The sequence below is a fragment of the Pseudomonas sp. R37(2017) genome, assembly GCF_002113375.1.
GTDB lineage: Bacteria > Pseudomonadota > Gammaproteobacteria > Pseudomonadales > Pseudomonadaceae > Aquipseudomonas.
The window spans coordinates 339,699-397,229 of sequence record NZ_NEHO01000002.1 but is presented as its reverse complement, the minus strand read 5'-3'; the positions used below and the strand labels follow the sequence as shown (position 1 = coordinate 397,229).

At 60.2% G+C, this 57,531-nt stretch carries 52 protein-coding genes (2 of these 52 running past the window's edge); 17 read left to right on the top strand and 35 right to left on the bottom strand.

All coding sequences use genetic code 11. The annotated features are described in order from the left end of the window. Both ptsP and CAG47_RS04990 read right to left on the bottom strand, forming a co-directional pair. On the bottom strand, nt 1–1,824 hold the 5' portion of the coding sequence (gene ptsP, locus CAG47_RS04995; RefSeq protein WP_085723819.1) for a phosphoenolpyruvate--protein phosphotransferase. Its footprint begins 456 nt before the window's first position; 1,824 of the gene's 2,280 nt are visible here — the first part of the coding sequence; its start codon is at nt 1,822–1,824; its stop codon lies off the left edge, out of view. Between the two features lie 22 nt (nt 1,825–1,846). Further along, nucleotides 1,847–2,326 carry an RNA pyrophosphohydrolase gene (locus CAG47_RS04990; RefSeq protein ID WP_053163553.1) on the bottom strand — a complete coding sequence of 160 codons (480 nt, stop codon included), beginning with the start codon at nt 2,324–2,326 and terminating at the stop codon, nt 1,847–1,849. Between the two features lie 143 nt (nt 2,327–2,469). Between CAG47_RS04990 and CAG47_RS04985 the strand changes: the two genes are divergently transcribed. Beyond that, entirely contained in the window at nt 2,470–3,126 is a 657-nt protein-coding gene (locus CAG47_RS04985; RefSeq protein WP_085723818.1) for an HAD family phosphatase, read from the top strand. A gap of 129 nt (nt 3,127–3,255) precedes the next feature. On the opposite strand, the gene CAG47_RS04980 is transcribed toward CAG47_RS04985, so the two are convergent. Next, a complete protein-coding gene (locus tag CAG47_RS04980; RefSeq protein WP_085723817.1) occupies nt 3,256–3,681 on the bottom strand; it encodes a DUF2269 domain-containing protein in 426 nt (141 codons plus the stop codon). A gap of 39 nt (nt 3,682–3,720) precedes the next feature. Next, nucleotides 3,721–5,235, bottom strand: coding sequence for a threonine ammonia-lyase, biosynthetic (ilvA, locus tag CAG47_RS04975; protein WP_085723816.1), 1,515 nt, complete (start codon nt 5,233–5,235; stop codon nt 3,721–3,723). 272 nt (nt 5,236–5,507) lie between these two features. Between ilvA and rpiA the strand changes: the two genes are divergently transcribed. After that, a complete protein-coding gene (gene rpiA, locus CAG47_RS04970) occupies nt 5,508–6,182 on the top strand; it encodes a ribose-5-phosphate isomerase RpiA (protein ID WP_085723815.1) in 675 nt (224 codons plus the stop codon). A gap of 159 nt (nt 6,183–6,341) precedes the next feature. Here the strand turns inward: rpiA and CAG47_RS04965 are convergent, their stop codons facing one another. The 4 genes from CAG47_RS04965 to CAG47_RS04950 form a co-directional block, all read right to left on the bottom strand. Beyond that, nucleotides 6,342–7,265: an SdiA-regulated domain-containing protein gene (locus CAG47_RS04965; protein ID WP_085723814.1), complete on the bottom strand. Its 924-nt coding sequence runs from the start codon at nt 7,263–7,265 to the stop codon at nt 6,342–6,344. Nucleotides 7,266–7,383: 118 nt separating this feature from the next. Continuing rightward, nucleotides 7,384–8,310 carry an SdiA-regulated domain-containing protein gene (locus CAG47_RS04960; RefSeq protein WP_085723813.1) on the bottom strand — a complete coding sequence of 309 codons (927 nt, stop codon included), beginning with the start codon at nt 8,308–8,310 and terminating at the stop codon, nt 7,384–7,386. 267 nt (nt 8,311–8,577) lie between these two features. After that, nucleotides 8,578–9,243: a fumarylacetoacetate hydrolase family protein gene (locus tag CAG47_RS04955; protein ID WP_085723812.1), complete on the bottom strand. Its 666-nt coding sequence runs from the start codon at nt 9,241–9,243 to the stop codon at nt 8,578–8,580. A gap of 38 nt (nt 9,244–9,281) precedes the next feature. After that, on the bottom strand, nt 9,282–10,676 hold the full coding sequence (locus CAG47_RS04950) for an FAD-binding oxidoreductase (RefSeq protein WP_085723811.1): 1,395 nt from the start codon (nt 10,674–10,676) through the stop codon (nt 9,282–9,284). Between the two features lie 206 nt (nt 10,677–10,882). On the opposite strand from CAG47_RS04950, the gene serA reads away from it, so the two are divergent. Further along, entirely contained in the window at nt 10,883–12,112 is a 1,230-nt protein-coding gene (gene serA / locus CAG47_RS04940) for a phosphoglycerate dehydrogenase (RefSeq protein WP_085723810.1), read from the top strand. A 124-nt stretch (nt 12,113–12,236) separates the two neighbouring features. Here the strand turns inward: serA and CAG47_RS04935 are convergent, their stop codons facing one another. Continuing rightward, nucleotides 12,237–12,662, bottom strand: coding sequence for a DUF4399 domain-containing protein (locus tag CAG47_RS04935; protein ID WP_085723809.1), 426 nt, complete (start codon nt 12,660–12,662; stop codon nt 12,237–12,239). Nucleotides 12,663–12,797: 135 nt separating this feature from the next. On the opposite strand from CAG47_RS04935, the gene CAG47_RS04930 reads away from it, so the two are divergent. Further along, nucleotides 12,798–13,382, top strand: a complete 585-nt coding sequence (locus CAG47_RS04930; RefSeq protein ID WP_085723808.1) for a transporter substrate-binding domain-containing protein — start codon at nt 12,798–12,800, stop codon at nt 13,380–13,382. 122 nt (nt 13,383–13,504) lie between these two features. Here the strand turns inward: CAG47_RS04930 and CAG47_RS04925 are convergent, their stop codons facing one another. Both CAG47_RS04925 and CAG47_RS04920 read right to left on the bottom strand, forming a co-directional pair. Next, a complete protein-coding gene (locus CAG47_RS04925; protein ID WP_085723807.1) occupies nt 13,505–13,990 on the bottom strand; it encodes a DUF523 domain-containing protein in 486 nt (161 codons plus the stop codon). Between the two features lie 2 nt (nt 13,991–13,992). After that, complete coding sequence (locus tag CAG47_RS04920; RefSeq protein ID WP_085723806.1) at nt 13,993–14,625, bottom strand: 2OG-Fe(II) oxygenase; 633 nt, start codon at nt 14,623–14,625, stop codon at nt 13,993–13,995. Nucleotides 14,626–14,733: 108 nt separating this feature from the next. On the opposite strand from CAG47_RS04920, the gene CAG47_RS04915 reads away from it, so the two are divergent. Further along, on the top strand, nt 14,734–15,486 hold the full coding sequence (locus tag CAG47_RS04915) for a DUF2059 domain-containing protein (RefSeq protein WP_085723805.1): 753 nt from the start codon (nt 14,734–14,736) through the stop codon (nt 15,484–15,486). A gap of 119 nt (nt 15,487–15,605) precedes the next feature. Here CAG47_RS04915 and CAG47_RS04910 read toward each other — a convergent pair whose 3' ends face one another. Next, entirely contained in the window at nt 15,606–16,553 is a 948-nt protein-coding gene (locus tag CAG47_RS04910) for an alpha/beta hydrolase (protein ID WP_085723804.1), read from the bottom strand. A 96-nt stretch (nt 16,554–16,649) separates the two neighbouring features. On the opposite strand from CAG47_RS04910, the gene CAG47_RS04905 reads away from it, so the two are divergent. Beyond that, nucleotides 16,650–17,231, top strand: a complete 582-nt coding sequence (locus tag CAG47_RS04905) for a DUF6436 domain-containing protein (RefSeq protein ID WP_085723803.1) — start codon at nt 16,650–16,652, stop codon at nt 17,229–17,231. Nucleotides 17,232–17,334: 103 nt separating this feature from the next. Continuing rightward, nucleotides 17,335–19,734, top strand: a complete 2,400-nt coding sequence (locus CAG47_RS04900; RefSeq protein WP_085723802.1) for a penicillin acylase family protein — start codon at nt 17,335–17,337, stop codon at nt 19,732–19,734. Nucleotides 19,735–19,909: 175 nt separating this feature from the next. On the opposite strand, the gene CAG47_RS04895 is transcribed toward CAG47_RS04900, so the two are convergent. The 7 genes from CAG47_RS04895 to CAG47_RS04865 form a co-directional block, all read right to left on the bottom strand. Then, nucleotides 19,910–20,800 carry an ABC transporter permease subunit gene (locus tag CAG47_RS04895; protein WP_007993121.1) on the bottom strand — a complete coding sequence of 297 codons (891 nt, stop codon included), beginning with the start codon at nt 20,798–20,800 and terminating at the stop codon, nt 19,910–19,912. Then, nucleotides 20,797–21,717, bottom strand: coding sequence for an ABC transporter permease subunit (locus tag CAG47_RS04890; protein WP_085723801.1), 921 nt, complete (start codon nt 21,715–21,717; stop codon nt 20,797–20,799). Before CAG47_RS04890 ends, CAG47_RS04895 begins: the two co-directional genes overlap by 4 nt. Continuing rightward, nucleotides 21,714–22,856: an ABC transporter ATP-binding protein gene (locus CAG47_RS04885; RefSeq protein WP_085723800.1), complete on the bottom strand. Its 1,143-nt coding sequence runs from the start codon at nt 22,854–22,856 to the stop codon at nt 21,714–21,716. Before CAG47_RS04885 ends, CAG47_RS04890 begins: the two co-directional genes overlap by 4 nt. A gap of 73 nt (nt 22,857–22,929) precedes the next feature. Further along, complete coding sequence (locus CAG47_RS04880) at nt 22,930–24,027, bottom strand: polyamine ABC transporter substrate-binding protein (protein ID WP_085723799.1); 1,098 nt, start codon at nt 24,025–24,027, stop codon at nt 22,930–22,932. A gap of 240 nt (nt 24,028–24,267) precedes the next feature. Continuing rightward, nucleotides 24,268–25,377: a polyamine ABC transporter substrate-binding protein gene (locus tag CAG47_RS04875; protein ID WP_085723798.1), complete on the bottom strand. Its 1,110-nt coding sequence runs from the start codon at nt 25,375–25,377 to the stop codon at nt 24,268–24,270. Nucleotides 25,378–25,548: 171 nt separating this feature from the next. Continuing rightward, on the bottom strand, nt 25,549–26,913 hold the full coding sequence (locus tag CAG47_RS04870; protein WP_085723797.1) for an aspartate aminotransferase family protein: 1,365 nt from the start codon (nt 26,911–26,913) through the stop codon (nt 25,549–25,551). A gap of 58 nt (nt 26,914–26,971) precedes the next feature. Then, the gene (locus CAG47_RS04865) at nt 26,972–28,330 is read right to left on the bottom strand and encodes a glutamine synthetase family protein (protein WP_085716309.1); all 1,359 of its coding nucleotides are present in this window, start codon (nt 28,328–28,330) and stop codon (nt 26,972–26,974) included. A 667-nt stretch (nt 28,331–28,997) separates the two neighbouring features. Between CAG47_RS04865 and CAG47_RS04855 the strand changes: the two genes are divergently transcribed. Continuing rightward, nucleotides 28,998–30,374 (top strand): glutamine synthetase family protein, encoded by a 1,377-nt coding sequence (locus CAG47_RS04855; protein ID WP_085723795.1) that lies wholly within the window; start codon nt 28,998–29,000, stop codon nt 30,372–30,374. A gap of 262 nt (nt 30,375–30,636) precedes the next feature. Then, nucleotides 30,637–31,269: a TetR/AcrR family transcriptional regulator gene (locus tag CAG47_RS04850; protein WP_085723794.1), complete on the top strand. Its 633-nt coding sequence runs from the start codon at nt 30,637–30,639 to the stop codon at nt 31,267–31,269. Nucleotides 31,270–31,382: 113 nt separating this feature from the next. On the opposite strand, the gene CAG47_RS04845 is transcribed toward CAG47_RS04850, so the two are convergent. The 9 genes from CAG47_RS04845 to CAG47_RS04805 form a co-directional block, all read right to left on the bottom strand. Beyond that, complete coding sequence (locus tag CAG47_RS04845) at nt 31,383–31,598, bottom strand: molybdopterin-binding protein (protein WP_007967989.1); 216 nt, start codon at nt 31,596–31,598, stop codon at nt 31,383–31,385. Nucleotides 31,599–31,705: 107 nt separating this feature from the next. Next, nucleotides 31,706–32,512: an aliphatic sulfonates ABC transporter ATP-binding protein gene (gene ssuB, locus CAG47_RS04840; protein WP_085723793.1), complete on the bottom strand. Its 807-nt coding sequence runs from the start codon at nt 32,510–32,512 to the stop codon at nt 31,706–31,708. Then, a complete protein-coding gene (gene ssuC, locus CAG47_RS04835; RefSeq protein WP_085723792.1) occupies nt 32,509–33,291 on the bottom strand; it encodes an aliphatic sulfonate ABC transporter permease SsuC in 783 nt (260 codons plus the stop codon). Before ssuC ends, ssuB begins: the two co-directional genes overlap by 4 nt. Nucleotides 33,292–33,300: 9 nt before the next feature. Beyond that, nucleotides 33,301–34,449 (bottom strand): FMNH2-dependent alkanesulfonate monooxygenase, encoded by a 1,149-nt coding sequence (gene ssuD, locus CAG47_RS04830; protein ID WP_085723791.1) that lies wholly within the window; start codon nt 34,447–34,449, stop codon nt 33,301–33,303. A 25-nt stretch (nt 34,450–34,474) separates the two neighbouring features. Beyond that, nucleotides 34,475–35,467 (bottom strand): sulfonate ABC transporter substrate-binding protein, encoded by a 993-nt coding sequence (locus CAG47_RS04825; RefSeq protein WP_085723790.1) that lies wholly within the window; start codon nt 35,465–35,467, stop codon nt 34,475–34,477. A 90-nt stretch (nt 35,468–35,557) separates the two neighbouring features. After that, nucleotides 35,558–36,151: an NADPH-dependent FMN reductase gene (ssuE, locus tag CAG47_RS04820; RefSeq protein ID WP_085723789.1), complete on the bottom strand. Its 594-nt coding sequence runs from the start codon at nt 36,149–36,151 to the stop codon at nt 35,558–35,560. A gap of 329 nt (nt 36,152–36,480) precedes the next feature. Beyond that, the gene (locus CAG47_RS04815) at nt 36,481–37,119 is read right to left on the bottom strand and encodes a peroxiredoxin (protein ID WP_085723788.1); all 639 of its coding nucleotides are present in this window, start codon (nt 37,117–37,119) and stop codon (nt 36,481–36,483) included. Between the two features lie 292 nt (nt 37,120–37,411). Next, nucleotides 37,412–38,752 (bottom strand): OprD family porin, encoded by a 1,341-nt coding sequence (locus CAG47_RS04810; protein ID WP_085723787.1) that lies wholly within the window; start codon nt 38,750–38,752, stop codon nt 37,412–37,414. Nucleotides 38,753–39,163: 411 nt separating this feature from the next. After that, nucleotides 39,164–40,504, bottom strand: coding sequence for an OprD family outer membrane porin (locus CAG47_RS04805; protein WP_085723786.1), 1,341 nt, complete (start codon nt 40,502–40,504; stop codon nt 39,164–39,166). Between the two features lie 370 nt (nt 40,505–40,874). Here CAG47_RS04805 and tauA point away from each other — a divergent pair, with 370 nt between their 5' ends. Beyond that, nucleotides 40,875–41,858 carry a taurine ABC transporter substrate-binding protein gene (gene tauA, locus CAG47_RS04795; protein WP_371917176.1) on the top strand — a complete coding sequence of 328 codons (984 nt, stop codon included), beginning with the start codon at nt 40,875–40,877 and terminating at the stop codon, nt 41,856–41,858. A gap of 153 nt (nt 41,859–42,011) precedes the next feature. Here the strand turns inward: tauA and argA are convergent, their stop codons facing one another. Continuing rightward, nucleotides 42,012–43,310: an amino-acid N-acetyltransferase gene (gene argA, locus CAG47_RS04790; RefSeq protein WP_007978929.1), complete on the bottom strand. Its 1,299-nt coding sequence runs from the start codon at nt 43,308–43,310 to the stop codon at nt 42,012–42,014. 261 nt (nt 43,311–43,571) lie between these two features. Further along, a complete protein-coding gene (gene argE / locus CAG47_RS04785; protein WP_085723783.1) occupies nt 43,572–44,741 on the bottom strand; it encodes an acetylornithine deacetylase in 1,170 nt (389 codons plus the stop codon). A gap of 157 nt (nt 44,742–44,898) precedes the next feature. Here argE and CAG47_RS04780 point away from each other — a divergent pair, with 157 nt between their 5' ends. Continuing rightward, nucleotides 44,899–46,266, top strand: coding sequence for an inorganic triphosphatase (locus CAG47_RS04780; protein WP_085723782.1), 1,368 nt, complete (start codon nt 44,899–44,901; stop codon nt 46,264–46,266). Nucleotides 46,267–46,381: 115 nt separating this feature from the next. Here CAG47_RS04780 and CAG47_RS04775 read toward each other — a convergent pair whose 3' ends face one another. After that, nucleotides 46,382–46,852, bottom strand: coding sequence for an Lrp/AsnC family transcriptional regulator (locus CAG47_RS04775; RefSeq protein WP_007993158.1), 471 nt, complete (start codon nt 46,850–46,852; stop codon nt 46,382–46,384). A 126-nt stretch (nt 46,853–46,978) separates the two neighbouring features. On the opposite strand from CAG47_RS04775, the gene CAG47_RS04770 reads away from it, so the two are divergent. From CAG47_RS04770 to CAG47_RS04750, 5 genes are all read left to right on the top strand, one after another. Further along, entirely contained in the window at nt 46,979–47,317 is a 339-nt protein-coding gene (locus tag CAG47_RS04770) for a hypothetical protein (RefSeq protein ID WP_085723781.1), read from the top strand. A gap of 90 nt (nt 47,318–47,407) precedes the next feature. After that, nucleotides 47,408–49,192 (top strand): GspE/PulE family protein, encoded by a 1,785-nt coding sequence (locus CAG47_RS04765; protein WP_085723780.1) that lies wholly within the window; start codon nt 47,408–47,410, stop codon nt 49,190–49,192. 78 nt (nt 49,193–49,270) lie between these two features. Then, on the top strand, nt 49,271–50,191 hold the full coding sequence (locus CAG47_RS04760; RefSeq protein ID WP_085723779.1) for an SPFH domain-containing protein: 921 nt from the start codon (nt 49,271–49,273) through the stop codon (nt 50,189–50,191). 8 nt (nt 50,192–50,199) lie between these two features. Next, nucleotides 50,200–50,649, top strand: a complete 450-nt coding sequence (locus CAG47_RS04755) for an NfeD family protein (protein WP_085723778.1) — start codon at nt 50,200–50,202, stop codon at nt 50,647–50,649. A gap of 69 nt (nt 50,650–50,718) precedes the next feature. Beyond that, nucleotides 50,719–51,036, top strand: a complete 318-nt coding sequence (locus CAG47_RS04750; protein WP_085723777.1) for a DUF2388 domain-containing protein — start codon at nt 50,719–50,721, stop codon at nt 51,034–51,036. Nucleotides 51,037–51,143: 107 nt separating this feature from the next. Here CAG47_RS04750 and gcvP read toward each other — a convergent pair whose 3' ends face one another. Next, complete coding sequence (gene gcvP / locus CAG47_RS04745) at nt 51,144–54,017, bottom strand: aminomethyl-transferring glycine dehydrogenase (protein WP_085723776.1); 2,874 nt, start codon at nt 54,015–54,017, stop codon at nt 51,144–51,146. Nucleotides 54,018–54,171: 154 nt separating this feature from the next. Between gcvP and CAG47_RS04740 the strand changes: the two genes are divergently transcribed. Beyond that, a complete protein-coding gene (locus tag CAG47_RS04740) occupies nt 54,172–55,311 on the top strand; it encodes a DegT/DnrJ/EryC1/StrS aminotransferase family protein (RefSeq protein WP_085723775.1) in 1,140 nt (379 codons plus the stop codon). 114 nt (nt 55,312–55,425) lie between these two features. Here the strand turns inward: CAG47_RS04740 and gcvH are convergent, their stop codons facing one another. The 3 genes from gcvH to CAG47_RS04725 form a co-directional block, all read right to left on the bottom strand. Next, complete coding sequence (gcvH, locus tag CAG47_RS04735; protein ID WP_085723774.1) at nt 55,426–55,809, bottom strand: glycine cleavage system protein GcvH; 384 nt, start codon at nt 55,807–55,809, stop codon at nt 55,426–55,428. A 49-nt stretch (nt 55,810–55,858) separates the two neighbouring features. After that, nucleotides 55,859–56,941, bottom strand: coding sequence for a glycine cleavage system aminomethyltransferase GcvT (gene gcvT, locus CAG47_RS04730; RefSeq protein ID WP_085723773.1), 1,083 nt, complete (start codon nt 56,939–56,941; stop codon nt 55,859–55,861). A 156-nt stretch (nt 56,942–57,097) separates the two neighbouring features. Beyond that, a protein-coding gene (locus CAG47_RS04725; RefSeq protein WP_085723772.1) for an iron ABC transporter permease crosses the window boundary here: on the bottom strand, nt 57,098–57,531 show its 3' portion. 1,183 nt of this gene lie beyond the right edge of the window; the window shows 434 of its 1,617 coding nt (coding positions 1,184–1,617); the start codon falls outside the window, past its right edge; the stop codon is at nt 57,098–57,100.

Sequence of the window (57,531 nt, the reverse complement as noted above, 5' to 3'; positions counted from 1 at the left end):
CGCCGCCGGAATCTCGATCATCACGCCGACCGGCGGCATCGGTATGTCACAGCCCTCGTCACGCACTTCGCCCCAGGCACGGTGGATCAGGTGCAGGGCCTCCTCCAGCTCGTGGGTGCCGGAAATCATCGGCAGCAGGATGCGCAGGTTGTTCAAACCTTCACTGGCCTTGAGCATGGCACGGGTCTGTACCAGGAAAATTTCCGGGTGATCAAGGGTGACGCGAATGCCGCGCCAGCCGAGGAACGGGTTGTCTTCCTTGATCGGGAAGTACGACAGCGATTTGTCGCCGCCGATGTCCAGGGTCCGCATGGTCACCGGTTGCGGGTGGAATGCGGCCAGTTGTTCGCGGTAGATCGCCAACTGTTCCTTTTCACTCGGGAAACGCTGGTTGATCATGAACGGCACTTCGGTGCGGTACAGGCCAACGCCTTCGGCCCCACGCTTCTGCGCGCGCGCCACATCCGCCAGCAGGCCGGTGTTGACCCAAAGCGGCATGCGGTGGCCATCGACCGTCACGCACGGCAGATCGCGCAGCGCATCCAGGCCGAGGGCCAGTTGTTTCTCTTCCTCGACGACCTCGGCGAACTGCTTGCGCAGCACGTCGCTCGGGTTGGTGTAGACCTCGCCGTGATAGCCGTCGACGATCATCTGGATGCCGTCGACCTTGGAGTACGGCAAGTCAACCAGGCCCATCACCGTCGGGATGCCCATGGCCCGCGCCAGGATGGCGACGTGGGAGTTGCCGGAGCCGAGCACCGACACCAGGCCGGCCAGCTTGCCTTCCGGCACCTCGCCGAGCATCGCCGGCGTCAGTTCTTCGCTGACCAGAATGGTGTTGTCGGGGTAGACCAGGGTTTGCTGGCGCTCTTCCTGCAAGTAAGCCAGCAGGCGTCGACCGAGGTCCTTGACGTCCGAGGCGCGCTCGCGCAGGTAGGCGTCGTCCATCAATTCGAAACGGTTGACGTGATCGGTGACCACCTGGCGCAACGCGCCCTGGGCCCACTGGCCGGTCTTGATCACCGTGGTGACTTCGCTGCCCAGCGCGGCATCGTCGAGCATCATCAGGTAGACGTCGAACAGCGCCCGTTCTTCCGGGCGCAACTGCGTAGCGAGCTTGGCGGACAACGCGCGCATGTCGGCGCGTACGCCTTCGATGGCGGTCTTGAACAGCTTGAGTTCGGCGTCGATGTCGCTGATGGACTTGTCCGGCACCACGTCCAGGTCAGCCGGAGGCAGCATGACCACCGCCGTACCGACTGCGGCACCCGGCGAACCCGGCACGCCGATGAACTTGGCTTCCTGGATGCCCTTGCCCTGACGACCGAGACCGCGGATCGAACCGGTGGCTTCGGCGTGGGCAATAACGCCGGCGAGTTGCGCACTCATGGTCACGAGGAAGGCTTCTTCACCTTCATCGAACTGGCGGCGCTCCTTTTGCTGGATAACCAACACGCCGACAACGCGGCGGTGGTGAATGATCGGTGCGCCGAGGAACGAGGCGAAGCGCTCTTCGCCGGTTTCGGCGAAGTAGCGGTAGCGCGGGTGATCCGCGGCGTTTTCGAGGTTCAGGGGTTCTTCGCGCGTACCGACCAGGCCAACCAGACCTTCGTTGGGTGCCATGCTGACCTTGCCGATCGAGCGCTTGTTCAAGCCCTCGGTGGCCATCAGCACGAAACGGTTGGTCTCCGGATCAAGCAGGTAGACCGAGCAGACCTGGCTGCCCATGGCCTCTTTGACGCGCAACACAATAATCCCCAACGCCGCCTTGAGATCCTTGGCGGAGTTAACTTCCTGGACGATCTTGCGCAGCGTATTGAGCATGGCTCGGGGTCGAACTCCGTCGTCAGTCGCGCGCTAAAAGGCGCGGGGCAAGCTCTTTGAGAGCGCGTCGATACACCTCGCGCTTGAATGTCACCACCTGGCCCAACGGATACCAATAGCTGACCCAGCGCCAGCCATCGAATTCCGGTTTACCGGTCAAATCCATCCGCACCCGCTGTTCGTTGGAGACCAGGCGCAGGAGAAACCATTTCTGTTTCTGGCCGATGCACAGCGGTTGGCTGTGGGTACGTACCAGACGTTGCGGCAAACGATAGCGCAACCAGCCCCGGGTGCAGGCGAGAATTTCAACATCTTCGCGCTCCAGGCCCACTTCTTCGTTCAACTCGCGGTACAAGGCGTCTTCCGGCGTCTCTTCGGGGTTGATTCCTCCCTGTGGAAACTGCCAGGCATCTTGATTGATTCGGCGAGCCCATAGCACCTGGCCGGCGTCATTCGTCAGAATGATCCCGACATTGGGGCGAAAACCATCGGGGTCGATCACGGCAACAACCTCGCAAACGCATGTCGCCGCATTGTTCCATAAAGGTTGTGAAGGCGGCAACGAAGGTTCCTACCTTATGTGCACTCTTGTGAAAAGACCGTATTCTTGTCGCCTTTTTACTGACTTTTCAGCGGGTAACTGCAATGCGCCTGGCTTTATTCGATTTGGACAACACCCTTCTGGGCGGTGACAGCGATCACGCTTGGGGCGATTACCTGTGCGAGCGCGGCTTCCTCGACGCCGTCGCCTACAAGACTCGCAACGATGCGTTCTACCAGGATTACCTGGCCGGAAAACTGGATAACGCCGCTTACCTGAACTTCTGCCTGGAAGTCCTCGGTCGCACCGAAATGGCCACGCTGGATCTGTGGCACAGCGATTACATGCGCGACTGCATCGAACCGATCATCCTGCCCAAGGCCATCGACTTGCTGGCCAGGCACCGTGCCGCCGGCGACAAACTGGTGATCATCACCGCGACCAATCGCTTCGTCACCGGGCCAATTGCCACGCGCCTGGGCGTCGAAACCCTGATCGCCACCGAATGCGAAATGGTCGACGGCCGCTATACCGGGCGCAGCACCGACGTGCCGTGCTTCCGTGAAGGCAAAGTGACGCGCCTGAATCGCTGGCTGGAAGAAACCGGATACACGCTGGAAGACAGCTACTTCTATAGCGACTCGATGAATGACCTGCCGCTGCTGGAGCAGGTGACGAATCCGGTGGCGGTTGATCCGGACCCGAACCTGCGGGCCGAGGCCGAGAAGCGCGGCTGGCCGGTGATCAGTCTGCGCGACTGATCACCGCCCCCCTGTAGGAGCGAGCATGCTCGCGATGGTCGTCAACGATAACGCGGGCGGCCTGACACCCCGGGGTGTCTGATCCTCCATCGCGAGCTTGCTCGCTCCTACAGGGATGGGGCAATGGCCTTAGACTGGTTTGGCCCCCATCAACCCGGCAATCGCGATAAAGCAGACAAAGCTGAACAACGCCAAAGCAAAACTGAACTTACCGACGCTGCCCGGCGCCTTGCGCAGCTTGTTCAGTCGCACCAGCAACCAGAACCACGCCAGCGCCGCCACGGTGTACAGCACGCTGGAGGCCAGCAACCAGGTCTGCCCCAGCGGCCAACCCACCAGATGCACCATCCACCAGCCGGTGAACGGCATACTCAGCAGCGCCAACCCCATCAGCAGCCAGACGAACACCCTTGGCCGCTGCAAGGTACGACTACCCGCCGTCGCATCACCCTTGCGCCGCGCAAGCAAAACCCAGACGCCCAGCCCCAGCGCACAAGCCAGCAGCACAACGGTTGCCACCATGTGCGCCGCTTTCAGGGCAGTTAACGTTTCCATTGTCAGATTTCCTTATTGCCTGCCCATCAGCGTAGCCCCTCAGCCAAGAAACAGCTGATAGGCCGGGTTATCGCTTTCGTCCCAGTACGGGTAACCGATTTCTTCCAGCGCCGCCGGCACCAGATGGCGCTCGTCGTGAGGCACTTGCAGGCCCGCGACGACACGACCATCGGCGGCGCCATGGTTGCGGTAATGGAACATCGAGATGTTCCAGCGCCCGCCCAGCTTGTTGAGGAAGTTGAACAGCGCGCCCGGACGCTCCGGGAATTCGAAACGCAGGATCACTTCATCGACCACATGCGCCGCACGCCCACCGACCATATGACGGATGTGCAGCTTGGCCAGTTCGTTGTCGGTCAGGTCCAGCACCGGGAAGCCTTGCTCGCTCAGGCTGGCGATCAGTGCGCTGCGCGGGTCGTTTTCCGGGTGCGTCTGCACGCCGACAAAGATGTGCGCTTCGCTGCCGGTGTTGTAGCGGTAGTTGAATTCGGTGATCTGGCGCTTGCCGATGGCCTCGCAGAACGCCTTGAAGCTGCCCGGTTTCTCGGGAATGGTCACGGCGATGATGGCTTCGCGGCCCTCACCCAGCTCCGCGCGCTCGGCGACGTGACGCAGGCGGTCGAAGTTGACGTTGGCCCCGGAGTCGATGGCGACGAAGGTCTGGCCACTGACGCCGCGCTGCTCGACATACTTCTTGATCCCGGCCACGCCCAAGGCGCCGGCAGGTTCGGTGATCGAGCGGGTATCGTCGTAGATATCCTTGATGGCCGCACAGATTTCGTCGGTGCTGACGGTAATCACTTCATCGACATGGTCTTTGCAGATGTCGAAGGTGTGCTGGCCGATCTGCGCCACCGCGACGCCGTCGGCGAAGATGCCCACGGTCGGCAACACCACGCGCTCGCCCGCGGCCATGGCCGCTTGCAGGCAGTTGGAGTCATCCGGCTCCACACCGATGATCTTGATGTCCGGACGCAGGTATTTGACGTAGGCCGCAATACCGGCGATCAGACCGCCGCCGCCCACAGGGACGAAAATCGCGTCCAATGGCTGCGGGTGCTGGCGCAGGATCTCCATGGCCACGGTGCCCTGCCCGGCAATGGTGTGGGGATCGTCGTAGGGGTGAATGTAGACGTAGCCTTTTTCATCGACCAGTTTCAGCGAGTACGCCAGCGCTTCCGGGAACGAATCGCCATGCAGCACCACTTTACCGCCACGGGAGCGCACGCCTTCGACCTTGATCTCCGGAGTAGTCTTGGGCATGACAATGGTCGCTTTCACACCCAGTACCTTGGCCGCCAGGGCCAGGCCTTGGGCATGGTTGCCCGCCGACGCGGTGACCACGCCGCGAGCGCGCTCTTCGTCGCTCAACTGGGTCAACTTGTTGTAGGCGCCGCGAATCTTGAACGAGTACACCGGCTGCAAGTCTTCGCGCTTGAGCCAAATACTGTTGCCCAGCCGCTCGGAGAGCTGGCGGGCAGTCTGCAATGGGGTTTCTACGGCAACGTCATAAACGCGCGAGGTGAGGATCTTTTTGACGTACTGTTCAAGCATCGGAAAGCATCACTGAGCGGGTTGGGCAGGACCATGGAGTCTAACCCGGCTTTTACTCATGCGACCACCCTGTGTGCAGGAGCGAGCATGCTCGCGATGGAGGATCAGACACCGCGGGGTGTCAGGTCGCCAGCGTTATCGTTGACGACCATCGCGAGCATGCTCGCTCCTACAGGTATCGATTGCGGCCCGCCAATCGGGCAATGACCTTCCCCCGCCCCGAAGCCTATAATGCCGGCCTTTCGTTCTCTCCTTGGCACCCCGGAGCCCGCATGAACCAGGATCAACTCAAACAGGCAGTGGCACAGGCCGCCGTCGACTTCATCCTTCCGAAACTCGACGACAAGAGCATCGTCGGGGTCGGCACCGGCTCCACCGCCAACTGCTTCATCGATGCACTGGCCCGGCACAAGAGCGCATTCGATGGCGCCGTCGCCAGCTCCGAAGCCACCGCCGCGCGCCTCAAGGGCCACGGGATTCCGGTGTATGAGCTGAACACCGTCAGCGACCTGGAGTTCTACATCGACGGCGCCGATGAAAGCGACGAGCACCTGAACCTGATCAAGGGCGGTGGCGCTGCCCTGACCCGCGAGAAGATTGTCGCGGCGGTGGCCAAGACGTTCATCTGCATCGCCGACGCCAGCAAACTGGTACCGGTCCTCGGCACGTTCCCACTGCCGGTGGAGGTGATCCCGATGGCCCGCAGCCACGTGGCCCGCGAGCTGGTGAAGCTCGGCGGCGATCCGGTTTACCGTGAGGGCGTGCTGACCGACAACGGCAACATCATCCTCGACGTATTCAACATGCAGATCACCAATCCAGTGGAACTGGAGACGCAGATCAATGCGATCGTCGGCGTGGTCACCAATGGTTTGTTCGCGGCGCGTCCGGCGGACCTGCTGCTGTTGGGTACGAGCGAAGGCGTGAAGACCCTGCGCGCTGAGTAAGCCAATCTGCCCACCTGTTTGCGGGCAGACAAAACAACTGTGGGAGCGAGCCTGCTCGCGATAGCGGACTGTCAGTTGAAATCAATCTCGACTGATACACCGCTTTCGTCGGATCGCCGCCCGGAGCAAGCTCGCTCCCACATTGATACGGGGTGCCGGTCAGTGTTGTGTTGGTTTCTTGAACACGTAGAACAGGTTCGGCTCACTGACGAGGTACAGCGTACCGTCGTCGTCCACGGCGATCCCCTCCGCTTGCGGCACGGTTTTTTGCAGGCCCTGGCGCCCCTTGCGCAATGACATTGTGCTCAGCGGACGCCCGCCCACATCCAGCTCCAGCATCAATCGCGACTCTTCCGACAGCGCCAGCAGATGCCCGCTGCGCTCGTCGTATTGCAGGCTCGACAGATCCCGCACAAACAACCCCGCATCCCGCTTGGGGTCGTTGATCACGTGCACCGAGTAAGACTCTTCGGGATTGAAACGCGGAAAACCGTGCACTTCGTAGATCAGCATCGGGTTGCGCTCCTTCGCCACGAACAGGCGCTTGCCCACCGAGTCGTAAGCCAGACCCTCGAAACCCTTGTTGCCGCCCTTGTCCATGTGCACGCCCAGGGTCATTTGCTCGGCGTCTGCCGCATCGAGGAAGGTAGTGTCCGGCTCCAGGCGAACCTTGATCAGCCGCTGCTGGCTCTCTTCAGCGATCACATACGTGTCGGCACTGATGAATTCAACCGCTTCCGGATCGCCGAATCCGACCAACGCCACACGGCGCAAAATCCTGCCGTCCAGGGACAACTCGATCAACTCGCTGCGTTTGTTGGTGACGGTGAACAGGCTTTTGCGCACCGGGTCATAGGTCAATGCCGAAACGTTGTCAGCCAGGCCATCGATCACCTGCGCCTCGGTCACGACCCGATACTGGTCCAGCGCCATGGACTGGGCATTCGCCGCCTGCCACTGCGTATGCAGATTGAACCAGGCACGCTCGAACAGGCGCAGGTATTGGCCGAACGCAATCAATACCGCCAGCGAGATCACCGACAGGATCAGAATCAGGGATTTGGGGCGGGCAAATCGACGCATTCGGGCAGGCTCGGGGTCAAGACAGGCGGATGAAATATCACGCCTGTCTGAACTGAAGCTTAATGGCCACTAGCCCAGTCCTACAACCGAGCGCTAGAAATCCTGCAAACCCTGAACGTCAGTGCTGCTTTTCGAAGCGATAGAACAGGTTCGGCTCACTCACCATGTACAGCGTCCCCGCTTCGTCCATGGTCACGCCTTCGGCGCGGGGAATGGTGTTTTTCAAACCGTTGAAGCCGCGCAGCAGGGTGATGAAACTGACCTGCTCGCCCTTCGTGTCCAGCTCCAGCAACAGGTGCGAATCGGCGGACAGCACCAGCATGTGACCGGTGCGCGGGTCGATGGCCAGGGCAGACAGGTTGCGCATGTCCAGCGCATGACTGGCCAGCTTCAGCTTGTCGCCGGTAAGGGCCTTGCCGTCACCGCTCCAGGTAAACAATGCCGGCGGGCGCTCTTCGCCCAGCACCAGTTGCTGATTGCGCGGATCCCAGGTGACACCTTCGAAGGCCTTGTTCTGGTCTTTGGAAGGACCGAGATCGTATTTGGGGAAATCGGCGATATTCAGCTCGCGAGTATCGGCATCGACCTTGACGATAACGATCAGGTGCTCGCGCTCATCGACAATGGCCAGTCGGCCGTCACCCAGCACCGTGACGCCCTCAGGGTTGTTCCAACCCACCAGCGGCATCTTGCGCAGCACATCGCCCTGCAAGTTCAATTCGACCAGGAACGGGTTCTTGCCCATGACCGAAAACAGGGTTTTGGTCTGAGGGTCATAGGCCACGTCCGATGCTTCGTCCTTCTCCATGCCCGGCAGCGGCTTGGCATCGATCACGGCCCGATAGTCCGGAAGCCAGATGCTCGCCTGGCGCTCGGCCGGGGTCTTGAACTGCTCTTTCACCCAGAGAATACCCCGCGCATCCCAGTGCATGGCGAAGGCGACACCATAGGCAACAACCGCCACCAGCAATAGCCAGGTGTACCAGCGCAGGGCGAAGCGTGAGCGGCGGGCAGATTCAAGCTTGGAAAGCGGAGCAGTGGCCATCGGGGAATGCATTCCAGAAATTCGGGCTAGGGGTAATAGCACAATTTGGGGCGGCCCAGAGGCCGAATGCCTGAAATTATCCAGACCGGATGTGAAAAAAACGGGAAATGACAGGATGGAACTGTGTGCAATCCGAACTTCAGCCCACCACATACGACTGTGGGAGCGAGCCTGCTCGCGATGAGGCAGTGTCAGTCAACAGAGATGCTGAATGACACACCGCAATCGCGAGCAGGCTCGCTCCCACAGGGCACAACGGTGTTACAGCTAACGAACGCTGCTGGTAAAGCGGCTGGCGCCCGGCAGTTCCAGGACAATTTCGTCACCGACATTCAGCGGACCGACGCCCACCGGTGTACCCGTCAGGATCACATCACCGGCCTGCAGCGAGAAGCAACCGGCCATGTGCTGGATCATCGGTACGATCGGGTTGAGCATGGCGCTGCTGTTACCGTCCTGGCGAACTTCGCCGTTGATGGTCAGGCGGATGCCGATGTCGGTCAGGTCGGCAAAGGTGCTGCCAGACACGAACGGAGCAATCACCGCCGCACCGTCGAAGGACTTGGCGATTTCCCACGGCAGCCCCTTGGATTTCAGCTCGGCCTGTTTGTCACGCAAGGTCAGGTCCAGGGCGGGAGCAAAACCGGAAATGGCGTCGAGCACTTCTTCAACACTCGGCCTGGTCGACAATGGCTTGCCGATCAACACCGCGATTTCCGCTTCGTAATGCACCGAACCGCGCTCGGTCGGAATACTGAAACCACCTTCCAGCGGCACCACGCAACTGCCCGGCTTGATGAACAGCAGCGGTTCGGTCGGCACCGGATTATCCAACTCCCTGGCGTGTTCGGCGTAGTTACGGCCAATACACACCACTTTCCCCAGCGGGAAGTGAATGCGCGTACCGTCGACATACTGGTGCTGATAGCTCATTACCGACTCCTGCTTCGTTGGCTCTTAACGTTCGAAAATCAAACCGCGAAAATCTTGCCCGGGTTCATGATGCCGTTCGGGTCGAACACTGCCTTGACGGCTTTCATGTACTCGATCTCCACCGGGGAACGGCTGTAGGTCAGGTAATCACGCTTGGTCATGCCCACGCCGTGCTCGGCGGAAATCGAGCCGTTGTGCTTCTCGACGGTTTCGAACACCCACTTGTTGACGGTGGCGCACTTGGCGAAGAACTCGTCCTTGCTCAGGTTATCCGGCTTGAGGATGTTCAAGTGCAGGTTGCCGTCGCCGATGTGGCCGAACCAGACAATTTCGAAATCCGGGTAGTGTTCGCCGACGATCGCGTCGATTTCCTTCAGGAACGCCGGGACTTTCGACACGGTTACCGAGATGTCGTTCTTGTACGGCGTCCAGTGGGAGATGGTTTCCGAGATGTATTCGCGCAGCTTCCACAGGTTCTGCAACTGGGTCTCGCTCTGGCTCATCACACCGTCCAGTACCCAGCCCTGCTCGACACAGTGCTCGAAGGTTTCCAGGGCGTGGTTGGCCACTTCTTCGGTGGTCGCTTCGAATTCCAGCAGCGCATAGAACGGGCAGTCGGATTCGAACGGCGCCGGGACATCGCCACGAGCCATGACTTTGGCCAGGGCCTTGTCGGAGAAGAACTCGAAGGCGGTCAGGTCAAGTTTGCTCTGGAAGGCGTGCAGCACCGGCATGATCGAGTCGAAGTCGGCGGTGCCGAGCACCATCGCGGTGAGGTTTTTCGGTGCACGGTCCAGGCGCATGGTCGCTTCGACCACGAAACCGAGAGTGCCTTCGGCGCCAATGAACAGCTGACGCATGTCGTAGCCGGTGGCGTTCTTGATCAGGTCGCGGTTCAGTTCCAGCACGTCGCCCTTGCCGGTGACGACTTTCATGCCGGCCACCCAGTTACGGGTCATGCCGTAGCGAATCACCTTGATTCCGCCGGCATTGGTGCCGATATTGCCGCCAATCTGGCTCGAACCGGACGATGCGAAGTCCACCGGGTAGTACAGGCCCTTTTCTTCGGCGACGTTCTGCAACTGCTTGGTGACCACGCCCGGCTGGCAGACGGCGGTACGGTCGGTGAGGTTCACATCGAGAATCTGGTTCATGTAGTCGAACGACACGACCACTTCGCCATTGGCTGCCACTGCGGCAGCGGACAACCCGGTACGGCCACCGGACGGCACCAGCGCCACCTTGTGTTTATTGGCCCACAGGACAACGGCCTGGACCTGCTCGGTGGTCTTGGGGAACACGATGGCGGTCGGGGCCGGGGCGAAATGCTTGGTCCAATCCTTTCCGTAAGCATTCAGGGAGTCGGCATCGGTCAACACCTTGCCAGGCTCAACCAGGGTCTTCAGCTCTTCAATCAGGGCAGGATTGGTCATCGACAGAACTCTCGAACAATTCATGGTCATCCTGAGAACGCTTCACGTCGCAGGAATGAGTGTTTAGCGGGGTGCATATGCTAGCATACCGACCCCGCAGGATAGTGCCCAAGGGCTGTTCTGCGGTGACGGCTTTCCTGCCGTCCGGGTCAGCTCCGGGCTGCTCCCTTCCCTGCCATTTTTCTCCGGGATACAGGTTTACGCAGATGAGCAAGACTTCTCTCGATAAGAGCAAGATCAAGTTCCTTCTTCTCGAAGGCGTCCACCAATCGGCTGTCGACGTCCTCAAGGCGGCGGGCTACACCAGCATCGAGTACCTCACTGGTTCTCTGCCGGAAGCCCAGCTCAAGGAAAAGATCGCGGATGCTCACTTCATCGGCATTCGCTCACGCACTCAACTGACCGAAGAGATCTTCGATCACGCGAAGAAGCTGGTCGCGGTCGGCTGTTTCTGCATCGGCACCAACCAGGTCGACCTGGACGCTGCTCGCGAGCGCGGTATCGCCGTGTTCAACGCACCGTACTCCAACACCCGTTCCGTAGCGGAGCTGGTGCTGGCCGAAGCGATCCTGCTGCTGCGCGGCATCCCTGAGAAGAACGCTTCCTGCCACCGTGGCGGCTGGATCAAGAGCGCGGCCAACTCCTTCGAAATCCGTGGCAAGAAGCTGGGCATCGTCGGTTATGGCTCGATCGGTACTCAACTGTCGGTCCTGGCTGAAGGCCTGGGGATGCAGGTGTACTTCTACGACACCGTCACCAAGCTGCCACTGGGCAACGCCACCCAGGTAGGCAACCTGCACGAACTGCTGGGGATGTCCGACATCGTTTCGCTGCACGTACCGGAAACCGCCGCTACCCAGTGGATGATGGGCGAGAAGGAAATCCGCGCGATCAAGAAAGGCGGCATCCTGATCAACGCCGCCCGCGGCACCGTGGTCGAGCTGGACCACCTGGCGGCCGCCATCAAGGACAAACACCTGATCGGCGCGGCCATCGACGTATTCCCGGTGGAGCCACGCTCCAACGACGAAGAGTTCGAAAGCCCGCTGCGTGGCCTGGACAACGTGATCCTGACCCCGCACATCGGCGGCTCCACTGCCGAAGCCCAGGCCAACATCGGCCTGGAAGTCGCGGAGAAACTGGTCAAGTACAGCGACAACGGTACTTCGGTATCGTCCGTGAACTTCCCGGAAGTGGCCCTGCCGGCTCACCCTGGCAAGCACCGTCTGCTGCACATCCACGAGAACATCCCGGGCGTGATGAGCGAGATCAACAAGGTCTTCGCCGAAAACGGCATCAACATCTCCGGCCAGTTCCTGCAGACCAACGAGAAGGTCGGCTACGTGGTCATCGACGTCGACGCCGAGTATTCGGACCTGGCGCAAGAGAAGCTGCAACACGTCAACGGCACCATCCGTAGTCGAGTTCTGTTCTAACAGAACAGCGACAAGCGATAAGCTTCAAGCGGCAAGTTGAGTTTGCGTTTGCTTTGACTTGAAGCTTATAGCTTGCAGCTTGCAACTATAAAAAAGGGAGCCCCAGCGAAGCGGGCTCCCTTTTTTATTTCACATTGACGGTGATCTTCTCGGAAACGATCGGCGGATCGAACGGGATGTGGTTGCTATCGCCCAGTTCAAGCTGCAAGGTGTGCTTGCCCGGCGTGAGCGTCACTTCAGCCTGGGTCTGCGCTCCACCGTAATGCAGGTGGTTGTCATCCTTGGGGATCGGCGCACCGGCAGCTGGCAGCTCATCGACATCGATCAGCAAGTGGTGATGACCGCTGTTCTTGGTGGGATCGCCCGCCGGAGCCAGGGAAATGTTCTCGACGGCAAACTTCACCACGACAGTCTGTGGAACCGTCGCACCGTCCTTGGGAGACACGATGGACACTTCGGCGCCTTTCGGAGCCGGCGTTGCAGCACTGGCCAGCACAGAAACACCCATCAACAGGCCAGCCAAGGCAGCACGTGACATAAAGGTTTTCATTCTCTTCTCCAGTTTTTCCGTAAAATCCACGCGACCATGACAACTTCATAGCCATTTGTTGTCGAAGGCACTCGACAACCATAGCAAAGCGAGCCTGAATCAGAGGGTCGCGATAAAAATTTCAAAGGAGTGACCATGCGCTTTCTGCCTGGCCTGATCTGCCTGCTACCCCTTTTGAGCCCGTTGGCTCACGCCGAACTGATTGATGACATCAACGACCGGGGTGAATTGCGCATTGCCGTTGAAGCCAATACTCCCCAATTCAACTTCAAGAAAGACGACGAACTCACCGGCTTCGAAGTCGAATTGGGTCGTCTGCTGGCAAGTGAGCTCGATGTCCGGGCCGACTTTGTCGTCACCGACGGCAGCGATCTGTTGACTGGTGTCGAAAGCGGCAAATACGACATCGCCATCAATCACATAGCAGTGACCCCGGATCTCAAGGATCGTTTCGACTTCAGCGAGCCCTACATCCAGACCCATGCGCAATTGATCGCGCAGAAAGAAGAGCCCCGCTCCATTTTGCTGGTGCAGTCGCTGACAGAAGAGAAACCCAAAACCAATCCGGCCGTGAGCCTGGCGATTCCGTTTCAGAAGGGTAATCCGGCGTTCCATGCCAGCCTGGAAAACGCGTTGCAGCGAATCAAGGATGACGGACGGCTGCAAGCGCTTGAGCAGAAGTGGCTGGGGGCGGATGCGAGCGTGGCGCCCAAGCCCTGAAATCACCGGGCACCCTGTAGGAGCGAGCATGCTCGCGATGAGGCCAGTCCAGTCAACATTGATGTTGAATGTCAGGCCGCCTTCGCGAGCATGCTCGCTCCTACAGGGTCTTGTGTCGTTGGTTAATCGAGTGCTGCCAATGCCTGCGCCGCTTGCGGCAGTTCCAACTCACTGAACACCCGCACCCCATGGCGCATGAGCAGTGCCGCCGTCACGCCCTCGCCGCTGACCTTCACGCCGCTGAACGTCCCGTCATAGGTCAGCAGATTGCCGCAGGACGGGCTGTTGGCCTTGAGGATGGCGATGCGAATGCCATGTTTTTGCACCAGCTCCAACGCCTGATACGCCCCGGACAGGAACTGCACACTGACGTCCTCGCCTTCGCCAGTGATCACCAATGCCTGGCCATCGAGGACTTGCGCGCCCTGACCGCCCGGAATCTCCGCTGCCGCCCGAGGCGTCGGCAAGCCACCGGCGACCTCCGGGCACAACGGCACGACCCGCCCCTCATCAAGCCACTGCTGAAGCTGATCGAACGGTCCGCTGGCCCCGCCGTCGTATCGGACGCGGTGGCCCAACAGGCAACGACTGACGAGAATTTTCTGCATGATCAGAACGGCTCGTTGCCGCGACGACGGAACCAGCCGGTCAAAGACAGGCGATCACGGGTCGCGGGCAGGACTTCGTGGGGGACTTCGCCGGAGAGAAACACCACCAGGCAGCCGCCGGTAGGCTGCACGTCGTGGACGCGATCGCCGTCGAGGTACATTCGCAACTGGCCTCCGTGCTCGGGAAGCCAGGCGTCATTGAGGTAAACCACCGCCGAAACCATGCGCCGGTCGTCATCGCGAAAGCGGTCCACGTGCTTGAGGTAGAAGGCACCGGGAGCGTACATCGCAAAATGGCTTTCGAAATCCTCGAGACCGAGAAACAGACCGCGATTGATCGCCTCGCGCAGGCTGTCCATCAGGCTCAGGTAGCTGTCGCAAGCCTCGGTCTGGCCGGGGTCGATCCACTGGATATGGTCGCCACGAATCCCTTCGCGGATCTCCGATGACAGCCCACGGCCCACGGCAGCCGGCGCCAACTCGCCTTCGGCAGCACGCTTGCGACACTCGGCCGCCAGCGCCCGGGTCAGGTCCAGAGGCAGGAAAATATTCTGCTGCGACCAGCCATGTTCGGCCAGGTCGTCGACGATTCGCAGCAACAGCGGGTGATCAGAGGATATTTGCATGGCGCGCATAGTATTCCTGTGCCCGGAAATCCGACAGAGCCGCACAGCGGGTTGATACGAATTCTCGACAAGTGCCGATACCGCACGGAGAATAGTCGCCTGCTGAGTGGAGTCCCTATGCGCCGTTTGCTTTTATCAATGCTGATGTTCTGCGTCATGCCCGCCTGGGCAGACAGCCACGACCAGTTGTACAAGGTTGCCGGCTGGCCGGAACAACGCGCGCATTTCAGCGACGCCCTCTCGGCGGCCCAGCAACGCTATCAGGGCAGCCTGCCTCCGGCGGTGTTTCAGGCACTGGTCAGCAACAGCAATCAGCGTTTTTCCGCCAAGGCCGTGGACCAGCGCGCCGAAGCGCAATTGCGCAAGAACCTCGCCGACCCCAAACCCGCGCTGGCATTTTTCCAGTCGCCCCTGGGCAAGAAGATCGTCGCCGCCGAGCTGCTGGCGACCCGTCGCGACCAACTGGCGAAAAACGCCAAGGGCCTGCCGAAGATGCAGGCCAGTGACAGCCGCCTGCTGATCATCGGTCATTTGGCACAAGCCCTGCCTGCACGCGAGGCCGGCGCGGAAGTCAGCCTGGCGATTGCCGGTGTTGCCGCCGACAGCTTGAGCTCGATGATCCCGGGGTTGCTCGGTGCCGGTCAGGCCCAGGGCATGCTCAATGGCCAGCGCCAACGCCTGATGGACCAGATCGGCAGCGACCTCAACAACACGCTGCTGTATGTCTATCGCGATCTGTCTGACGACGAGCTGGAAGAGTTCTCGACCTTTGCCGAATCGGCGGAAGGTCAGGCTTATTATCAAGCGGCGCTGGCGGCGATCCGGGCCGGGTTGGCGGTGGGACAGAGCAATTCGAACCTGGCCCAGTGATCTTCGGCGTCCCTCTAGATAGCTTTCGCGAGCAGGCTCGCTCCCACAGTAGCCCACTATTTTCTGATCACCGCAAAACCTGTGGGAGCGAGCCTGCTCGCGAAGGGCCCGCACTGTCACTAAGAATTCCGGCCTTTTATCCGCTTGGTCAAAAACCCGAAATACTCCTGCCGCATCACCAGCGTCTCATTCGCCAGATGATGCCGCGCCTCGGGCAGCATCAGCACCTGCGGCCGATCAAACTTGCCCCGCAACACCTCCAGGTTGTGCTCCCAATCCACCGTCATGTCGGCCTGGCCCTGCACAATCAGCGGCCGGCGGGTACTCATCGGCGCTGCCTCGATGCGTTTGATCCAGCGTGCCAACGCACCCACCCAGGCGGTTGGCAGACGCAGAGGCTGCAATGGATCGGCTTGCAGGAATGGCAGAAAGGCCGGGTCGTTGGAGTTCTCGCTGAAACGCCGGGCGATGGCTTTGACGAAGGGCTTGAGCACGTAGTAACTCAATTGTGACCAACCCCACGCCCGCGGCCGCACCAGCGGCGCCAGCAGGATCACCTGCCCCTGGGCCGGGCTGCTCGCCCCCGTATTCAACACATGATCGATCACGATTGCCCCGCCGGTACTCTGCCCGCACAGGTGCCACGGTTGCGGCAAATCGAGGGATTGCGCCTCACTGAACAAGCCTTGCAAGGTGTCCTGATACTCGGAGAAATCCTTGATGCTCGCCCGTTCACCGCTGGACAAGCCATGCCCCGGCAAGTCGCAGGCCATCACCGCAAACCCCTGGTCCAGCGCCCACTCGATCACATGCCGGTAGAGCCCGGTGTGGTCGTAGAAACCGTGGATGACAAACAGCGTCGCCTTGGCTCGTTCGGGCCACCAGAACTGGCTGACCAGTTCATAGCCATCGACCTCGAATCGCCCAAGGCCACTGCGTACCTGACGCGGGGCAAAATCCAGCCCGTAGAATCGCTGGTAGGCCTGCGCCTGCGCCGACAACGGCTGACCGGCCGCCAGTGGCAGCAAGCTTGCGCGCAGTAGATCAGGGTCGAAAGTAGCCGGCATGGACGATTCCAGAACGTGAAACGGACTTTATAGGCCTGCGATATTCTTCTGTCGCGGCAAGCATGGCAAGCTAGCCGACCTTCGAGGATTGAACCGATGCGCCCGCCCTTTCGCGCCACATTGTTTGCCAGCCTGCTCGCCGTGGTGTGTGCCAGCATACTGTGGGCGGCCTATGACTGGTTTCAGGGGCGTTACCTGCGGGCGTTCAGCGAGCACACGGCGATGTTCTCCGGTGATCCGCTGCGCCTTCCCGATAACCTCGCAGGCCCTGGCGCCATACGCCTGGTGCACTTCTGGGACCCGGCCTGCCCGTGCAATGTCGGCAATCAACAGCATCTAGCCGAGCTGGTCGAGCGCTACGCACCCCATGGCGTGGAATTCTATGCGGTGCAAAAGCCCGGAAGCCACGGCCAGTTGCCGAGCACCTTGAGCTGCCTGAAAACCATCGATGTCCTGCCCGGTTCCGAACAGATCCCCGCCAGCCCCGCCGTGGCGATCTGGGACCGCAGTGGCAAACTGGCGTACTTCGGCCCCTACAGCGAAGGCCTGACCTGCAACTCGAGCAACAGCTTTATCGAACCGATCCTGCAGGCGCTGGATGAAGGGCGTGCGGTGAGTGCAACACACACACTGGCGGTGGGGTGTTACTGCCCGTGGCCTGTCGGTCCCGCCAAATAGGCAAAGACGCGCCGACACGAATCCCTCCTACGGGCGATGCGTCAGACCGGCGCACCGTGTTACACAGCACCCTCTGGAACCACAATAACAACAAGGAGTCGCCATGAAACGCAGCCTGACCGCTCTCGCTCTGCTGATCGTCGTGCTGGCCGCCGGGGCCGGCGGGTATCTCTACAGCAAGCAGCCGTCACGCCAGGGCATGGTGGAATTGCAGCATCTGCAAGGCTCGGTCAGCGTGCGCTACGACGAGCGCGGCGTCCCGCATATCCGCGCCGAAAACGAAACCGACCTGTACCGTGCCCTCGGCTACGTACATGCCCAGGACCGCCTGTTCCAGATGGAAGTGCTGCGTCGCCTGGCCCGTGGCGAACTGGCCGAAGTGCTCGGGCCGAAACTGCTCGACACCGACAAACTGATGCGCAGCCTGCGTATTCGCGAACGCGCCGAAACCTACTTCGCGAACCTCGACAAGCAGTCGCCCACCTTCATCGCCATGCAAGCCTATCTGGACGGCATCAACCAGTATCAGGACAGCCACGCCAAACCCGTGGAGTTCGATGTGCTGGGCATTCCAAAACGCCCGTTCACCGCCCAGGACACCATCAGCATCGCCGGCTACATGGCCTACAGTTTTGCCGCGGCCTTTCGTACCGAACCCTTGCTGACATTCGTGCGCGATCAACTGGGGCCTGAGTACCTGAACATTTTCGATCTCGACTGGCAGCCCAAAGGCGTGCTCAGCGGAGCCGGCACCACCCTGGCCAGCGCCGACTGGAAAGACCTCAACGCCCTCGCCCGCCTGAACGAACAAGCCCTGGCCGACAACGGCCTGCCCCAGTTCGAGGGCAGCAACGCCTGGGCCGTCGCGGGCAGTCGGACCCAAAGCGGCAAGCCACTGCTGGCGGGCGATCCGCATATCCGTTTTTCCGCGCCGTCGGTGTGGTACGAAGCGCACCTCTCGGCACCGGGCTTCGAACTCTACGGCCACTATCAGGCCTTGATGCCGTTCGCCTCCCTGGGCATGAACCACGACTTCGGCTGGAGCATCACCATGTTCCAGAACGATGACGTCGACCTGATTGCCGAAAAGGTCAACCCGAACAACGCCAATCAGGTCTGGTATCGCGGCAAGTGGGTGGACATGACGACCAGCGAACAGCAAATTGCGGTCAAGGGCCAGGCACCGGTGACGCTGGTGTTGCGCCAGTCGCCCCACGGTCCGATCGTCAACGATGCCTTGGGCACCAGTGTCGGCAAGACACCGATTGCCATGTGGTGGGCGTTTCTCGAAAGCCAGAACCCGATCCTGGAGGGCTTCTATCAGCTCAATCGCGCCGACACCCTGGCCAAGGCCCGTGGCGCCGCCGCGAAAATCCAGGCACCGGGCCTGAACGTGGTCTGGGCCAATGCCAAGGGTGACATCGGCTGGTGGGCGGCGGCGCAGCTGCCCATACGCCCGGCGGGGGTAAGCCCGTGGTTCATTCTCGACGGCAGCACCGCAGAGTCGGACAAGGATGGCTTCTACCCTTTCAGTGCCAACCCCCAGGAAGAGAACCCGGCGCGAGGCTACATCGTCTCGGCCAATTTCCAGCCGGTATCACCGACCGGCATGGAGATTCCCGGTTATTACAACCTCGCCGATCGTGGCCAGCAGCTCAATCGCCAGCTCGGCGACAAGGCCGTCAAATGGGACCTGGAAAACAGCCAGAAACTGCAGCTGGGCACCATGACTGCCTACGGCCCACGGTTGTTGGCGCCGCTGTTGCCAGTGTTGCGCGAAGTGGTGAGCGATCCCGCCGAACGCAAGATGGTGGAGCAACTGGCCCAGTGGAAAGGCGACTACCCGCTCGACTCCACCAGCGCCACGCTGTTCAACCAGTTCCTGTTCAACCTGGCTGACGCGACGATGCACGATGAGCTGGGCAGCGACTTCTTCGAAACGCTGCTCTCGACCCGGGTGATCGACGCCGCGCTACCCCGCCTGGCCGCCACTGCCGATTCGCCGTGGTGGGACAACCGCAACACCCTCGACAAGGAAACCCGCGCCGATACGGTCAAGGCTGCATGGCAGGCCGCCATTGCCCACCTCAAGACCACCTTCGGCGCGGACTTCGCACAATGGCAGTGGGGCAAGGCGCACACCCTGACCCATGGCCACCCGCTGGGCCAACAGAAGCCGCTGGACCTGGTCTTCAATGTCGGCCCCTTCGCCGCACCCGGCACCCATGAAGTGCCGAACAACCTCTCGGCGAAGATCGGCCCGGCTCCGTGGCCAGTCACCTACGGCCCCTCGACCCGGCGCCTGATCGACTTCGCCGACCCGGCCCACAGCCTGACCGTCAACCCGGTCGGACAGAGCGGCGTCCTGTTCGACAGTCACTATGATGATCAGGCCGAGGCTTACATTGAGGGGATGTATTTCCAGGCGCATCTGAATGATGAAGAGGTCACGGCCAATACCCGCAGTACGTTGAAGCTGTTGCCGGCACGGGCTGCGCCATAGATTTTTGTAGATCACAAATTCTGTGGACACCAGAAAAACCTGTAGGAGCGAGCCTGCTCGCGAAAGCGGTGCGTCAGACAACATCGATGTCGACTGACGCGACCTCTTCGCGAGCAGGCTCGCTCCTACAGGGGACCGGGTTGACCACACAATTGTGGTCAACCCGGCTTCAGGCTCAAGCCGCTTCCGGTGCCTGTGCGCGACGCACGTCCGGTTGCTTCCACGAATCGGCGGCCGCCTCTTCGATCGCTTGCTGGATCGCACGCTTGCGGCTTTCTTCGGCGCGGCGGCTGAAGAACCAGACCAGGAAGGTCACGATGGACACCGCCAGCAGAATCAGGCTGGCCACGGCGTTGATCTCGGGCTTGACCCCCAGGCGTACCGCCGAGAACACTTCCATCGGCAGGGTCGTGGAGCCCGGACCCGACACGAAGCTCGCCAGCACCAGGTCATCGAGGGACAACGCGAAGGACATCATGCCCCCCGCTGCCAGCGACGGCGCGATCATCGGAATGGTGATCAGGAAGAACACCTTCCACGGTTTCGCACCGAGGTCCATGGCCGCCTCTTCGATGGACAGGTCCAGCTCACGCAAGCGCGCCGAAACCACCACCGCCACATACGCCGCACAGAAAGTGGTGTGGGCGATCCAGATGGTGACGATGCCGCGTTCCTGCGGCCAGCCGATCATCTGCGCCATGGCCACGAACAGCAGCAACAGCGACAGACCGGTGATCACCTCAGGCATCACCAGCGGCGCGGTGACCAGGCCACCGAACAGCGTGCGGCCCTTGAAGCGGGTGATGCGGGTCAGCACGAATGCCGCCAGCGTACCCAGGGCCACCGCTGCCACCGCCGTGTAGCAGGCGATTTCCAGCGAGCGCACTACCGAGCCCATCAGTTGCGAGTTGTCGAGCAGGCCGACGTACCACTTGATCGACCAGCCACCCCACACCGTTACCAGCTTGGAAGCGTTGAACGAGTAGATCACCAGGATCAGCATCGGCAGGTAGATGAACAACAGACCCAGTACCAGCATCAGGCTGGAGAAACGGAAGCGCTTCATTCTTTACCCTCCATTTCCTTGGCCTGACTGCGGTTGAACAGAATGATCGGCACAATCAGGATCGCCAGCATCACCACCGCCAGGGCAGACGCCACCGGCCAGTCACGGTTGTTGAAGAACTCTTGCCAGAGCACTTTACCGATCATCAGGGTTTCCGGACCGCCGAGCAGTTCCGGGATCACGAACTCGCCCACCACCGGGATGAACACCAGCATGCAGCCGGCGATGATGCCGTTTTTCGACAACGGCACGGTGATTTTCCAGAAGCTGTTGAAAGTGCTCGAACCCAGGTCAGATGCAGCCTCCAGCAGGCTCGGGTCGTGCTTCACCAGGTTGGCGTACAGCGGCAGGATCATGAACGGCAGGTAGGAATAGACAACACCGATGTAGACCGCCAGGTTGGTATTGAGGATCTGCAGCGGTTCGTCGATCCAGCCCATGCTCATCAGGAACCCATTGAGCAGGCCGTTGTTGCTGAGGATGCCCATCCACGCATAAACGCGGATCAGGATCGCGGTCCAGGTCGGCATCATGATCAGCAGCACCAGCACCGTTTGCACTTCCTTGCGTGCAACGGAGATGCCGTAGGCCATCGGGTAGCCGATCAGCAGGCAGAGGATGGTGCTGAAAAACGCCATCTTCAACGAGCCGAGGTAAGCGGCGATGTACAGCTCGTCACCGCCCAGCATCGCGTAGTTGCCCAGGTTAAGCAGCAGCTGCAGCTTCTGTTCGGCGTAGCTGTAGATTTCGGTGTACGGCGGAATGGCCACGTCCGCTTCGGCGAAGCTGATCTTCAGGACAATGAAGAACGGCAGCATGAAGAACAGGAACAGCCAGATGAATGGAATGCCGATGACCACCTGACGACCACCGGGAATTATTCGATTGAGACGGCGTTTGAATTTGCGCATGTTCATGAGCGAAGTACCACGCCGCTGTCGTCTTCCCACCAAACGTAGACCTGATCGCCCCAGGTCGGACGTGCGCCACGACGTTCGGCGTTGGCCACGAACGACTGCACCAGCTTGCCGCTTGGCAGTTCGACGTAGAACACCGAGTGCCCGCCCAGGTAAGCGATGTCGTGCACCTTGCCGCTGGACCAGTTGTACTGGCAGGTCGGCATGTCGGCGGTGACCAGCAGCTTTTCCGGACGGATCGCGTAGGTGACCGACTTGTCCTGCACCGAAGTGCTGATGCCGTGGCCGACGTAGATCTGGCGATCCAGATCCTTGCAGGTGATGGTCGCGTGGCCTTCGGCGTCCTCGATCACTTCGCCTTCGAAGATGTTCACGTTACCGATGAATTCGCAGACCAGGCGACTGGTCGGGGTTTCGTAGATGTCGATCGGGCTGCCGATCTGGGCGATCCAGCCCAGGTGCATGATCGCGATGCGCTCGGCCATGGTCATGGCCTCTTCCTGATCGTGGGTCACCATGACGCAGGTTACGCCGACGCGCTCGATGATCTCGACCAGCTCCAGCTGCATTTGCGAACGCAGTTTCTTGTCCAGCGCGCCCATTGGTTCGTCGAGCAGCAGCAGTTTCGGACGCTTGGCCAGGGAACGGGCCAGGGCCACACGCTGACGCTGACCACCGGACAACTGGTGCGGCTTGCGCTTGGCGTACTGGCTCATCTGTACCAGCTTGAGCATTTCGGCCACGCGGGCATCGATTTCAGCGGCCGGGATCTTGTCCTGCTTGAGGCCGAAGGCGATGTTTTGCGCCACGGTCATGTGCGGGAACAAGGCGTAGGACTGGAACATCATGTTGATCGGCCGCTCGTAGGGCGGCATGTCGGTGATGTCTACGCCATCGAGGAAGATCCGCCCCTCCGTGGGCCGTTCGAAACCTGCGAGCATGCGCAGCAAAGTGGATTTGCCCGATCCCGAACCGCCGAGCAGGGCGAAAATTTCGCCTTTCTTGATTTCCAGGGACACGTCGTCCACGGCAATCGTCTCGTCGAACTTCTTCGTGACCCGGTCGATTTTGACCAGCACCTGTTTAGGTGACTGGTCGCCCTCGAGGGCTTTCTTATAGGCGCCGGAGGCAACTGCCATTTACGAAACTCCCAAAAACAAAGAGTGCAGTTCGCTCAAGGTGAGCCAACCGTGGATAGTCTGAGCCTTGAAACTATTTACCCGTCTTGACCGTGGTCCAGCTGCGGGTCATCAAACGTTGAACATTCGGCGGCAGCTCGATGGACACATAGGTCTTGTCGAGAACCTCTTGCGGTGGATAAACCGCTTCGTCGGTGCGTATGGACTGCTCCATCAGTTTGTCCGACCCCGGGTTAGGGTTGGCATAGCCGACGTAATCACTGACCTGGGCAATCACCTCAGGCTTCAGCAAATAGTTGATGAAGGCATGGGCCTCTTTGACGTTTTTCGAGTCCTTGGGAATCGCCAGCATGTCGAACCAGAGCGCGCCGCCCTCTTTCGGGATCGAGTAGGCGATGTTCACGCCCTTCTTGGCTTCTTCGGCACGGTGCTTGGCCTGGAAGATGTCGCCGGAGAAACCGATCGCCACGCAGATATCGCCGTTGGCCAGATCCGCGATGTACTTGGAGGAATGGAAGTAAGTCACGTAAGGGCGCACCGCGAGTAACTTGTCAGTGGCCTTTTTGTAATCTTCAGGCTTGGTGCTGTTGGCATTCAGGCCCATGTAATTGAGCACGGTCGGCATCATTTCATCGGCGGAATCGAGGAACGCCACGCCACAGCTGTGCAGCTTCTTGATGTTCTCCGGCTCGAACAACACGCCCCAGGAGTCGATCTTGTCGACGCCCAGCACGGCCTTGACCTTGTCGACGTTGTAGCCGATGCCGTTGGTGCCCCACAGGTAAGGCACGGCATACAGGTTGCCCGGATCGTTCTGCTCCAGGCGCTTGAGCAGTACCGGGTCGAGGTTCGAGTAGTTCGGCAACTGCGACTTGTCGAGTTTCTGGAATGCCCCGGCCTTGATCTGTTTGCCGAGGAAATGGTTCGACGGCACAACCACATCGTAGCCAGTACGCCCGGCCAGCAGCTTGCCTTCCAGGGTTTCGTTGGAGTCGAAAACGTCATAAACCGGCTTGATTCCGGTCTCTTTCTGGAAGTCGGCCAGAGTGGTCTCGCCGATGTAGTCCGACCAGTTATAAATATGCACGGTGCGGGCCGCCTGGGCACTGACAGCAATCGTCAGCCCGGCGCCAATCAGCACGGCATTGCGCAACATAGAAAAAACAGGCAAGTGGAGGTCCTCTAAAATTAGTTGGGCCCAAGTTGCCCCGCGTTACATGACAACCGTGGTTGCCCAGCAACAAAACCGGCGCGCAACTTACCCTCGAAAAACCGTTCCAGCAAACTTTATAAAAAACCCTGTAGGAGCGAGCACGCTCGCGAAGATAGTTGCAACACCATGGGGTGTCAGACACCCCGCGTTATCGTTGACGACCATCGCGAGCATGCTCGCTCCTACACGGGTTACCGCTTACTTACCGGATTTGATCTTGGTCCAGCTGCGGGTCAATTCACGCTGGGTCGCCGCTGGCAGATCGGCGATGGCATACAACTTGGCCTGCACATCGGCTGGCGGGTAGATGCCTGGATCGCTGGTGATGTCCTTTTCCACCAGAGCCGTTGCAGCGGCGTTACCGTTCGGGAAGCGTACGGCGTTGGTGATACCGGCCATGACTTCAGGCTTCTGCAGGAAGGTCATGAACTTGTAGGCGCCCTCGACGTTTTCGGCATCCTTGGGAATGGCGACCATGTCGAAGAAGCTGCCAGCGCCCTCTTTCGGAATGGCGTAGCTGACTTTGACCTTGTCACCCGCCTCTACAGCGCGGGACTTGGCCTGCTGAACGTCACCCGAGTAGCCGACCGCTACGCAGATGTTGCCGTTGGCCAGGTCGGAGATGTACTTGGAGGAGTGGAAGTAGGTGATCGAAGGACGAATCTTGAGGAACAGGTCCTCGGCTTTCTTGATGTCTTCTTTCTTCTGGCTGTCGGTTGGCAAGCCCAGGTAGTGCAGCGCGACCGGGATCATTTCGGTCGGCGAATCGAGGAAGCTCACACCGCAACCCTTGAGCTTGGCGATGTTTTCCGGCTTGAGCAGCACGTCCCAGGAATCGATGGTGTCGACGCCCAGGGCAGCCTTGACCTTCTCCGGGTTGTAACCGATGCCGATCGAGCCCCACATGTACGGGAAGGCGTGCTTGTTGCCAGGGTCACTGACCGAAACGGCCTTGAGCAGATCCTGGTTCAGGTTTTTCCAGTTAGGCAGCTTGGACTGGTCCAGCTCCTGATACACGCCGGCCTTGATCTGCTTGGCCAGGAAGTTGTTCGACGGCACGACCACGTCGTAGCCGGACTTGCCCGCCAGCAGTTTGGCTTCCAGTGTCTCGTTGCTGTCGAATACGTCGTAAACGACCTTGATCCCCGACTCTTTCTCGAAATTCGCGATGGTGTCCGGAGCGATGTAGTCGGACCAGTTGTAGACGTGCAATACCTTGTCGTCCGCCTGAACCGCACCCGCCATCATGCCCGCGACGGACAGGGCGAGAAGTGTCTTGCCAGCAAGCTTTTTACCTAATGCCATCATGCGTCATGCTCCAAATTTTTCTTTTTTGAACCACTTTGTTCAGCGGCCGAACCCGGGCAACTGGAACTGCGGCTAGTCTGGCAAGATCCGAGGCGGTCTTTCAAGAAAAGACCGGCCTTTGTGACAGCTTTGAGCGAGAGCGCCGCAGCTCCCTCGCTCAGAGCCTAGCACTTAGCCCTGCAATGCACTCAGGGTCAGGTCAAGGCACTTGCGAGCCTTGGTCACCAGTTCATCGACTTCCGCCGGTGTGATCACCAGTGGCGGAGCGATGATCATGGTGTCGCCGACCGCGCGCATGATCAGGCCGTTGTCGAAGCAGAACTGACGGCAGATCATGCCGACGCCCTTGCCTTCGTAGCGCTTGCGAGTGGCCTTGTCCTGAACCAGTTCGATGGCTCCCAACAGACCAACCCCACGAACTTCACCCACCAGCGGGTGATCGTTCAGTTCCCGCAGACGCTTTTGCAAATACGGTGCCGTTTCTGCATGAACGCGCTCGATGATTTTCTCGTCGCGCATGATGCGGATGTTTTCCAGTGCCACGGCAGCCGCCACCGGGTGACCGGAGTAGGTGAAACCGTGGTTGAAGTCGCCGCCTTCGTTTAGCACGTCCACCACTTCGTCACGCACGATCAGGCCACCCATCGGGATGTAGCCCGAGGTCAGGCCCTTGGCGATGGTCATCATGTCGGGCTTGAGGCCGTAGAAATCGGTACCGAACCACTCGCCGGTCCGACCGAAACCGCAAATCACTTCGTCAGCCACGAACAGGATGTCGTACTTGGCGAGGATTTCCTTGATGCGTGGCCAGTAGGTGTCTGGCGGAATGATCACGCCACCGGCGCCCTGGATCGGCTCGGCAATAAAGGCACCGACGTTGTCGACGCCGACTTCCAGAATCTTTTCTTCCAGCTGGTTGGCCGCCCATACACCGAATTCTTCCGGGGTCATGTCGCCGCCTTCGGCGAACCAGTACGGCTGGGCAATGTGGACGATGCCCGGGATCGGCAAGTCGCCCTGTTCGTGCATGTAGGTCATGCCGCCCAGGCTCGCGCCGGCCACGGTGGAACCGTGATAGCCGTTCTTGCGGCTGATGATGACTTTCTTGTTTGGCTGGCCTTTGATCGCCCAGTAGTGACGGACCATGCGCAGCATGGTGTCGTTGCCTTCGGAGCCGGAACCGGTGAAGAACACGTGGTTCATGCCTTCTGGCGCGATATCGGCGATGGCCTTGGCCAGCTCCAGTACCGGTGGGTGCGCGGTCTGGAAGAACAGGTTGTAGTAAGGCAGCTCGCGCATCTGTTTGCTGGCGGCATCGGCCAGTTCATCGCGACCATAACCAATCGCGACACACCACAGGCCGGCCATACCGTCGAGGATCTTGTTGCCTTCGCTGTCCCAGAGGTAAACGCCCTTGGCGTTGGTAATGATCCGCGGACCTTTCTCTTTCAGTTGCTTGAAGTCGCTGAACGGAGCCAGGTGGTGATCATTGCTCAGGGTTTGCCATTCACGGGTTTGCGGATTGTTGCTGGTCATACGAATCTCCTAAAAAATCAGGTGAAAGCGCCGCCAGACAGCGGCGGCGCCCGGCGTATCAGACGGCAAAGAGCAGGAATTCCCTTTCCCACGAACTGATGACGCGCTTGAAGTTTTCATGCTCGGCCCGCTTGACCGCGACGTAGCCAGTGATGAAATTCTTGCCCAGGTAACGCTCGATGGTCGCGCTGTTTTCCATGCGTTCCAGCGCATCTTCGATGGTCAGCGGCAGGCGCAGGTTGCGGCGCTCATAGCCACGTCCCACCACCGGCGCGCTCGGGTTGAGGCCTTCGACCATGCCGATGTAACCGCAGAGCAGGCTCGCGGCAATCGCCAGGTACGGGTTGGCGTCGGCACCCGGCAGGCGGTTTTCCACCCGGCGGTTCTGCGGCCCCGCATCCGGCACCCGCAGGCCCACGGTGCGGTTCTCTTCGCCCCACTCCACGTTCACCGGTGCCGAAGTGTCCGGCAGGAAGCGGCGGAACGAGTTCACGTTCGGGGCGAACAGCGGCAACAGCTCGGGAATGAGTTTCTGCAAGCCACCGATGTGGTGCAGGAACAACTGGCTCATGGTCCCGTCGTCGTTGGAGAAGATGTTCTTGCCGGTCTCGATGTCGATGATGCTCTGGTGCAAGTGCATGGCACTGCCCGGCTCGCCGGTCATCGGCTTGGCCATGAAGGTCGCGGCCACGTCGTGCTTGAGCGCGGCTTCGCGCATGGTGCGCTTGAACACCAGGATCTGGTCGGCCAGGGACAAGGCGTCGCCGTGACGGAAGTTGATTTCCATCTGCGCGGTGCCGTCCTCGTGGATCAGCGTATCGAGGTCCAGGTCTTGCAGCTCACACCAGTCGTATACATCTTCGAACAGCGGATCGAATTCGTTTGCCGCCTCGATGGAGAACGATTGGCGACCGATTTCCGGACGACCGGAGCGACCGATCGGCGGTTGCAGCGGGTAGTCCGGGTCGTCGCTGCGCTTGGTCAGGTAGAACTCCATTTCCGGCGCCACGATCGGCTGCCAGCCTTTGTCGGCATAGAGTTTCAGGACTTTCTTGAGCACGTTGCGCGGCGACAGCTCGATCGGGTTGCCTTGCTTGTCGTAGGTATCGTGGATGACGATCGCGGTCGGCTCGATGGCCCAGGGCACCATGTACACCGCGCTCTGGTCGGGGCGGCAGATCATGTCGATGTCGGCCGGGTCGAGCAGTTCGTAATAGATGTCGTCTTCGACGTAATCGCCGGTCACGGTCTGCAACAGCACGCTTTCTGGCAGACGCATGCCTTTTTCGGCGATGAATTTGTTGGTCGGCGAAATCTTGCCCCGGGTAATCCCGGTCAAGTCGGCGATCATGCATTCGACTTCTGTGATCTTGTGGTTTTTCAACCAATCGGTGAGCTGGTCGAGGTTGTTACTCATAAATGCCTCTAGGCTTGAGTTGTCCGACCCTTTCAAGGTCAGGCGTTGTTTGACGCATCGGCGTCGCGTTGTAGAGCGTTTGCGCGGCAGATTATCGTGTTTGCCAACACTGCTGCAGAGGCCGGGCGTGCAGAATCGCGAGCGGTGCCCTGAACGATGGTCAGGCCGCTATTGTGAATCGGTTCTATATTGAATGGAGTAACCGTAATGGGGGTGCCATCGCGACCGTCCAGAATATCGGACGGGGACGGTCGAACCGTCAGGGACGGAAGGATCATCGCAACCGCTGAAGCCACGGAGCGAACGGTCGTGTCACCACTGATGTGATAAACAGGCCGACCGACCTGTCTTGAGCAGTCGGTGATGCCGATTATCGGCAGGCGAGACATGAAGCACCCCGGTATTATTGCTGTTATGGGTTTGATTCGAGCTTAGCCTTGTTCATTTTTTTACACAACACCCCCGTAAAAAATACAACACGGCCCGCTCAAACCCGCGGTCACCAACATGTCCAGCGGAAAAAAAACGCCCCAAAGCACCACAAAAAAGCCCAGCGAGCGCTTTTTTAGGGCAAAAAAGGCCTCACTTGACTTCGGCATGCCGTTCGGGTTGACTGAAACCAGAAAAGATCAATGATTGATATTTTTAACAACAAAGGTGTTGCATCATGTCGGTACCCCCGCGTGCCGTTCAGCTTAACGAAGCGAACGCGTTCCTTAAGGAACATCCTGAGGTTCTGTACGTCGACCTTCTGATTGCGGATATGAATGGTGTGGTGCGCGGCAAGCGCATCGAACGCACCAGCCTCCACAAGGTTTACGAGAAAGGCATCAACCTGCCGGCCTCCCTATTTGCTCTGGATATCAACGGCTCCACGGTGGAAAGCACCGGCCTGGGCCTGGACATCGGTGATGCTGACCGAATCTGCTATCCAATTCCCGATACCCTGTGCAACGAGCCATGGCAGAAGCGCCCGACCGCGCAACTGCTGATGACCATGCACGAACTCGAAGGCGAGCCATTCTTCGCCGACCCGCGTGAAGTGCTGGCCAACGTGGTGCGCAAGTTCGACGAAATGGGCCTGACCATCTGCGCCGCGTTCGAACTGGAGTTCTACCTGATCGACCAGGAGAACGTTAACGGTCGTCCGCAACCTCCTCGCTCGCCGGTTTCCGGCAAACGTCCGCATTCGACTCAGGTCTACCTGATCGACGATCTCGACGAATACGTCGACTGCCTCCAGGACATTCTGGAAGGTGCCAAAGAGCAAGGCATCCCGGCCGATGCCATCGTCAAGGAAAGTGCTCCGGCGCAGTTCGAAGTGAACCTGCACCACGTGGCCGACCCGATCAAGGCCTGCGACTACGCGGTCCTGCTCAAGCGCCTGATCAAGAACATCGCCTACGACCATGAAATGGACACCACCTTCATGGCCAAGCCTTACCCGGGCCAGGCGGGTAATGGTCTGCACGTCCACATCTCGATTCTCGACAAAGACGGCAAGAACATCTTCGCCAGCGAGGATCCCGAGCAGAACGCCGCACTGCGTCACGCGATCGGCGGTGTGCTCGAGACCCTACCGGCACAGATGGCCTTCCTCTGCCCGAACGTCAACTCGTACCGTCGTTTCGGTGCACAGTTCTATGTGCCGAACTCGCCAAGCTGGGGCCTGGACAACCGCACCGTGGCCCTGCGCGTGCCAACCGGTGCCGCCGACGCCGTGCGCCTGGAACACCGCGTAGCCGGTGCCGACGCCAACCCGTACCTGCTGATGGCTTCGGTGCTGGCGGGCGTGCACCACGGCCTGACCAACAAGATCGAGCCACCAGCCCCGACTGAAGGCAACAGCTACGAGCAAAACGAGCAGAGCCTGCCGAACAATCTGCGCGATGCCCTGCGCGAGCTGGACGACAGCGAAGTCATGGCCAAGTACATCGATCCGAAATACATCGATATCTTCGTGGCCTGTAAAGAGAGCGAGCTGGAGGAGTTCGAACACTCCATCTCCGACCTCGAGTACAACTGGTACCTGCATACCGTTTAAGCGGTTGCATTAAAAAACGCCGCAGGCTGCTGACGCCTGCGGCGTTTTTTTTATGGCCAACACCGCTCCCTGTGGCGAGGGGGCTTGCCCCCGCTGGGCTGCACAGCAGCCCCAAAAAATGCACCCTCATTTGCATCAGACATACCGCGATTACCGGGTTTGGGAGTGCTTCGCCCTCCAACGGGGGCAAGCCCCCTCGCCACAGGGTATGGATCATCCTCGCGCTCTGCGTACAATGCCCCCTGCCCCGCAGGAGACTCCAATGACACGCGTAGCCAGCCCCCGCAAACCCCGCGCCCGCAGCCAGGCCAGAATCGATTCAATACTCGATGCGGCCCGCACGTTGCTGGCGGCCGAGGGCGTGGCCAGCCTGTCGATCTACAGCGTCGCCGAGCGCGCGGAGATTCCACCCTCCTCGGTCTACCATTTCTTCGCCAGCGTACCGGCGTTACTGGAGGCCTTGACCGCCGACATCCACGCCGCGTTCCGCGCCTGCCTGCAAGCTCCCATCGATCACCATGCCTTGAATGGCTGGCGCGATCTGTCGCGACTGGTGGAACAACGCATGCTGGACATCTACGCAGAAGACGCTGCCGCCCGCCAACTCATCCTGGCCCAGCACGGCCTGACCGAAGTGACCCAGGCCGACCGTCAGCACGACATCGAACTGGGCGACCTGATGCACAAGCTGTTCGACCATCACTTCGAACTGCCGACATTGCCGAGTGATGTCGATGTGTTCGCCCTGGCGATGGAGCTGGGCGATCGGGTGTATGCGCGCTCGGTGCAGCAGCACGGACAGATTACGCCGCGCATGGCAGAGGAAGGGATGCGGGTGTTCGATGCTTATGTGGGGTTGTATTTGCCGCCGTATTTGCCCAAGCGCAAGCTCTAGCGCGCCCACCGGCCTCTTCGCGAGCAAGCCCGCTCCACTTATCCCAAGCCAGCACACATGAAAAAACCCCGAAGGGGCTCCATCCCTTCGGGGTTGTTGTTTACACATGGGGCTTACAGCTTGGCGATCGACACCTCGGTGGATTTCACAAACGCGATCACTTCACTGCCGACCGCCAGTTCCAGCTCTTTCACCGAGCGCGTAGTGATCACCGAAGTGACGATGCCGGACGCGGTCTGCACGTCGATTTCCGACAGCACGTCGCCGAGGACGATTTCCTTGATGGAGCCTTTGAACTGGTTGCGAACGTTGATGGCCTTGATAGTCATATTTATTTCTCCTAACGTCGAAATGAGCTGCAAGTGGCAAGCTTCAAGCTGCAAGTAAAAGCGACCTGCTTCTTCTTGCAGCTTGAAGCTAGAAGCTCGCAGCTGCTTTACTGAGCCCAACGCAACTGCGTGGGCAAGGGTGAAACAGGTTCCGGCTCCGGCGGCTGGCCGGGCAGCGCCAGCACGCGGTTGAGCACTTCGGTTTCCAGCGCTGCCAGCCGATGGGAACCGCGCACCCGAGGGCGCGGCAGTTCAACGTGCAGGTCGAGGCCGACTTCACCGTCTTCGATCAGGATCACCCGATCGGCAATCGTCACCGCTTCGCTGACGTCGTGGGTCACCAGCAACACCGTGAAACCGTGTTGCTGCCAGAGCCGTTCGATCAGTTGCTGCATTTCGATTCGGGTCAGGGCATCCAAAGCCCCCAAGGGTTCGTCGAGCAACAGCAGGCGCGGCTGATGAATCAACGCACGGGCCAAGGCCACGCGCTGTTTCTGTCCACCGGACAGCGCCGCCGGCCATTCATTGGCGCGATCGGCCAGACCCACAGCGTCCAACGCTTCAAGCGCTTGCGGCCGCCAGTTGCCCTTGAGGCCCAGACCGACGTTGTCGATGATCTTTTTCCAGGGCAGCAAACGCGCTTCCTGGAACATCAGCCGCGTGTCCTCTCGCGCGTCACTCAATGGCGCGGCACCGGCGAGCAATTCACCGCCCGTGGGCCGGTCGAGGCCGGCGAGCAACCGCAGCAAGGTACTTTTGCCGCAACCACTGCGCCCCACCACGGCGACAAACTGGCCCGCCGGAATGTGCAGGTCGATCTCGCGCAGTACCTGCCGCGCGCCAAAGGTCTTTTGCAGTTTGCGCACCGCCAGCGGAATCCCGCGCAGCAGGCGTGGAGGTTGTTCCGCGATCATGCCGCACCTCCCTTGGCAACCTGATACGCCGGGTGCCAGCGCAGCCACACACGCTCAAGCCCACGGGCCGCGAGGTCGGCCAGCTTGCCGAGCACCGCGTACAGCAGAATCGCCAGCACCACCACGTCAGTCTGCAAAAACTCCCGGGCATTCATGGCCAGATAGCCGATGCCGGAGCTCGCGGAAATGGTTTCCGCGACGATCAACGTCAGCCACATGAAACCCAGGGCAAAGCGCACACCGACCAGAATCGAAGGCAGCGCTCCCGGCAGGATCACCTGCCAGAACAGGCTGAAACCGGACAAGCCATAACTGCGCGACATCTCCACCAGGGCCGGGTCGACGTTGCGAATGCCGTGATAGGTGTTGAGGTAGATCGGGAACAAAGTGCCCAGCGCCACCAGGAAAATCTTCGCCGACTCGTCGATACCGAACCACAGGATCACCAGTGGAATCAGCGCCAGGTGCGGCACGTTGCGGATCATCTGCACCGAACTGTCGAGCAGGCGCTCACCCCACTTCGACAGGCCGGTGATGAAGCCCAGGGTCAAACCGATGCCGCCGCCAATGGTGAAGCCCAGCGCGGCACGCCAGCCGCTGATGGCCAGGTGCGTCCAGATTTCGCCGCTGCACACCAGGCTGACGCCGGCTTCGATCACGGCGATCGGTGCCGGCAGGATCCGCGTCGACAACCAGCCCGCCGACACACTCAACTGCCACACCGCCAGCAACAACACCGGCAACGCCCAGGGCGCCAGACTGTGGATGATTTTCTTCATGACCGCGCCTCAGCTCTGGGACGCGGCTTTGGGCAGAATGTCGTTGGCCACCATCTCGCCGAACGGGCTGACGTAGCCGGCACTTTTCGGCAACTCGGGACGCTCGACATCAAGGTGTGGGAACAGCAGCTCAGCGACGCGATAGGACTCCTCCAGGTGTGGATAACCGGAGAAAATGAAGGTGTCGATGCCCAGGTCCGCGTACTCCTTCACGCGAGCGGCTACCGTCGGACCATCGCCCACCAGCGCCGTACCGGCACCACCGCGCACCAGACCGACACCGGCCCAGAGGTTCGGGCTGACTTCCAGGTTGTCGCGGCTGCCGCCATGCAAGGCGGCCATGCGTTGCTGACCCACCGAATCGAAACGCGCCAGCGAGGCCTGGGCACGGGCGATGGTGTCGTTGTCCAGATGCGAAATCAGCCGATCCGCGGCTTTCCACGCTTCTTCGTTGGTTTCACGCACGATCACATGCAGGCGAATGCCGAAGCGTACGGTACGGCCGAGCCTGGCGGCTTTGGCGCGGACCTGTTGGATTTTTTCCGCGACGGCGGCCGGTGGTTCGCCCCAGGTCAAAACCATCTCCACCTGCTCGGCCGCCAGGTCTTGTGCCGCTTCCGAGGAGCCACCGAAGTACAGCGGCGGACGCGGCTGCTGGATCGGCGGATAGAGCAACTTCGCACCCTTCACGCTGATGTGCCGACCCTCGTAATCGACGGTTTCGCCTTCCAGTACACGGCGCCAGATGCGGGTGAACTCCACCGAAGCCTGGTAGCGCTCCTCGTGGCTGAGGAACAGACCATCCCCGGCCAATTCTTCCGGATCACCGCCGGTCACCAGGTTGAACAACGCACGCCCGCCGGATAGTCGATCCAGGGTCGCGGCCTGACGCGCTGCCACCGTCGGGGAAATGATCCCGGGGCGCAGGGCGACAAGGAACTTCAAGCGCTGGGTCACCGGAATCAGCGATGCCGCCACCAGCCACGAGTCTTCGCACGAACGGCCAGTAGGGATCAGTACCCCGCCGAACCCCAGGCGATCCGCTGCCTGTGCGACTTGTTGCAGATAACCGTGATCGACGGCGCGGGCGCCTTCGGCGGTGCCAAGATAATGGCCGTCGCCGTGGGTTGGCAGGAACCAGAAGATATTGAGGCTCATGGAGTGGTCTCCTTGGGGTATCGAATTATTGGGCTTTGGTGACCGAGCTTTGGGCAACGACCGCAGGCGGCGTCCAGATCACATCCTTGATGCTCAACGGCTTGGGAATCAGCTTGAGCTGGTAGAAGCTGTCGGCAATCTTCTGCTGTGCGGCGACCACTTCCGGGGTGAGGAACAACGCGCCGTAGCCCTGGCGTTTCACCGAAGTCAGGGTGATATCCGTCGGCAAGCCGAGCAGCGGCGAAACCTGTTGGGTCACGTCTTGCGGGTTGGCCTTGGACCATTCACCGACTGCGCGCACTTCTTCCACCAGGGTCTTGATCACCTCGGGATTTTTCTGCGCATAAGGCTTGGTCGCCAGGTAGAACTGATGGTTGTCGACGATGCCCTGACCATCACGCAGGGTGCGCGCTTGCAGTTGCTGTTCGGCGGCGGCCTGGTAGGGGTCCCAGATCACCCAGGCGTCAACGCTGCCACGCTCGAACGCAGCGCGGGCATCGGCCGGCGGCAGGAATACAGTCTGGATGTCGGTGTATTTGAGGCCGGCGTCTTCCAGGGCACGCACCAGCAGGTAGTGCACGTTGGAGCCCTTGTTGAGCACGACTTTCTTGCCCTTGAGCTCTGCCACCGACTTGATTGCCGAGTCCTTCGGCACCAGGATCGCCTCACTGTGCGGCGCTGGTGGTTCATAGGCGACGTAGAGCAAATCTGCGCCGGCCGCTTGAGCGAACACGGGCGGCGTCTCACCCGTAACACCGAAGTCGATCGAGCCGACATTCAGGCCTTCAAGCAATTGCGGGCCACCGGGGAATTCCGTCCATTGCACGTCAACGCCTTGGGCGGCGAGGCGTTTTTCCAGGGTGCCCTTGGCTTTGAGCAGCACCAGGGTGCCGTATTTCTGATAGCCGATTCGGAGTACGCCTTCCTGGGTAGAAAGCGCCTGAGCTTGAGTAATAACGCCGAAGGCGGCCGCAGCAAACAGAGCGACCAGACCACGACGCAAAATGACAGGGCGCATGGCGCTCTCCTTTTTGCAGTTGGGTTTTGGCTGCACCTGCTTGCCCGTTGGCGGGCGAGTAAGGCCAGTACTTCAATTTTTCGGTGAGGCTCAAATGCTCCAGCGAGCACTCAACAAACGATCATTCAACAGGTTCGGATCAAGCGGCTTTGGCCGTCGCGCCATGGCGCTGAAAAACTGCTCCAGCGCTTCAAACAAACGTTGCTCCAGCTCTGGCACCAATTGCGCCAGGGCGCTGCCTTCGCCGTAAGCGATCTGGCTGTCGACGGCGAAAATCCCCTGCAACATTTCCTGGGCCTTCAATGCCGACAGCACCGGTTTGAGCGCGTAATCCACCACCAACATGTGGGCGATGCTGCCACCCGTGGCCATCGGCAGAACCACCTTGTGGCTCAAGGCACGCTCGGGCAGCAGGTCCAGCACGACTTTCAGTGCGCCGGAAAACGATGCCTTGTAAACCGGTGTGGCGATCAGCAGGCCATCGGCGTTTTCAATCTGTTGCAGCAGGTCGATCACCCTGGGGCTGTCGAAGCGTGCGTGCAGCAAGTCTTCGGCCGGGAAGTCCCGTACCTGATAACTCACTACTTCCACGCCCTGCTCTTGTAACCATTGCCGGGAGCGATCCAGCAACACCCCTGAACGAGAGCGCTGGCTGGGACTGCCACCGAGTGAGACAACCAACATTCAGGCTATTCCTTGCTCAGTGCTGGCGATTCGCGGGTTGCGATCTCGCTTCGATGGAGTGACCTTAACAGCTGATTAATATATCCATAAATCATATTTATTCATTTGGTTATGCATTAAAGAAATATAAACCCTGTTTCTTCCGGGCAAAAAAACAGGCCGTCGAAACGGCCTGAAAATCCCCTGCTTTGTGGGTACAAATCCCGAAGGATGTGGCGCCTGGGCAACTGCCATCGCGAGCGGGCTCGCTCCTACAGTAGATCGCGTACCGCTGTAGGAGCGAGCATGCTCGCGATGGCTGCATCAGCCACACCAAACAACTTGATGACTTACCGGTTCGGCTGCGGCGTCAGGCGCAAGTAAGGCTTGACCGCCCGATAGCCCTTGGGAAAGCGTTGTTTGATTTCATCCTCATCCTTGAGCGACGGCACGATCACCACTTCATCACCGTCCTGCCAGTTGGCCGGCGTGGCCACCTTGTAGTTGTCGGTGAGTTGCAGCGAGTCGATCACCCTCAGGATTTCATTGAAGTTGCGGCCGGTACTCGCCGGGTAGGTAATCGTCAGCCGGACCTTTTTGTTCGGGTCGATCACAAACAGCGAGCGCACGGTCAAGGTGTCGTTGGCGTTGGGGTGGATCAGGTCGTAGAGGTCCGAGACCTTGCGGTCGGCATCATCCAGGATTGGAAAGTTGACCACGGTGGCCTGGGTTTCGTTGATGTCCTCGATCCACTTGTGGTGCGACTCGACAGGGTCCACGGACAGTGCGATAGCCTTGACGCCGCGCGCTGCGAATTCATCCTTGAGCCTGGCGGTGAAACCCAGTTCGGTGGTGCATACCGGGGTGAAATCCGCCGGATGCGAGAACAGCACGCCCCAGCTTTCGCCCAGCCACTGATGGAAACGGATGATGCCGGCGCTGGAGTTCTGTTCAAAATCGGGGGCGATATCGCCAAGCCTGAGACCCATGGTGCTGCTCCTTGTGAGTGCTTGATGGGTTCAACTGTGCCTGTGTTTTTTATCTATTAAAAAGAATAAATATCGATTTATTTAGATCATTAGGAAATATTAAAGATCTGTTCACTGGACGCGCGCGCACAAGCCGCCGAACATCGACCACGAGGTTCGAGAAGGCCTTGAGTTGCTGAAAAGAGGGAACTTCAGGGCGGGATTACGGGGGTGAACCCGTCTTGAACATGTAAAAGCCCCGCCCGGTGCAATACCGGGCGGGGCTTTTTTTGTCTCGGTTACGCGAGCGCTATTACAACAGCGGGATCGAGTAGCTGAGGATCAGGCGGTTTTCATCCTGCGAACGGGTGTTCGGCAGGTCGGTGCGCCAGGTAGCGTTTTTCCACGCCAGGCCCAGGTTTTTCAGCGGACCGTCCTGAATCACGTAAGCCACGCTCAGATCGCGCTCCCACTCGGAAGCACCATTGGCTGCCACGCCACCTTTAGCGTTAACGGTGTCGATGTTGTCGCCATGCAGATACACCAGACCCGCTGTCAGGCCAGGTACGCCGACCCCGGCGAAGTTATATGCGTAACGTGCCTGCCAGGTACGTTCGCCAGCACGGGCGAACTTCTGGATTTGCGAATCGGTGATGGTGTAGTTCGACGAGCCGTCGCCCTGGTTCAACCAAGGGAAGTCACTGCTGCCGTTGCTGACCTGGTAACCAGCGCCGAAGGTGTGACCGGCAACTGTGTACAGGAACAGGCCGCTGTACAGGTTGTTGTCGACCTTGCCCTTACCGTTTGGCGCGTTGTAGTTGCCAGTGGTGAAGTACAGCGGGTCGTGGCCGTTGGCACCATCATCAGAGCTGTTGAAATAACGGAAATCCGACTTCAACACGCCCGGGCCGATGGCCCAGTTGTGCACCAGGCCCAGGAAATGTTGCTTGTAGAATTCCTGCAGGTTGCCGTAGTAGTACTGGGCCGTCAGGTCCTTGGTGATCTTGTAGTCGCCACCGGCATAGATGAACTTGTTGCTGTCGCGAAACTTGGTGCCGCGAGTGTTAGCACCCGAAATCGACATCTGCTCGTTGTTGCTGGAGTTACGGCCTTTGACGGCTTCGATCTGGCCACCGACCAGCGACAGGTCCTTGATCTCTGCGGACGTGATCTGGCCACCCTGCCAGGTTTGCGGCAGCAGACGACCATCGTTGGTCACGATCACCGGATTTTTCGGCTGCAGGGTGCCCAGTTTCAGTTCGGTCTGGGAAACCTTGGCTTTGGCGGTCAGGCCCAGGCTGGAGAATTCATCAACCGCCTCGCCGTTGGATTTGCTCGGGAAAACCGTGCCGCCGTAAGAGGTCGCCGTGGCGCCGTTGGTACCGCCGCCCGAGTCCAGTTTGACGCCCAACAGACCGATCGCATCGATACCGAAGCCGACGGTGCCTTGGGTATAACCGGAGATGAAACGCAAATCGAAGCCTTGGCCCCACTCTTCGTTTTTGTTGGGACCGGTACCATCACGGTAGTCGGTGTTGATGTAGAAGTTGCGCAGCCCCAGTGTTGCCTTGCTGTCTTCGATAAAACCCGCGGCGTTTGCCTGCTGGGCCAGTACCCCGACGGCCACAGCCATGGCCAAGGTGGACGTGTTCATGTTTCGCTCCTCTGGTTTCTAATTCTGATGTTCCTGGTCCCGAATCGATTGCCCGGGATCCTGAATGCATAAATTCGCGGCAAACCGTCTAAGCCGGTCGTTTGGCGGGCCGCAGGATACACAGCTTTAAATCCAATAAGAATTATTTTGTGTTTTTTAATAGCGTATTGGAATATGCATTCCCACGACAGATCCGAGGTATCGGCGGCAAGGCCGACTGCTGAACCTGATCAATTCTCGAGGGAGGAAATTGCCAAATCCGAGTTCAGGGATGAGTGTCGGACAGGCGCACTTTAGAGTGCGAATCGGAAAACCAAAAAGAATAAAAAAGAAATAGAATCTTTGTTTTTGGAATATAAAATTCTGCACAAAAAAAACCCCGCCAACCGACGGGGCTTTTTCATATGGCTATTACATGAAGCTGTAGGTGTAGTTGAAGATCAGACGGGTCTGGTCTTGATCGAGGGTGCTGGTGTTGCCACGGTAGGTGCCGTGACGCAGCGTCGTACCAAACCCTTTCAGCATGCCCGTTTGAATCACGTAATCAATACGCGCGTCGGTCTCGTGTTCACTCAGGTCTTTACCAACACCGTTGGTAGCCTTGATGTCCTGGCCATTCAAGTAAGCAATCGAAGCTTTCAAGCCTGGCACGCCCAGGGAGGCGAAGTCATAGGAGTACTGACCGAACGTGGTGTTTTCACCGGCACGGATAAAGCTGCCGACTGTGGCGTCGGTAAACGAGTAGAAGCTCGCGCCGCCGGCACCTTCAGGATTGCCGTTGCTATCGAGAAGGTTGCCCTGGTTCAGGAAAACGAAGCCGCCGTCATCGTTGACACGCTGATGCCCGAGCAGGAACGCGTTGCCACCCAGGGTATAGGTGAACATGGCGCTCCAGGTCTTGTTATCGACTACGCCCTTTTCCTTGGCGAAGCCGTTGTTGTTGTTGAACTGGAAGCCCGGATCACCGTTCTTGCCGTCGGAGCTGCTGTCGAAATAACGGATATCGGTCTTGAACGACTGATTGGCCGCGATCGGGTAGACGTGCACCAGGCCGAGGAAGTTCTGCTTGTAGAAGTCTTCCAGGTTCGCATAGTAGTACTGCAGCATGAGGTCTTTGGTGACCTTCCAGTCAGCACCGGCGTATTGGAATTTGTTGCTGTCCTGAGTAGCGCCAGCCACAGACAGGCCGGTGGAGTTCGAGGAGGCGCGACCCGACGCGTGCTCCAGTTGACCCAAATTGAAGGTCACGTTGTCGATTTCTTTGGAGGTGATAGTGCCACCTTCAAAGGTTTGTGGCAGCAGACGGCTGTCGTTCGCGATCAGGATCGGCAGGTTAGGTGCCAGAGCGCCACCCAGGTGAGCTTCGGTCTTCGAGAAGCGGGCCTTGACGTTGCCATCCAGACGGCTCCACTCGTCGGCCGCCTCGTTGCCATCGCTAGGGAAGAATGAGTTGCTGTTACCGGTTGGGTGATGCCCCTTGCCACCATCCAGGTGGATACCAACCAGAGCCTGGGCGTCGATACCAAAACCTACGGTACCCTGGGTAAAACCGGACAGATAATCGAACTTCAGACCCTCAGCGGTTTCTCGCTGACGGTTGGCAGGAGTGCTCGCACCTTCGCGCATATCGGCGTCGTAATACATGGTGCGAGAGCTGATGGAAGCCTTGCTGTCTTCCAGGAAACCTGCGGCGCCTGCCTGCTGCGCCAAAACCCCAACGGCCACGGCCAAAGCCAAGGTGGACTTGTTCATTGTGTAGCTCCTCTCGATTCTAATTCTTGTATTCCTGGTCTCGGGTCGTCGCCCGAAATCCTAAGATGCGCGATTAGCGCCAGACCGTGACTCACAAGTCAATCGTAACTTTGTGTGTCTACGACCATAGTCTAATCCCCGATTTTTTGGTCCCTGCAGGGTCATGATTTCGTCATGAACCTGAAAAGAACCACCCGATTCTTTTCTAATACCGTTTAGGAATTTAGCTCTCCACCCGCCAATCACCCCGAAATAGAGGGTTTGCACCATAAGCTAATTCCTAATCGGTATTTATTTTTACTTTTTTAGATCGATTAGTTTCGTACGCAATTCGGAAACAAATCCTTTACCGAAAGGCGGCCCCATGACGATCAAACGCGCACTATCCGGATCAATTGTTACAGTTTGTGTATCGCTGGCATTTTCTTTCACGGCTCAGGCGGCGAATCTCACCGTCGGTTACCAGACCGGAATCGACCCCAGCAAAGTCCCCCAGGCCGATGGCCTTTATGAAAAAACCATCGGCCAGCCTATCGACTGGCGGCGATTCAACAGCGGCCCGGAAGTGGTCACGGCGATAGCCTCGGGCGATGTGCAAATCGGCAACCTCGGCTCCAGTCCGCTGGCCGCTGCCGCCTCGCGCAACCTGCCGATTGTCGCGTTCATCGTCTCGGCCCAGATCAATGCCGCCGAAGCGCTGGTGGTGCGTAACGGCAGCGGCATTGAAAAACCGCAAGATCTGATCGGAAAGACCATCGCCACCCCGTTTGTTTCAACCTCACACTACAGCCTGCTGGGCGCGCTGAAGCACTGGGGCCTGGACAGTTCGAAAGTCAAAGTGGTGAATCTGCAGCCAGCGGAAATCGCAGCGGCCTGGAAGCGTGGCGATATTGATGGCGCGTTTGTCTGGTCGCCCGCCCTGGGGGAAATCCGCAAGACCGGCACGACCCTGACCGACGCTGCGCAGGTGGGCCAATGGGGTGCGCCAACCTTTGAGGTCTGGGTGGCGCGCAAGGATTACGCCGAGAAACATCCGGAGGTCGTGGCCAAGTTCGCCCGGGTTACCCTGGACTCGTTCGCCGACTATGCCGCTCATAAGGACCAATGGACCGTTGACTCGGTGCCCGTCCAGAAAATCGCCAAACTGACCGGTGCCAACGCCGCCGATGTACCGGACCTATTGGCCGGTTCCGCCTTCCCGGATGCCAAGGCGCAACAGAGCACCGCACTGCTGGACGGCGGCACGGCCAAGGCCATTGGCGAGACGGCGAAATTCTTGAAGGAGCAAGGGAAGGTTGAAACGGTGCTGCCGGATTACTCGCCTTATGTCAGTGCGAAGTTCGTAACCGAATAACACCGCCGCCCCTGTAGGAGCGGGTGCCCGCTTGCGGCACGCTCGCGATAGTCGCCAACGATAATGCTGGCGGCCTGACACCCCTCGGTGTTCTTGGGTTCATCGCGAGCTTGCCGCAAGCGGGCACCCGCTCCTACAGGGACCGCACCCTGATCACAGGGCTTTTTCGAAGATCTTCGAATTCCGCTGATAGTTGTACAGCGACGCCCGCGCCGACGGCAGTCGGTCGACGCTGCTGGGTTCGAAGCCACGCTCACGGAACCAGTGCGCGGTGCGGGTGGTGAGGACGAACAAGGTTTTCAAGCCCTGCGCCCGGGCGCGGGTTTCGATGCGCTCCAGCAGTTCATCGCCGCGACCGCCATGGCGGTACTCCGGATTCACCGCCAGACACGCCAGCTCGCCCGCGTCCGAATCGGCGATCTGATACAGCGCCGCACAGGCGATGATCATGCCTTCGCGCTCAACCACACTGAACTGCTCGATTTCGCGTTCCAGCACCTCGCGGGAACGGCGCACCAGGATGCCCTGCTCTTCCAGCGGGCTGATCAAGTCCAGCAAACCACCGACATCTTCAATGGCCGCTTCACGCACCACTTCGAACTGTTCCTGGGCCACCAGCGTGCCGCCACCGTCGCGGGTGAACAGCTCGGTCAGCAGCGCACCGTCTTCGGCGTAACTGACGATATGGCTGCGGGCCACGCCACCACGGCACGCTTCGGCTGCGGCATCCAGCAATTCCGCCTGATAGTTACTGCCCAGCCGCTGCAGATGCGCTGGCACTTGCTGCGGACGCAGCTCGCGCACCAGACGCCCGTGTTCGTCGATCAGGCCCAGGTCGGCGCCGAACAGCAGCAGCTTGTCCGCACCCAGGTCGATAGCCGCACGGGTGGCGACGTCTTCGCAAGCGAGGTTGAAAATCTCCCCGGTCGGCGAATAGCCCAACGGCGACAGCAATACGATGGAGCGCTCGTCCAGCAGACGGTTGATGCCCTTGCGATCGACCCGGCGCACTTCGCCGGTATGGTGGTAGTCGACCCCCTCAAGCACGCCGATCGGCCGCGCCGTCACCAGGTTGCCGCTGGCTACCCGCAGGCGCGAGCCCTGCATTGGCGACGACGCCATGTCCATTGACAGGCGAGCCTCGATGGCAATGCGCAACTGGCCAACCGCGTCGATCACGCACTCCAGGGTCGCGGCATCGGTGATGCGCATGCCGTGGTGGTAATGCGGAGTCAGGCCACGAGCCGCCAGACGCGCTTCGATTTGTGGCCGGGAGCCGTGAACCAGCACCAGCCGCACACCCAGGCTGTGCAGCAGCACCAGGTCGTGGACGATATTGCCGAAGTTCGGGTGTTCAACACCGTCGCCGGGCAGCATGACGACAAAGGTGCAATCGCGGTGGGCGTTGATGTAAGGGGAAGCGTGACGAAGCCAATTGACGTATTCGGGCATGAACCTGGGCCTGTAATAAATAGCAGCCGAAAAAAGAGCGAAACGGAAAACGCACAGCGGGCTGATGGTTATCGTCGGAACAGGCTTGGCGACACGCGCGCTCTCCTCATGAATACGGGTTTGGGTACCGGCAATTTAAACGCAAACATCCTGTAGGAGCGAGCACGCTCGCGATGAACGACAGCGCGACGCGGGGTATCAGGCGGCCAGCGTCATCGTTGACGACCATCGCGAGCATGCTCGCTCCTACAGAGGGTGCGCTCAACCAGCGGGGACCGAATTTTGAGCCGGTTTGAGGCAGTAATGTTCGATCAGTTGCCTTAATAGATGCACCGTAGGCTGCAAACGTGACATTTCGAGGTATTCCCCCGGCTGATGGGCGCAGGCGATATCACCTGGGCCGAGCACCAGCGTTTCACAGCCAAGGCGCTGAAGATAAGGCGCTTCTGTGCCGAACGCCACTGCTTCGGCGCTGTGCCCGGTGAGCTTTTCGGCGAGCCGTACCAGTTCGGCATCCTCGGCCTGCTCGAATGGCGGCACTTCGGGGAACAACGGTGCGTAGTCGATCGTCACCTGATGCCGCTCGGCAACTGGCCTGAGTTTCTGCAGGATCTCGGCGCGCAAGACCTTGGGGTCCATGCCGGGCAATGGTCGCAGATCGAACTCCAGCGAACACTGGCCGCAGATGCGATTGGGGTTGTCGCCGCCATGGATGCAGCCGAAATTCATCGTGGGCGTCGGCACGCCAAACTGTGGATTACGGAATTCTCGCTGCCATAACAGGCGCAGGCCACGCAGTTCGCCGATGGCATCGTGCATGGCTTCCAGAGCGCTGTGGCCCAGGCGCGGGTCAGATGAGTGACCACTCTGCCCGAGAATGTCGATGCGCTCCATCATGATGCCTTTGTGCATGCGGATCGGCTTGAGCCCGGTCGGCTCGCCGATCACCGCCGCCCGCCCCAGCGGTCGCCCCGCTTCGGCCAGCGCGCGAGCGCCGGACATCGAGCTTTCTTCATCGCAGGTGGCGAGAATCAGCAACGGCTGTTTGAACGGCTGATCGAGCAGCGGTTTGACCGCCTCGATGGCCAGGGCGAAAAAGCCCTTCATGTCGCAACTGCCCAGGCCGACCCAACGACCGTCGACTTCAGTCAATTTCAGCGGGTCGGTTTGCCACAGCGCACCGTCGAACGGCACGGTGTCGCTGTGCCCGGCCAGCACCAGGCCGCCGGGACCGGAGCCGAAACTGGCCAGCAGGTTGAACTTGCCGGGGCTGACCTGCTGGATCTCGCAGGCAAAACCCAGCTCGCCGAGCCAGGTCGCCAACAGATCGATCACCGGGCGGTTGCTTTGATCGAGACTGGGTTGGGTGCAACTGACGGACGGTACAGCGATCAACGCAGCGAATTGTTCTTTCATCGACGGCAATGGCATCGCTGACTCCCGGCACCCGAATTGAAGTCCATCATAGAACCAAGTGGTGACAGGAATAAACCGTCGCGGCGCGGACTAACCTTGAGTCCTGTACACTGCACGACCTTGGCAGCCATACATTCCCCCGGCTGCGCTCCCGATCCTGGATTTTCCGGCCATGCAGAAAGAAACCGAAATCAAACTCCGCGTCAGCCGCGAAACCCTCGCCGCCCTGCGCGAGCACCCGTTACTGAAAAAACGCAACAAAAGTGGCTGGGAACGCCGTGAGTTGATGAACCAGTACTTCGACACGCACGAGCGCGACCTGGCGCAGGCCAAAGTCGCCCTGCGCCTGCGCAAGGATGGCGAAGAAGTGATTCAGACCCTCAAGACCCGCGGCCAGAGCATCGCTGGCCTGTCGGTACGTAACGAGTACGACTGGAACCTGCCCAAAGCCAAGCTCGACCTGAAGAAACTCGACGGCGAATGCTGGCCCGAAGAACTGGCCGAACTGGACAAAAAAACCCTGAAGCCGATCTTCACCACCGACTTCGTCCGCGAACGCGCAGAAATCGCTTGGGGTCGCGGCAAGACCAAAGTGGTCATCGAAGCCGCGCTGGACCTGGGTCACGTCGTTGCCGGCAAGCAGAAAGAAGAAATCTGCGAGCTGGAACTGGAACTGCGCGAAGGCGAGCCGGCAGCCCTGCTGGAACTGGCCGCCGAGCTGGCCGAGAAACTGGCCCTGATGCCATGCGACATCAGCAAGGCCGAGCGCGGTTATCGCTTGTACGACGCCCACAGCTACTCATTGAGCCTGCCGGCGCCGCAGATCACCGCCGAAACGCCGCTGGACGAAGCCTTCGCCGAGCTGAGCTGGCATTTGCTCGGTAGTAGCCAGCGTCTGGCCGAGCAATATCGCTTCAACGGTCACTGGCGCCTGTTGCAGGACTGGGTCGAAAACCTCGCGGAAATGCGCGCACTGATCAGCAGCCTCGGCCAGGCCGCTCCGCGTCAGTCGACCCATGATTTGCGTATCGCCCTCGATGCCTTGCTGGAAGACTGGCGTCCGCTGGTCCAGGCCGGCCTGGAAGACGAAGACGTACGCAAAGCCGCGCCGGAGCAGTTCCTCGAAGAACTCGAAGACCCGCGCTGGGGCCTGTTCTCCCTGACAACCTCGCGCTGGTTGCTGGCCCGCACCTGGGCCGCCGACCGCAACACCCGTGGCAATCGCCAGGGCGCTGCACAACTGAGCAGCTGGTTGCCGCGCCTGTTGGGCGAAGAAGCCACATCGTTGCAACTGCAGCGTTACCAGCAACAACCGGAAGATCTGGCCGAGCAGCTGCCACGCATCGAACGCATTCAGGTCTGGCTGCACCATGCGCGCAACGTGCTGGAGATCCCGGAAATGGATCGCCTGTACGGCGAGCTGAACAAACTGGCGCAACTGGCCAACGAATCGATCACCGATGAAGTCCTGGAGGCGCGCAAGCAGCAGGCAATCGCGGTGTATCAGAACCGTGCCTGGAAAATGCTGTTGCGTCTGTAACACCCTGTGGCGAGGGGGCTTGCCCCCGTTGGGTTGCGCAGCGACCCCAAAAAATGGGCCTGCTGCGCAGTCCAACGGGGGCAAGCCCCCTCGCCACAATGCTCCTCAAGCACCATCAGCGCACTACCGGCAAACTGGTGGTCGACTTGATCTCCGACAACGCCACGATCGAATTGACCTCCTGAATCCCCGGCACCATCGACAATTTCTCGAAGAAGAAACGCTCGTAAGCCTCGATGTCCGCCGTGACAATCCGCAGTAGAAAATCCACCGCCCCCATCAGCACATAACACTCCAGCACTTCCGGAAAACCACGAATCGCCTCGGTGAATTCGGTGAAGTTCGAACGCCCGTGGGCATTGAGTTTCACCTCCGCGAAGATCTGCGTATTCAGGCCGATTTTCTTGCGATCGAGCAAGGTCACCTGCCCGCGAATGATGCCCTCTTCTTTCATCCGCTGAATCCGCCGCCAGCACGGCGACTGCGAGAGCCCCACCTGCTCGGCGATCTGCGCGCTGGAAAGCGAAGCATCCTCTTGCAGCAAGGCGAGGATCTTGCGGTCATAGCTGTCCAGTTCGCTCTGCATAAAAAAACCCTCAACCTGGCAATTAGTGAATTGATCAATTCTATTTTTCTGCAATACAGCCAATCATAGAGAAGAAATACCCGCTACAGGATGTAAACATTTCTCCAGAAATTCTGGAGCCTGACCATGCCGTATCTCGAAGCTGTGAACACCCCTCCTCTGCGCGCCGATGTCTGGAACGCCAGCAAAGCCCGTTGCCGTGTTCACTATCAAATGCTGGCCGAAGCAGAACCGGACCTGCTGTGCCGCGCCCTCAATTTGTTCGCCTTGCAATTGCTCACGCCGGAACAGGTCAACGTGCAGCGCCAGGACGACCGGCTGAGCATCGACATCGTCATCGACGGGCTGAGTTGGCACCGTGCGCAAGTGATTGCGGAAAAACTTCGTAATCTGATCAGCGTCTGCTCGGTGGAGCTGCAGGAAGCTGAGTCCGCATGGGCCGAGGCGGCTCAAGCGGCGGGCTGACAAACTCCGAAACGGCTTCGCCAGGTAGTGGCCCAGCGGTCAACCGGACCACGGCTATCCTTTGCCGACTGTCGTTCAAAAGGAGTCCGCATGTCCGTACAACTCGCCTCACAGGACCGCTGGCTGGATCTCAATGATGTGCTGCGCGAGCTGGTCGCCCAGGGCTTTATCAGCCAGGATTCGGCCGAACACGCACTCAATGCCCGCCGCCGCAACGCCACCCATGGCCACACACATCCGCTGGAGTTCATCGCCAGCCAACAACTGGAAGATCTCAGCCGCCCCGGCAAACCGCTGGACCTCGAAAGCCTGGTCCTGTGGCTGTCCCGGCAGGCCGGGCAGCCTTACCTGCGCATCGATCCGTTGAAGATCAACGTCGCGGCCGTGACCCCGCTGATGTCCTATGCCTTCGCCCAGCGCCACAAGATCCTCGCGGTAGCGATCGACCGTGATGCGGTCACCGTGGCCAGCGCCCAGCCTTATGTCAGCGGCTGGGAAGCTGACTTGACCCACGTGCTCAAGCTGCCGATCAAGCGCGTAGTCGCCAACCCGGTGGACATCCAGCGTTTCAGCGTCGAATTCTTTCGCCTGGCCAAATCGGTCACCGGGGCGAACAGCGCCGACCCGCACGTCAGTACCCTCGGCAATTTCGAACAGCTGCTCAACCTCGGCGCCAGCGACCAGGAGCCGGACGCCAACGATGCGCACATCGTCAACATCGTCGACTGGCTGTTCCAGTACGCGTTCCAGCAACGCGCCAGCGACATCCACATCGAACCCCGGCGCGAGCAAGGCACGGTGCGCTTTCGTATCGACGGCGTGCTGCACAACGTCTATCAATTCCCGCCCCAGGTCACCATGGCCGTCGTCAGTCGCCTGAAAACCCTGGGGCGCATGAACGTCGCGGAGAAACGCAAACCCCAGGACGGCCGGGTCAAAACCAAGACCCCGGACGGCGGCGAAGTCGAACTGCGTCTGTCGACACTGCCCACCGCCTTCGGCGAAAAAATGGTCATGCGGATCTTCGACCCGGAAGTCCTGCTCAAGGACTTCGACCAGCTCGGGTTTTCCATCGACGACCTGCGCCGCTGGCAGGACATGACACGTCAACCCCACGGCATCATCCTCGTCACCGGGCCGACGGGCTCGGGCAAGACCACTACCCTCTACACCACCCTGAAAAAACTGGCGACATCGGAGGTCAACCTCTGCACCATCGAAGACCCGATTGAAATGGTCGAGCCGGCGTTCAACCAGATGCAGGTCCAGCACAACATCGACCTGACTTTCGCCGCCGGCGTGCGCGCGCTGATGCGGCAAGATCCGGACATCATCATGATCGGCGAGATCCGCGACCTCGAAACCGCGGAGATGGCGATCCAGGCTGCGCTCACCGGGCACCTGGTGCTGTCGACCCTGCACACCAACGATGCGCCCAGCGCCATCAGCCGCCTGCTGGAACTCGGCGTGCCGCACTACCTGATCAAGGCCACAGTACTCGGCGTCATGGCCCAGCGACTGGTGCGAACCCTGTGCTCCCACTGCAAGGCGCCGCTGACCCTGGGCGAAGACGACTGGCAAACCCTGACCCGGCCCTGGCAAGCACCCTTGCCGGGCAATGCCCAGCAGGCCGTTGGCTGCCTGGAATGCCGCGACACGGGCTATCACGGTCGCGCCGGGGTCTACGAAATCATGCAGCTCAGCGATGGCATCAAGGCGTTGATCAGTCCCGACACCGATCTGCTGGCCGTGCGGCGCCTGGCGTTCAAGGAAGGCATGCGCAGCCTGCGGCTGTCAGGGGCGCAAAAGGTCGCCGCCGGGCTGACGACCATCGAGGAGGTTCTGCGCGTGACACCCCAGAGCGAGCAAAACTGAGTACCGCTTTTCTTTTCCGGCACCGCTACACTCCAGTCATTGCTTCTCCACAGATCCACACATCAACAAGGAATCGTTATGCAGATCGGTAGTGTGCTTTTGCTTTTTGTCGGCTTGGTGGTCGCCATTCTGTTCATGGGGTTCAAGGTCGTACCCCAGGGCTTCGAATGGACCGTCGAGCGTTTCGGGCGCTACACCAACACACTCAAGCCGGGCCTGAACGTCATCGTTCCGGTCATGGACCGCATCGGGCGCAAGATGAATGTGATGGAAAGCGTGCTGGATATTCCGCCGCAGGAAGTCATCACCGCCGACAACGCCACGGTGCAAATCGACGCCGTGTGTTTCTTCCAGGTGGTCAACACGGCCCAGGCCGCCTATGAGGTCAACAACCTCGAACACGCCATCCGCAACCTGCTGCAAACCAACATCCGTACGGTGCTCGGCTCGATGGAGCTCGACGCCATGCTCAGCCAGCGCGACGGGATCAACGAGAAACTGCTGCGCACCGTCGATGAAGCGACTGCGCCGTGGGGCATCAAGATCACCCGGATCGAGATCAAGGACATCAGTCCACCCGCCGACCTGATGGCCGCGATGTCGGGGCAGATGAAAGCCGAACGGATCAAGCGTGCGCAAATTCTGGAAGCCGAAGGCTTGCGCGCTGCAGCGATCCTGACCGCCGAAGGCAAGAAGCAGGCGCAGATCCTCGAAGCCGAAGGCAGTCGTCAGGCCGCCTTCCTGGAGTCCGAAGCCCGCGAGCGGCAAGCAGCGGCAGAAGCCCAGGCGACCAAAGTGGTGTCCGAGGCCATCGCCAGCGGCAACGTGCAAGCGGTCAACTACTTCGTCGCGCAGAAGTACATCGATGCGCTGGGCCAGCTGTCGTCGGCCAACAACAGCAAAGTGATCCTGATGCCGCTGGAAGCCAGTTCGATGATCGGCGCGGTGGGAGGCATTGGCGAAATCGTCAAGGCCACTTTCGATCACAAGAAAGCCTGAGGCGCGTCATGTGGGCATTTTTTCAGCATCTTTCGTTCTGGGACTGGCTGGCGCTGGGCACGGTGCTGTTGATTCTCGAGGTGTTTGGCGCTGGCGGCTACCTGTTGTGGATAGGTATGGCCGCGGCAGCCGTGGGCGTCTTGACCTTCCTCCTGCCGGGCCTGTCCTGGGAATGGCAGTTTCTATTGTTCGGCCTGCTGTCGATCGCCACCGCGTTGTACTGGTGGCGGCGTCAGCGCACGGCGAGGCGCCCGAGCGACCAGCCGCACTTGAATCTGCGCGGCCAGGAACTGATCGGCAAAACCTTCGTGGTGCATGAAGCGATTGTCGACGGGCGCGGCAAAATCAAGGTGGCCGACGGCGTGTGGATGGCTCGCGGGCCGGACGCTGGCATTGGCTGCCGCGTGCGGGTAGTCGGCCAGCAAGGCGCGATCCTGCTGGTCGAAACGGCAGAATAGGCACCCACGGAACTCGATTGGGGGTTGGCAATCCAACCGCGTAGTCAAACCCAGTGGAGTCACCCTGTCATGCGTTTCAAACTTGCTGTCGCTACCGTCGCGCTGTTGTCCCTGCCTGTCGGTTCGGCGATGGCCGATACTTTTTGGCGTAACGTTCTTACCTCCGGCGCCACCACCGGTTCGAGCTATCTGACTTCCAAGGATCACAAGCTGGTCGTCGCAGCCCAGGACGACGCCAGCAGCTTCGTCGCCAGCGACGGCGGTATCCGTGGCCCTTACCTGGAAGCGGCCATGCAGAAAGTCCGCGCCGACAACCCGGGCCTGCAAGCCACGGACATGGAACTGGCGAATGCCATCCTGGCGAAGAATGCCGTGGCTTCGGAGTAACAGTCGCGAACAGCAAAATGCCGCTCACTTGAGCGGCATTTTTTTGCCTTTCGAACACAAACCCCAAGTTCACCGAGCCCCACAGGGGTCATGTGCAGCCTGAAATGTCAGCGGTAGTCGTCGACCGGCACGCACGCACAAAACAGGTTCCGGTCCCCATACACATTGTCCACCCGGTTCACCACCGGCCAGTATTTGTGAGCCTTGGTGTGCGCGTCCGGCGTGACCGCCTGCACGATGCTGTAGGGTCGCTCCCACACGCCGGTGATATCGGCCAACGTATGCGGCGCACCTTTGAGCGGGTTTTCTTCGGCTGGCCAGTTACCGTTCTGCACCTCGTTGATTTCCGCGCGAATGCTCAGCATCGCCCCGATGAACCGGTCCAGTTCCGCCTTCGATTCACTTTCGGTCGGTTCGACCATCAGCGTCCCCGGCACCGGAAACGACATGGTCGGGGCATGGAAGCCGTAGTCCATCAAGCGCTTGGCGACGTCCTCTTCGGTGATGCCGGTCAACACCTTGAGCGGTCGCAGGTCGAGAATGCATTCGTGCGCCACCCGTTCGTTGCGCCCGGTGTACAGCACCGGGAAGGCACCGGACAAATGCCGCGCCAGGTAGTTCGCGGCCAGGATCGCCACTTCGCTGGCGTCCGCCAGTTGCGGCCCCATCATCGCGATGTACATCCAGCTGATCGGCAAAATGCTCGCGCTGCCCCATGGCGCCGCGCTGACGGCGCCATTTTGCGGGTGCGGTCCGTCGATCGGCACCACCGGATGGTTGGCCACGAACGGTGCCAGATGCGCCCGAACGCCAATCGGACCCATGCCCGGCCCACCACCACCATGGGGAATGCAGAAGGTCTTGTGCAGGTTCATGTGCGAGACATCGGCGCCAATATCGGCCGGCCGCGCCAACCCAACCTGAGCGTTGAGGTTGGCGCCATCCATGTACACCTGACCGCCGTGCTGGTGGATCACGTCGCAGATTTCGCTGATGCCCTCCTCATACACACCATGGGTCGAAGGATAGGTCGCCATCAGGCAGGCGAGTTTGTCGGCGGCCTGTGCGGCTTTGTCCTTGAGGTCATCCAGGTCGACGTTACCCGCCTCGTCGCACTCGACGATCACCACGCGCATCCCGGCCATTTGCGCCGACGCCGGATTGGTGCCGTGAGCCGAGGAAGGAATCAGGCAAATATCACGGCCACCCTGATGACGGCTTTCATGGTATTTGCGGATCGCCAACAGCCCGGCGTATTCGCCCTGCGCGCCGGAGTTTGGCTGCATGCAGATCGCGTCGAAACCGGTGATCGCGCACAGCCAGCGCTCCAGCTCTTCGATCATCAGCCCATACCCGGCGGCCTGTTCTTTGGGTACGAACGGGTGCAGGTTGGCGAACTGCGGCCAGGTAATCGGGATCATCTCGCTGGTGGCGTTCAATTTCATGGTGCAGGAACCCAGCGGGATCATCGATTGATTGAGCGCCAGGTCCTTGTTTTCCAGTTGCTTGAGGTAGCGCAGCATCTCGGTTTCGCTGTGATGGGCGCTGAACACCGGATGGCGCAGACAAGGCGAGGTTCGCGCCAGCCCTTCGGGAATTCCGCCAGGCAAGACTTCGGCATCCAGGTCCTCGATGCGCAGGCCATGATCGGCCCCCAGGAACACGTCGAACAGTTTCACCACGGTGGTTTCGTCACAGGCCTCGTCGAGGCTCAAGCCCAACTGCCCGCGCCCGAGAATACGCAGGTTGATCTGCGCGGCCCGGGCACTTTCGATGATCGCCGTCTGGGTTCCGCCAACCTCCAGCGTCAGGGTGTCGAAGAAGTGCCGGTTGACCCGGGTGATACCTTTGCGTTCAAGCCCGGCGGCAAGGATGCAGGTCAGCCGATGAACCCGCTGGGCGATCCGCTTGAGCCCTTCAGGGCCGTGGTAGACGGCATAGAAACTGGCGATATTGGCCAGCAGCACCTGGGCCGTGCAAATGTTGGAGTTGGCCTTCTCCCGGCGGATGTGTTGCTCGCGGGTTTGCAGGGCCATGCGCAGGGCGGTGTTGCCCCGCGCATCTTTCGAGACCCCGATGATCCGCCCGGGAATCGCTCGCTTGTATTCATCGCGGCTGGCAAAAAATGCCGCGTGCGGCCCGCCATAGCCCATGGGCACGCCAAATCGCTGGGACGAGCCGAACACCACATCGGCGCCCAGTTCACCCGGCGGGGTCAGCAACAACAGGCTCAGCAAATCCGTGGCGACACAGGCCAGGGCCTGTTGCGCGTGCAGGTGGTCGATCAACGGCCGCAGGTCGTGGATTTCACCGTGGGTGTCCGGGTATTGCAGCAACGCGCCGAACACCTGGTGCTGCTTCAAGTTATCCACAGCGTCGACGATCAGCTCGAAGCCGAAACCTTCAGCGCGGGTCTGCACCACGGAAATGGTTTGCGGATGGCAGTTTTCATCGACAAAGAACAGGTTGCTTTTGGACTTGGCAACCCGCTTGGCCAGGGCCATGGCTTCCGCCGCAGCGGTGGCCTCATCGAGCAGCGAGGCGTTGGCCAGTTCCAGGCCGGTCAGGTCGATGGTCAGTTGCTGGAAGTTCAGCAGCGCTTCCAGCCGCCCTTGGGCGATTTCCGGTTGATAAGGCGTGTAAGCGGTGTACCAGCCGGGGTTTTCCAGCACGTTACGCACGATGACGGCCGGTGTGAGGGTGCCGTGGTAGCCCATGCCGATCAGGCTGGTCCAGACCTGGTTCTGCTCGGCATAACCGCGCAGCTTGGCCAGCGCGGCCTCTTCATCGAGTGCCGGGGGCAGGTCCAGCGGCCGGTTGAGGCGGATGCCCGGTGGCACGGTTTGCTCGATCAATTCGACCCGGCTGCCGAGGCCGAGGCTGTCGAGCATCGCCTGTTGCTCGGCGGCATCGGGTCCAAGGTGGCGGCGCAGAAAGGCATTGGGGTCGCGTAACTGGCTCAGGGACGGCAACTGGGACATGACGGGCTCTCTCTTGACTGGCGCTCAGCGTCGATGCAACACGGTCAAACCAGCATAGCAGTCGATCTCACCGTGTATGACGTGGCGCGGTCGACCAATCCGGATCATCATGTCCGGCGCCAACCTAATGTCCGCTGATCGGGTGACTGTATCCATGAGCCAACTGCCTTTCCTGCCGTTTTCCAAACCCACCATCGATGAAGCCACGATCGCCGCCGTCGGCGACGTATTGCGCTCGGGCTGGATCACCAGCGGCCCCAAGGTCCAGGCCTTCGAAGCACAACTCTCGGAGTATTTTGGCGGGCGCCCGGTGCGCACCTTCAACTCCGGCACCTGCACCATGGAAATCGCCTTGCGCATTGCCGGGGTCGGGCCGGGCGATGAAGTGATCACCACGCCGATTTCCTGGGTGGCCACCGCCAACGTCATCCTGGAAGTCGGCGCCACCCCGGTGTTTGCCGACATCGACCCGGTGACCCGCAATATCGATCTGGACCGGTTGGAAGCAGCGATCACGCCACGCACCAAAGCCATCATCCCGGTATACCTCGCCGGGCTGCCGGTAGACATGACGCGGCTGTACGCCCTGGCGAACAAGCACGGCCTGCGGATCGTCGAAGATGCGGCCCAGGCGTTGGGTTCGAGCTGGAATGGCCAGCGCATTGGCTCGACCGGTGATTTCGTGTCTTTCAGTTTCCAGGCGAACAAAAACGTCACGTCCTCCGAGGGCGGTTGCCTGGTGCTCAATACGGCCGAAGAAGTGCGCCTGGCAGAGAAATACCGGCTGCAGGGCGTTACCCGCAACGGCTTCGATGGTCTGGATGTCGACGTGCTGGGCGGCAAATTCAACATGACTGATGTCGCCGCGGCCATTGGCCTGGGGCAATTTGCCCATATCGACGCCATCACCGCTCATCGCCGTGATCTGGCCCGCCACTATTTCGCCTGTTTTGGCGAGGATTTCGAAGCCAGGTACGGAGCGCAATTGCCGCCAGCGGATTTCACCCAGAGCAACTGGCATTTGTTCCAGCTGGTATTACCAGAACGCATGGATGGCAAACCGGCGCGGGCGACTTTCATGGAGCAGATGCAGGCTTTGGGTGTCGGGATCGGCTATCACTACCCGCCGATTCACCTGCTGAGCCTTTACCGCGAGCGCGGATTCAAGGAAGGCATGTTCCCGATTGCCGAGCGGGTCGGTCGGCTGATTGTCTCGCTGCCGATGTTCACGGCGATGAGCAAAGCGGATGTCGAGCGTTCGGTGGCGGCCGTGAAAGCCGTTCTGAACCCATAAACCTGTGGGAGCGAGCCTGCTCGCGAATCGGGAGTGTCAGCTGGCATGAATGTTTGCTGACACAACGCTTTCGCGAGCAGGCTCGCTCCCACATGGGCTTTCACAAAGCGAGCGTTATTCGCCGATGGCAGCCTTGTAGCCGGCTGCATCCAGCAGTTTGTCCAGCTCGGCGGTGTTGCTTGGCTTGAGCTTGAAGATCCACGCGCCGTACGGATCGGAGTTGAGCAGCTCAGGCTCACCGCTCAGTGCGTCATTGACAGCGATCACTTCACCGCTGATCGGTGCATAAATGTCGGAAGCGGCTTTAACCGATTCAACGACACCCGACTGATCTCCGGCAGCAAACACGTTGCCGACTTCAGTCAGCTCGACAAACACCACATCACCCAGCGCTTCCTGCGCGTGATCGCTGATGCCCACGGTGACGGTGCCATCGGCTTCCAGACGTGCCCATTCGTGACTTTCGGCAAAACGCAGGTCGGCAGGGATATTGCTCATGTTCTGTGTCCTCAGGAAAAGAGTCGGCGGGCATGCCCGCCAGAAAAGGTTAGATCAAGGTTTTGCCGTGACGTACGAAGGTCGGTTTGACCACCCGGACCGGGTACCACTTGCCACGGATTTCCACTTCAGCGCGGTCGGCAGTTGCCATTGGTACGCGCGCCAGTGCAATCGACTTGCTTAGCGTAGGAGAGAAACTACCACTGGTGATCTCCCCTTCGCCAACATCGGCGATACGGACCACTTGATGAGCACGTAAAACACCGCGTTCCTCAAGGACCAGACCGACCAGTTTGTGCCGCACGCCGGCAGCCTGCTCGGCCTCCAGCGCGTTGCGCCCGATGAATTGCCGGGTGGCGGGCTCCCAGGCGATGGTCCAGGCCATGTTGGAGGCCAAGGGTGAAATATCCTGCTGGATGTCCTGACCGTAAAGGTTCATGCCGGCTTCGACCCGCAAGGTATCCCGCGCGCCAAGGCCGATAGGGGAAATCCCGGCACCGACCAGATCGTAGAAAAAGCCTGGCGCCTGATCGGCCGGCAGAATGATTTCCAGGCCGTCTTCACCGGTGTAACCGGTGCGCGCGATAAACCAGTCACCGTCGGGAAGGCCTTCGAAGGGCTTGAGGAGCTGGATCAGGTTGCCGCGGGACTGGTTGACCAGCTCGGCAATTTTTTGCCGGGCATGAGGCCCTTGAATGGCCAGCATCGCCAGCTCGGAACGCTCGCGAAGTTGCACGTCGAAACCGTCGAGATGGGCTTGCATCCAGGCGATGTCCTGATCGCGGGTGGAGGCATTGACCACCAGGCGATAACCCTCGTCGAGACGGTAGACGATCATGTCGTCGACGATGCCGCCCTGCTCGTTGAGCATGGTGCTGTACAACGCACGGCCGGGGCTGTGCAGGCGTTCGACATCATTGGCCAGCAAATGCTGGAGCCAGGCTTTGGCCTGGGGGCCGCCGACGTCGATTACGGTCATGTGGGATACATCGAAAACACCGCAGTCGCGGCGCACCTGATGGTGTTCCTCGACCTGCGATCCATAATGCAGAGGCATGTCCCAACCGCCAAAATCGACCATCTTCGCGCCAAGTGCGAGATGAAGGTCATACAGAGGCGTACGCTGTCCCATGGGTTTCTCCTTCCGGGCGTGGCGAAGGTGCGGACAGGTGCTGCACGGACTGAATGCCTTGAAACAAAGGGCCTTTAGCCGATTTCAGCTACCTGGTCTGTCAGACGGACCGCACCGAATGCCGCGCATTGTAGCCGCAAGGTGTAGGACTGACACCTAGCTGTTTCGATGTGCCGAACGCCGGATCAATCCGATGACCGGTAACAGCCCGACCAGCACCAGCGTCAATGCCGGCAAAGATGCCCTCGCCCATTCTCCTTCGCTGGTCATTTCAAAGATCCGCACCGCCAGCGTGTCCCAGCCAAACGGGCGCATCAGCAGGGTTGCGGGCATTTCCTTGAGCACATCGACGAACACCAGCAGCGCAGCGCTCAAGGTGCCAGGCAACAACAACGGTAGATACACTTTGAAAAACAGTCGTGGACCACTGACGCCCAGGCTACGTGCCGCTTCGGGCAAAGATGGCCGTATACGCGCCAGACTGCTTTCCAGTGGCCCGTAGGCCACTGCGATGAAACGCACCAGATAGGCCAGCAACAACGCCGACAGACTGCCCAGCAGCAGAGGCTTGCCCGCGCCGCCGAGCCAGC

Coding starts and splice junctions, on each gene's coding strand:
- CAG47_RS04985 (WP_085723818.1), top strand. CDS start 2,470: ATGCGCCTGGCTTTATTCGATTTGGACAACACCCTTCTGGGCGGTGAC.
- CAG47_RS04980 (WP_085723817.1), bottom strand. CDS start 3,681: ATGGAAACGTTAACTGCCCTGAAAGCGGCGCACATGGTGGCAACCGTT.
- ilvA (WP_085723816.1), bottom strand. CDS start 5,235: ATGCTTGAACAGTACGTCAAAAAGATCCTCACCTCGCGCGTTTATGAC.
- rpiA (WP_085723815.1), top strand. CDS start 5,508: ATGAACCAGGATCAACTCAAACAGGCAGTGGCACAGGCCGCCGTCGAC.
- CAG47_RS04965 (WP_085723814.1), bottom strand. CDS start 7,265: ATGCGTCGATTTGCCCGCCCCAAATCCCTGATTCTGATCCTGTCGGTG.
- CAG47_RS04960 (WP_085723813.1), bottom strand. CDS start 8,310: ATGGCCACTGCTCCGCTTTCCAAGCTTGAATCTGCCCGCCGCTCACGC.
- CAG47_RS04955 (WP_085723812.1), bottom strand. CDS start 9,243: ATGAGCTATCAGCACCAGTATGTCGACGGTACGCGCATTCACTTCCCG.
- CAG47_RS04950 (WP_085723811.1), bottom strand. CDS start 10,676: ATGACCAATCCTGCCCTGATTGAAGAGCTGAAGACCCTGGTTGAGCCT.
- serA (WP_085723810.1), top strand. CDS start 10,883: ATGAGCAAGACTTCTCTCGATAAGAGCAAGATCAAGTTCCTTCTTCTC.
- CAG47_RS04935 (WP_085723809.1), bottom strand. CDS start 12,662: ATGAAAACCTTTATGTCACGTGCTGCCTTGGCTGGCCTGTTGATGGGT.
- CAG47_RS04930 (WP_085723808.1), top strand. CDS start 12,798: ATGCGCTTTCTGCCTGGCCTGATCTGCCTGCTACCCCTTTTGAGCCCG.
- CAG47_RS04925 (WP_085723807.1), bottom strand. CDS start 13,990: ATGCAGAAAATTCTCGTCAGTCGTTGCCTGTTGGGCCACCGCGTCCGA.
- CAG47_RS04920 (WP_085723806.1), bottom strand. CDS start 14,625: ATGCGCGCCATGCAAATATCCTCTGATCACCCGCTGTTGCTGCGAATC.
- CAG47_RS04915 (WP_085723805.1), top strand. CDS start 14,734: ATGCGCCGTTTGCTTTTATCAATGCTGATGTTCTGCGTCATGCCCGCC.
- CAG47_RS04910 (WP_085723804.1), bottom strand. CDS start 16,553: ATGCCGGCTACTTTCGACCCTGATCTACTGCGCGCAAGCTTGCTGCCA.
- CAG47_RS04905 (WP_085723803.1), top strand. CDS start 16,650: ATGCGCCCGCCCTTTCGCGCCACATTGTTTGCCAGCCTGCTCGCCGTG.
- CAG47_RS04900 (WP_085723802.1), top strand. CDS start 17,335: ATGAAACGCAGCCTGACCGCTCTCGCTCTGCTGATCGTCGTGCTGGCC.
- CAG47_RS04895 (WP_007993121.1), bottom strand. CDS start 20,800: ATGAAGCGCTTCCGTTTCTCCAGCCTGATGCTGGTACTGGGTCTGTTG.
- CAG47_RS04890 (WP_085723801.1), bottom strand. CDS start 21,717: ATGAACATGCGCAAATTCAAACGCCGTCTCAATCGAATAATTCCCGGT.
- CAG47_RS04885 (WP_085723800.1), bottom strand. CDS start 22,856: ATGGCAGTTGCCTCCGGCGCCTATAAGAAAGCCCTCGAGGGCGACCAG.
- CAG47_RS04875 (WP_085723798.1), bottom strand. CDS start 25,377: ATGATGGCATTAGGTAAAAAGCTTGCTGGCAAGACACTTCTCGCCCTG.
- CAG47_RS04870 (WP_085723797.1), bottom strand. CDS start 26,913: ATGACCAGCAACAATCCGCAAACCCGTGAATGGCAAACCCTGAGCAAT.
- CAG47_RS04865 (WP_085716309.1), bottom strand. CDS start 28,330: ATGAGTAACAACCTCGACCAGCTCACCGATTGGTTGAAAAACCACAAG.
- CAG47_RS04855 (WP_085723795.1), top strand. CDS start 28,998: ATGTCGGTACCCCCGCGTGCCGTTCAGCTTAACGAAGCGAACGCGTTC.
- CAG47_RS04850 (WP_085723794.1), top strand. CDS start 30,637: ATGACACGCGTAGCCAGCCCCCGCAAACCCCGCGCCCGCAGCCAGGCC.
- CAG47_RS04845 (WP_007967989.1), bottom strand. CDS start 31,598: ATGACTATCAAGGCCATCAACGTTCGCAACCAGTTCAAAGGCTCCATC.
- ssuB (WP_085723793.1), bottom strand. CDS start 32,512: ATGATCGCGGAACAACCTCCACGCCTGCTGCGCGGGATTCCGCTGGCG.
- ssuC (WP_085723792.1), bottom strand. CDS start 33,291: ATGAAGAAAATCATCCACAGTCTGGCGCCCTGGGCGTTGCCGGTGTTG.
- ssuD (WP_085723791.1), bottom strand. CDS start 34,449: ATGAGCCTCAATATCTTCTGGTTCCTGCCAACCCACGGCGACGGCCAT.
- CAG47_RS04825 (WP_085723790.1), bottom strand. CDS start 35,467: ATGCGCCCTGTCATTTTGCGTCGTGGTCTGGTCGCTCTGTTTGCTGCG.
- ssuE (WP_085723789.1), bottom strand. CDS start 36,151: ATGTTGGTTGTCTCACTCGGTGGCAGTCCCAGCCAGCGCTCTCGTTCA.
- CAG47_RS04815 (WP_085723788.1), bottom strand. CDS start 37,119: ATGGGTCTCAGGCTTGGCGATATCGCCCCCGATTTTGAACAGAACTCC.
- CAG47_RS04810 (WP_085723787.1), bottom strand. CDS start 38,752: ATGAACACGTCCACCTTGGCCATGGCTGTGGCCGTCGGGGTACTGGCC.
- CAG47_RS04805 (WP_085723786.1), bottom strand. CDS start 40,504: ATGAACAAGTCCACCTTGGCTTTGGCCGTGGCCGTTGGGGTTTTGGCG.
- argA (WP_007978929.1), bottom strand. CDS start 43,310: ATGCCCGAATACGTCAATTGGCTTCGTCACGCTTCCCCTTACATCAAC.
- argE (WP_085723783.1), bottom strand. CDS start 44,741: ATGCCATTGCCGTCGATGAAAGAACAATTCGCTGCGTTGATCGCTGTA.
- CAG47_RS04780 (WP_085723782.1), top strand. CDS start 44,899: ATGCAGAAAGAAACCGAAATCAAACTCCGCGTCAGCCGCGAAACCCTC.
- CAG47_RS04775 (WP_007993158.1), bottom strand. CDS start 46,852: ATGCAGAGCGAACTGGACAGCTATGACCGCAAGATCCTCGCCTTGCTG.
- CAG47_RS04770 (WP_085723781.1), top strand. CDS start 46,979: ATGCCGTATCTCGAAGCTGTGAACACCCCTCCTCTGCGCGCCGATGTC.
- CAG47_RS04765 (WP_085723780.1), top strand. CDS start 47,408: ATGTCCGTACAACTCGCCTCACAGGACCGCTGGCTGGATCTCAATGAT.
- CAG47_RS04760 (WP_085723779.1), top strand. CDS start 49,271: ATGCAGATCGGTAGTGTGCTTTTGCTTTTTGTCGGCTTGGTGGTCGCC.
- CAG47_RS04755 (WP_085723778.1), top strand. CDS start 50,200: ATGTGGGCATTTTTTCAGCATCTTTCGTTCTGGGACTGGCTGGCGCTG.
- CAG47_RS04750 (WP_085723777.1), top strand. CDS start 50,719: ATGCGTTTCAAACTTGCTGTCGCTACCGTCGCGCTGTTGTCCCTGCCT.
- gcvP (WP_085723776.1), bottom strand. CDS start 54,017: ATGTCCCAGTTGCCGTCCCTGAGCCAGTTACGCGACCCCAATGCCTTT.
- CAG47_RS04740 (WP_085723775.1), top strand. CDS start 54,172: ATGAGCCAACTGCCTTTCCTGCCGTTTTCCAAACCCACCATCGATGAA.
- gcvH (WP_085723774.1), bottom strand. CDS start 55,809: ATGAGCAATATCCCTGCCGACCTGCGTTTTGCCGAAAGTCACGAATGG.
- gcvT (WP_085723773.1), bottom strand. CDS start 56,941: ATGGGACAGCGTACGCCTCTGTATGACCTTCATCTCGCACTTGGCGCG.